Origin of the sequence: Oceaniferula flava, from assembly GCF_016811075.1 — a bacterium.
Classification (GTDB): Bacteria; Verrucomicrobiota; Verrucomicrobiia; order Verrucomicrobiales; family Akkermansiaceae; genus Oceaniferula; species Oceaniferula flava.
Map to the genome: position 1 here is coordinate 230,687 of NZ_JAFBGL010000001.1, position 57,398 is coordinate 288,084.

The 57,398-nt window shown below is 55.1% G+C and carries 54 protein-coding genes, 2 tRNA genes and 1 other RNA gene (2 of these 57 running past the window's edge); 35 read left to right on the forward strand and 22 right to left on the reverse strand.

Annotated elements, in window-relative coordinates; translation table 11 throughout:
• Positions 1–822, reverse strand: partial view of an L-aspartate oxidase gene (nadB, locus tag JO972_RS00975; protein WP_309488118.1) — the 5' portion only. Its footprint begins 792 nt before the window's first position; 822 of the gene's 1,614 nt are visible here — the first part of the coding sequence; the start codon lies at positions 820–822; the stop codon falls past the left edge of the window.
• A 140-nt stretch (positions 823–962) separates the two neighbouring features.
• Between nadB and JO972_RS00980 the strand changes: the two genes are divergently transcribed.
• The 3 genes from JO972_RS00980 (at position 963) to JO972_RS00990 (ending at position 4,315) form a co-directional block, all read left to right on the forward strand.
• Entirely contained in the window at positions 963–1,859 is an 897-nt protein-coding gene (locus JO972_RS00980; protein WP_309488119.1) for a class I SAM-dependent methyltransferase, read from the forward strand.
• Between the two features lie 96 nt (positions 1,860–1,955).
• Positions 1,956–2,717 (forward strand): N-acetylmuramoyl-L-alanine amidase, encoded by a 762-nt coding sequence (locus JO972_RS00985; RefSeq protein WP_309488120.1) that lies wholly within the window; start codon positions 1,956–1,958, stop codon positions 2,715–2,717.
• 182 nt (positions 2,718–2,899) lie between these two features.
• Entirely contained in the window at positions 2,900–4,315 is a 1,416-nt protein-coding gene (locus JO972_RS00990) for a sulfatase family protein (protein WP_309488121.1), read from the forward strand.
• An 18-nt stretch (positions 4,316–4,333) separates the two neighbouring features.
• Here JO972_RS00990 and JO972_RS00995 read toward each other — a convergent pair whose 3' ends face one another.
• The gene (locus tag JO972_RS00995; RefSeq protein ID WP_309488122.1) at positions 4,334–5,473 is read right to left on the reverse strand and encodes a substrate-binding domain-containing protein; all 1,140 of its coding nucleotides are present in this window, start codon (positions 5,471–5,473) and stop codon (positions 4,334–4,336) included.
• A 127-nt stretch (positions 5,474–5,600) separates the two neighbouring features.
• Here JO972_RS00995 and JO972_RS01000 point away from each other — a divergent pair, with 127 nt between their 5' ends.
• A complete protein-coding gene (locus JO972_RS01000) occupies positions 5,601–6,521 on the forward strand; it encodes a PEP-CTERM sorting domain-containing protein (RefSeq protein ID WP_309488123.1) in 921 nt (306 codons plus the stop codon).
• Positions 6,522–6,592: 71 nt separating this feature from the next.
• Here JO972_RS01000 and JO972_RS01005 read toward each other — a convergent pair whose 3' ends face one another.
• A complete protein-coding gene (locus JO972_RS01005) occupies positions 6,593–7,723 on the reverse strand; it encodes an aminotransferase class I/II-fold pyridoxal phosphate-dependent enzyme (RefSeq protein ID WP_309488124.1) in 1,131 nt (376 codons plus the stop codon).
• Between the two features lie 30 nt (positions 7,724–7,753).
• A complete protein-coding gene (locus JO972_RS01010) occupies positions 7,754–8,509 on the reverse strand; it encodes a D-alanyl-D-alanine carboxypeptidase family protein (protein ID WP_309488125.1) in 756 nt (251 codons plus the stop codon).
• Between the two features lie 652 nt (positions 8,510–9,161).
• Here JO972_RS01010 and JO972_RS01015 point away from each other — a divergent pair.
• Both JO972_RS01015 and JO972_RS01020 read left to right on the forward strand, forming a co-directional pair.
• Entirely contained in the window at positions 9,162–12,665 is a 3,504-nt protein-coding gene (locus tag JO972_RS01015; protein WP_309488126.1) for a hypothetical protein, read from the forward strand.
• Positions 12,666–12,754: 89 nt separating this feature from the next.
• Positions 12,755–13,624, forward strand: a complete 870-nt coding sequence (locus JO972_RS01020; RefSeq protein ID WP_309488127.1) for a hypothetical protein — start codon at positions 12,755–12,757, stop codon at positions 13,622–13,624.
• Positions 13,625–13,729: 105 nt separating this feature from the next.
• On the opposite strand, the gene JO972_RS01025 is transcribed toward JO972_RS01020, so the two are convergent.
• The 8 genes from JO972_RS01025 to tyrS form a co-directional block, all read right to left on the reverse strand.
• On the reverse strand, positions 13,730–14,086 hold the full coding sequence (locus tag JO972_RS01025) for a hypothetical protein (protein ID WP_309488128.1): 357 nt from the start codon (positions 14,084–14,086) through the stop codon (positions 13,730–13,732).
• 39 nt (positions 14,087–14,125) lie between these two features.
• Positions 14,126–15,712, reverse strand: coding sequence for an Rne/Rng family ribonuclease (locus JO972_RS01030; protein ID WP_309488129.1), 1,587 nt, complete (start codon positions 15,710–15,712; stop codon positions 14,126–14,128).
• Positions 15,713–15,784: 72 nt separating this feature from the next.
• Positions 15,785–17,896 carry a penicillin-binding protein 2 gene (mrdA, locus tag JO972_RS01035; RefSeq protein ID WP_309488130.1) on the reverse strand — a complete coding sequence of 704 codons (2,112 nt, stop codon included), beginning with the start codon at positions 17,894–17,896 and terminating at the stop codon, positions 15,785–15,787.
• Positions 17,897–17,923: 27 nt separating this feature from the next.
• On the reverse strand, positions 17,924–18,511 hold the full coding sequence (locus JO972_RS01040) for a hypothetical protein (RefSeq protein ID WP_309488131.1): 588 nt from the start codon (positions 18,509–18,511) through the stop codon (positions 17,924–17,926).
• A gap of 13 nt (positions 18,512–18,524) precedes the next feature.
• Positions 18,525–19,346 (reverse strand): rod shape-determining protein MreC, encoded by an 822-nt coding sequence (gene mreC, locus JO972_RS01045; RefSeq protein ID WP_309488132.1) that lies wholly within the window; start codon positions 19,344–19,346, stop codon positions 18,525–18,527.
• 18 nt (positions 19,347–19,364) lie between these two features.
• Positions 19,365–20,399 carry a rod shape-determining protein gene (locus JO972_RS01050; protein WP_309488133.1) on the reverse strand — a complete coding sequence of 345 codons (1,035 nt, stop codon included), beginning with the start codon at positions 20,397–20,399 and terminating at the stop codon, positions 19,365–19,367.
• Positions 20,400–20,669: 270 nt separating this feature from the next.
• Positions 20,670–21,170, reverse strand: a complete 501-nt coding sequence (locus JO972_RS01055) for a hypothetical protein (RefSeq protein ID WP_309488134.1) — start codon at positions 21,168–21,170, stop codon at positions 20,670–20,672.
• Positions 21,171–21,224: 54 nt separating this feature from the next.
• Positions 21,225–22,409, reverse strand: coding sequence for a tyrosine--tRNA ligase (gene tyrS / locus JO972_RS01060; protein ID WP_309488135.1), 1,185 nt, complete (start codon positions 22,407–22,409; stop codon positions 21,225–21,227).
• A gap of 91 nt (positions 22,410–22,500) precedes the next feature.
• Between tyrS and JO972_RS01065 the strand changes: the two genes are divergently transcribed.
• The 4 genes from JO972_RS01065 (at position 22,501) to JO972_RS01080 (ending at position 25,064) form a co-directional block, all read left to right on the forward strand.
• Positions 22,501–23,109, forward strand: a complete 609-nt coding sequence (locus tag JO972_RS01065) for a hypothetical protein (protein ID WP_309488136.1) — start codon at positions 22,501–22,503, stop codon at positions 23,107–23,109.
• Between the two features lie 165 nt (positions 23,110–23,274).
• A tRNA-His gene (locus tag JO972_RS01070) sits at positions 23,275–23,349 on the forward strand.
• Between the two features lie 144 nt (positions 23,350–23,493).
• The gene (rnc, locus tag JO972_RS01075) at positions 23,494–24,186 is read left to right on the forward strand and encodes a ribonuclease III (protein WP_309488137.1); all 693 of its coding nucleotides are present in this window, start codon (positions 23,494–23,496) and stop codon (positions 24,184–24,186) included.
• Positions 24,183–25,064 (forward strand): ROK family protein, encoded by an 882-nt coding sequence (locus tag JO972_RS01080; protein ID WP_309488138.1) that lies wholly within the window; start codon positions 24,183–24,185, stop codon positions 25,062–25,064. Before rnc ends, JO972_RS01080 begins: the two co-directional genes overlap by 4 nt.
• Here JO972_RS01080 and JO972_RS01085 read toward each other — a convergent pair.
• Together JO972_RS01085 and JO972_RS01090 are read right to left on the reverse strand one after the other, a co-directional pair.
• Positions 25,053–25,775: a ComF family protein gene (locus JO972_RS01085; protein ID WP_309488139.1), complete on the reverse strand. Its 723-nt coding sequence runs from the start codon at positions 25,773–25,775 to the stop codon at positions 25,053–25,055. The two genes, JO972_RS01080 and JO972_RS01085, sit on opposite strands and share 12 nt — an antisense overlap.
• Positions 25,776–25,794: 19 nt before the next feature.
• Positions 25,795–26,841 carry a CPBP family intramembrane glutamic endopeptidase gene (locus JO972_RS01090; protein ID WP_309488140.1) on the reverse strand — a complete coding sequence of 349 codons (1,047 nt, stop codon included), beginning with the start codon at positions 26,839–26,841 and terminating at the stop codon, positions 25,795–25,797.
• 96 nt (positions 26,842–26,937) lie between these two features.
• Between JO972_RS01090 and JO972_RS01095 the strand changes: the two genes are divergently transcribed.
• Positions 26,938–27,180, forward strand: a complete 243-nt coding sequence (locus tag JO972_RS01095) for a hypothetical protein (protein ID WP_309488141.1) — start codon at positions 26,938–26,940, stop codon at positions 27,178–27,180.
• 10 nt (positions 27,181–27,190) lie between these two features.
• Here the strand turns inward: JO972_RS01095 and trmD are convergent, their stop codons facing one another.
• Complete coding sequence (gene trmD, locus JO972_RS01100; RefSeq protein WP_309488142.1) at positions 27,191–27,862, reverse strand: tRNA (guanosine(37)-N1)-methyltransferase TrmD; 672 nt, start codon at positions 27,860–27,862, stop codon at positions 27,191–27,193.
• A gap of 82 nt (positions 27,863–27,944) precedes the next feature.
• Between trmD and lpxB the strand changes: the two genes are divergently transcribed.
• The 17 genes from lpxB to JO972_RS01185 all read left to right on the forward strand — a co-directional run bounded on the left by lpxB (position 27,945) and on the right by JO972_RS01185 (position 45,234).
• Positions 27,945–29,072 carry a lipid-A-disaccharide synthase gene (gene lpxB, locus JO972_RS01105; RefSeq protein ID WP_309488143.1) on the forward strand — a complete coding sequence of 376 codons (1,128 nt, stop codon included), beginning with the start codon at positions 27,945–27,947 and terminating at the stop codon, positions 29,070–29,072.
• A gap of 28 nt (positions 29,073–29,100) precedes the next feature.
• Complete coding sequence (locus JO972_RS01110) at positions 29,101–29,952, forward strand: hypothetical protein (protein ID WP_309488144.1); 852 nt, start codon at positions 29,101–29,103, stop codon at positions 29,950–29,952.
• A 144-nt stretch (positions 29,953–30,096) separates the two neighbouring features.
• Positions 30,097–30,169, forward strand: a tRNA-Ala gene (locus JO972_RS01115).
• Positions 30,170–30,258: 89 nt separating this feature from the next.
• On the forward strand, positions 30,259–30,621 hold the full coding sequence (gene rsfS / locus JO972_RS01120) for a ribosome silencing factor (protein ID WP_309488145.1): 363 nt from the start codon (positions 30,259–30,261) through the stop codon (positions 30,619–30,621).
• A 45-nt stretch (positions 30,622–30,666) separates the two neighbouring features.
• A complete protein-coding gene (locus tag JO972_RS01125; RefSeq protein ID WP_343221518.1) occupies positions 30,667–30,915 on the forward strand; it encodes a 7(1) septoil knot domain-containing protein in 249 nt (82 codons plus the stop codon).
• A 569-nt stretch (positions 30,916–31,484) separates the two neighbouring features.
• A complete protein-coding gene (locus JO972_RS01130) occupies positions 31,485–33,125 on the forward strand; it encodes a solute:sodium symporter family transporter (RefSeq protein ID WP_309488147.1) in 1,641 nt (546 codons plus the stop codon).
• 232 nt (positions 33,126–33,357) lie between these two features.
• On the forward strand, positions 33,358–33,819 hold the full coding sequence (locus JO972_RS01135) for a division/cell wall cluster transcriptional repressor MraZ (RefSeq protein WP_309488148.1): 462 nt from the start codon (positions 33,358–33,360) through the stop codon (positions 33,817–33,819).
• A gap of 332 nt (positions 33,820–34,151) precedes the next feature.
• Positions 34,152–35,105 (forward strand): 16S rRNA (cytosine(1402)-N(4))-methyltransferase RsmH, encoded by a 954-nt coding sequence (rsmH, locus tag JO972_RS01140; protein ID WP_309488149.1) that lies wholly within the window; start codon positions 34,152–34,154, stop codon positions 35,103–35,105.
• Entirely contained in the window at positions 35,102–35,461 is a 360-nt protein-coding gene (locus JO972_RS01145; RefSeq protein WP_309488150.1) for a hypothetical protein, read from the forward strand. Before rsmH ends, JO972_RS01145 begins: the two co-directional genes overlap by 4 nt.
• Entirely contained in the window at positions 35,461–37,362 is a 1,902-nt protein-coding gene (locus JO972_RS01150; RefSeq protein ID WP_309488151.1) for a peptidoglycan D,D-transpeptidase FtsI family protein, read from the forward strand. Before JO972_RS01145 ends, JO972_RS01150 begins: the two co-directional genes overlap by 1 nt.
• A 12-nt stretch (positions 37,363–37,374) precedes the next feature.
• The gene (locus tag JO972_RS01155) at positions 37,375–38,865 is read left to right on the forward strand and encodes a UDP-N-acetylmuramoyl-L-alanyl-D-glutamate--2,6-diaminopimelate ligase (RefSeq protein ID WP_309488152.1); all 1,491 of its coding nucleotides are present in this window, start codon (positions 37,375–37,377) and stop codon (positions 38,863–38,865) included.
• Positions 38,862–40,238, forward strand: a complete 1,377-nt coding sequence (locus JO972_RS01160) for a UDP-N-acetylmuramoyl-tripeptide--D-alanyl-D-alanine ligase (protein ID WP_309488153.1) — start codon at positions 38,862–38,864, stop codon at positions 40,236–40,238. Before JO972_RS01155 ends, JO972_RS01160 begins: the two co-directional genes overlap by 4 nt.
• A gap of 85 nt (positions 40,239–40,323) precedes the next feature.
• On the forward strand, positions 40,324–41,415 hold the full coding sequence (gene mraY, locus JO972_RS01165) for a phospho-N-acetylmuramoyl-pentapeptide-transferase (RefSeq protein ID WP_343221519.1): 1,092 nt from the start codon (positions 40,324–40,326) through the stop codon (positions 41,413–41,415).
• A 1-nt stretch (position 41,416) separates the two neighbouring features.
• Complete coding sequence (gene murD, locus JO972_RS01170; protein ID WP_309488155.1) at positions 41,417–42,724, forward strand: UDP-N-acetylmuramoyl-L-alanine--D-glutamate ligase; 1,308 nt, start codon at positions 41,417–41,419, stop codon at positions 42,722–42,724.
• A 49-nt stretch (positions 42,725–42,773) separates the two neighbouring features.
• The gene (locus tag JO972_RS01175; RefSeq protein WP_309488156.1) at positions 42,774–43,664 is read left to right on the forward strand and encodes a LysM peptidoglycan-binding domain-containing protein; all 891 of its coding nucleotides are present in this window, start codon (positions 42,774–42,776) and stop codon (positions 43,662–43,664) included.
• 36 nt (positions 43,665–43,700) lie between these two features.
• A complete protein-coding gene (locus JO972_RS01180) occupies positions 43,701–44,846 on the forward strand; it encodes an FtsW/RodA/SpoVE family cell cycle protein (protein WP_309488157.1) in 1,146 nt (381 codons plus the stop codon).
• Positions 44,847–44,907: 61 nt separating this feature from the next.
• The gene (locus JO972_RS01185) at positions 44,908–45,234 is read left to right on the forward strand and encodes a putative signal transducing protein (protein ID WP_309488158.1); all 327 of its coding nucleotides are present in this window, start codon (positions 44,908–44,910) and stop codon (positions 45,232–45,234) included.
• A 140-nt stretch (positions 45,235–45,374) separates the two neighbouring features.
• Here JO972_RS01185 and rpsU read toward each other — a convergent pair whose 3' ends face one another.
• From rpsU to JO972_RS01200, 3 genes are all read right to left on the reverse strand, one after another.
• Positions 45,375–45,596, reverse strand: coding sequence for a 30S ribosomal protein S21 (gene rpsU, locus JO972_RS01190; RefSeq protein WP_309488159.1), 222 nt, complete (start codon positions 45,594–45,596; stop codon positions 45,375–45,377).
• Between the two features lie 225 nt (positions 45,597–45,821).
• Positions 45,822–47,180: an LptF/LptG family permease gene (locus tag JO972_RS01195; protein ID WP_309488160.1), complete on the reverse strand. Its 1,359-nt coding sequence runs from the start codon at positions 47,178–47,180 to the stop codon at positions 45,822–45,824.
• A 198-nt stretch (positions 47,181–47,378) separates the two neighbouring features.
• Positions 47,379–47,588, reverse strand: coding sequence for a hypothetical protein (locus tag JO972_RS01200; protein ID WP_309488540.1), 210 nt, complete (start codon positions 47,586–47,588; stop codon positions 47,379–47,381).
• Here JO972_RS01200 and JO972_RS01205 point away from each other — a divergent pair.
• The gene (locus JO972_RS01205) at positions 47,544–48,188 is read left to right on the forward strand and encodes a rhomboid family intramembrane serine protease (RefSeq protein WP_309488537.1); all 645 of its coding nucleotides are present in this window, start codon (positions 47,544–47,546) and stop codon (positions 48,186–48,188) included. The two genes, JO972_RS01200 and JO972_RS01205, sit on opposite strands and share 45 nt — an antisense overlap.
• Before the next feature lie 62 nt (positions 48,189–48,250).
• A complete protein-coding gene (gene mazG, locus JO972_RS01210) occupies positions 48,251–49,048 on the forward strand; it encodes a nucleoside triphosphate pyrophosphohydrolase (protein WP_309488161.1) in 798 nt (265 codons plus the stop codon).
• A 16-nt stretch (positions 49,049–49,064) separates the two neighbouring features.
• Here the strand turns inward: mazG and JO972_RS01215 are convergent, their stop codons facing one another.
• Entirely contained in the window at positions 49,065–49,331 is a 267-nt protein-coding gene (locus JO972_RS01215; protein WP_309488162.1) for a DUF1844 domain-containing protein, read from the reverse strand.
• A 34-nt stretch (positions 49,332–49,365) separates the two neighbouring features.
• Positions 49,366–51,876: a M16 family metallopeptidase gene (locus JO972_RS01220; RefSeq protein WP_309488163.1), complete on the reverse strand. Its 2,511-nt coding sequence runs from the start codon at positions 51,874–51,876 to the stop codon at positions 49,366–49,368.
• Positions 51,877–52,007: 131 nt separating this feature from the next.
• On the opposite strand from JO972_RS01220, the gene ssrS reads away from it, so the two are divergent.
• From ssrS to JO972_RS01245, 5 genes are all read left to right on the forward strand, one after another.
• A non-coding RNA gene (gene ssrS / locus JO972_RS01225) (6S RNA) lies at positions 52,008–52,188 on the forward strand.
• Between the two features lie 107 nt (positions 52,189–52,295).
• The gene (locus tag JO972_RS01230) at positions 52,296–52,880 is read left to right on the forward strand and encodes a hypothetical protein (protein ID WP_309488164.1); all 585 of its coding nucleotides are present in this window, start codon (positions 52,296–52,298) and stop codon (positions 52,878–52,880) included.
• 112 nt (positions 52,881–52,992) lie between these two features.
• A complete protein-coding gene (gene metX / locus JO972_RS01235) occupies positions 52,993–54,168 on the forward strand; it encodes a homoserine O-acetyltransferase MetX (RefSeq protein WP_309488165.1) in 1,176 nt (391 codons plus the stop codon).
• Positions 54,169–54,223: 55 nt separating this feature from the next.
• Positions 54,224–55,333 carry a CAP domain-containing protein gene (locus JO972_RS01240; RefSeq protein ID WP_309488166.1) on the forward strand — a complete coding sequence of 370 codons (1,110 nt, stop codon included), beginning with the start codon at positions 54,224–54,226 and terminating at the stop codon, positions 55,331–55,333.
• 72 nt (positions 55,334–55,405) lie between these two features.
• Positions 55,406–56,323, forward strand: a complete 918-nt coding sequence (locus tag JO972_RS01245; protein ID WP_309488167.1) for a hypothetical protein — start codon at positions 55,406–55,408, stop codon at positions 56,321–56,323.
• An 18-nt stretch (positions 56,324–56,341) separates the two neighbouring features.
• Here the strand turns inward: JO972_RS01245 and phoU are convergent, their stop codons facing one another.
• Both phoU and pstB read right to left on the reverse strand, forming a co-directional pair.
• Positions 56,342–57,037, reverse strand: a complete 696-nt coding sequence (gene phoU / locus JO972_RS01250) for a phosphate signaling complex protein PhoU (RefSeq protein ID WP_309488168.1) — start codon at positions 57,035–57,037, stop codon at positions 56,342–56,344.
• A 44-nt stretch (positions 57,038–57,081) separates the two neighbouring features.
• Positions 57,082–57,398, reverse strand: the end of a protein-coding gene (gene pstB / locus JO972_RS01255) for a phosphate ABC transporter ATP-binding protein PstB (RefSeq protein WP_309488169.1). It continues 505 nt past the right edge of the window; only the last 317 of its 822 coding nucleotides appear in the window; the start codon falls outside the window, past its right edge; its stop codon occupies positions 57,082–57,084.

Below are 57,398 nucleotides of genomic sequence, written 5' to 3' on the forward strand. Positions count from 1 at the left end.
GCGACCTTCGGCATCGCGCAGGATGCCGCCCTCGCCGCGAACGGCCTCGGAGACGAGAAACGAGCGCGCCTTGGCGCCGGTGGCGGCGGGGTTGAAAAAGCAGGTCGGGTGGAACTGCACAAACTCCATGTTGGAAATCCGTGCGCCTGCCCGCCAGGCCATGGCCAAACCATCGCCGGTGGCACTGTCCGGATTGGTGGTGTAGAGGTAGACTTTGCCACAGCCGCCGGTGGCCAGCACCACGCGGTCCGAGCGAAAAATGTTCACGTCGCCGGTGCTTTCATCGAGCACGTAGGCACCGAGAATACGGTCCTCGGAGACCATGCCAAGCTTGCCACTGGTGATGAGATCCACTGCGAAGTGTTCTTCCAAAAGGGTGATGTTCGGGTGCTTTCGGGCGGTTTCCAACAGCGATTCTGCAATCTCGCGACCGGTGGTGTCCTTCGAGTGCAGAATGCGGCGGTGGCTGTGCCCACCTTCCTTGCCGAGTGAGAAGTCTGCGCCATTTTTATCGAAATCGACACCGCAGGAAATCAGCTCCTCGATGGTGGCGGCACCTTCTTCCACGATAGTTTGCACGGCCTGCTCGTCACAGAGTCCGGCTCCAGCGTCCAAGGTGTCCTCCACGTGACTGGCGATGGTGTCGCCATCTTCGCGCAGCCCCTCGGGGAGCACCGCCGAGATACCGCCCTGCGCCCAGGTGGTGTTAGATTCCAGAGCCTTGCCCTTGGTGAGCACGATGACGGTGCCATGTTCCGCAGCGCGGATGGCAAAAGAGAGACCGGCAATTCCGCTGCCGATGACGAGAAAGTCAGAATTCATCAGACCGCCAGTGTATGGGACTCGGTCGCCATGTCCAGCGCGCGCTTGGGCATCTATCAGGTCGGATTTCCAAGGTGCCGCTGGACAGTTGCTCGCCGGGGTGAGATTTTGCCCGGCAGATGGCGGAAATAGCACTACTCATGGAACGGCTCGAGACAGCCATGGCTGATGTCGGCCCGGATGCATGCCGGATCTTTCACGGTCGCGGTGGAGTGGACGAGGCGTGGAAACATGTGGTGATCGACTGGTATCGCCCGGCACTGCTGGTGACGCTCTACGCGGATCGCGAAAACAGCGCGGACTGGCTCACGCAGCTGCAGACGATGGCAGAGCAGCATGAGAAAATCGAGTGTCTTCTGGTGCAGCGCCGCTATCAGGCGGGGGCACCGGTGGAGAGAATCTTTGGCGAAGCACCGGAACAGGCAACGGAGAGCGGTCTGAGCTATCAATTGTCGCTGGAGAAAAACCAGAACCATGGGTTTTTCCCCGATATGAAACCGGGGCGTGACTGGCTCCGTGAACGCGCTGCAGGAAAGCGGGTGTTGAACCTTTTTGCCTACACCTGCGCGCTCTCGGTCGCCGCCGTCCAAGGTGGTGCCCAGCAGGTGGTGAATCTCGATCAAAGCAGCCGCTCGCTGGCGGTCGGTCGGGAGAACCATCGACTGAATTTCCCTCCGGAGCGCTGCCGCAGTGTCCGCTACCTGGCGCACGATTTGTTCAAGTCCTGGGGGCGGCTCAAGCGCTTGGCTCCCTTTGATTTGGTGGTGCTCGATCCGCCGTCGCATCAGCCGGGGAGCTTTGTGGCGGTGAAGGACTATCCGCGACTGCTGCGCCGTTTGCCCGAGGTGTTGGCTGAAAAGGCGGAAGTGCTTGCCTGTCTGAATGCGCCTGAACTCGATGACACATTTTTGACCGAACTCTTCGCGGAGCACCTGCCGCAGGCAAAGTTTTCCGGCATCTTGCCCCAACCAACTGGCTATGAAGAGGCGGAAGCGGGACGACGCTTGAAGCGCTTGGTTTATCGGCTCGAAGGATGACTGCGGTGTGATGACTCACCGAGAAATAGCTGGTCATGGCAGGCCTCGATCTTTAATTTGTAAATAGCCGTGATTGAAAACCTACGGTGGATCTCGATGGCTAAATACTTTCATCTTACAGGACGGGCCTTGGTGCTGATTGGCTTCATAGTAGGTCTCTACGGCTGTGCCCCTGCCGTTAGCCCCTCGCAGGCAGGGCATGGACAGAGTTTGAAACGTGATGCGCTGGGACACCGCCCCGGGCCGCGAGGTTTTACCACGGTATTAATCGACGCTGGACATGGCGGCAAGGATACGGGAGCGCTTGGGCATGGACACACCGAGAAGCTATTGGCGCAAGAAGCTGCCGAGCTGTTGAAGAAAAAGCTCAAAGGGAAATTCAAAGTGGTGATGGTGCGAAAGAACGATCGCTTTGTCGACTTGGACGATCGGGTGGCCAAGGCGAACCGATATAACTCCGCGATCCTCGTGAGTCTGCATTATAACTCTTCGCGCTCGTCCTACGTGCGCGGGCCGGAGACTTATTATTGGAGGGTGGATAGCTACAGCCTTGCACGGCGGATTCAGTGGAATATGGAGAAAGTGGCTGGTGGCAGACACAGTAGTCGGGGGCTGGAGCGCCGTCGTCTAAGGCTCACCAGGAATCCCAAAATCCCCTGTGTTTTGGTCGAGTTTGGCTACCTTTCCAATCGACGTGAAGCCCATGCGATCAACTCAGCTTCGTATCGGGATCGACTGGTTTCCGCTGTGGCCTCGGCCATCATCACGCAGCAGGCCCAAGGTGATGCTGGCACTGGACGATTACCCCGACCGATCACCAAGCCTCTGTCACGCGCGTCTGATCCTCCTGGTTCTTGATGTTAGCGAACCCTCTTGAAGTGAGCTATTTCCCAGGGAGATGAAAGCCGCTTGGCAGCCATGGCGTATCGAACCTGTGCGCTGATGACCGAACGGCACGATTGTTTTTCAATTTCACTATCTAACAGACAAAGTTCCTTCGCTGTCGATGGCATGCATGTAAACTTCCACTAACTATACCTATGAAACGCATCCTCACCCTCGCCATGAGTTCATGGCTGGCCATTTCCTCTGCACAAGCGGCAGAAAAACCTAACATTCTTTTTATTTTTGCCGATGACATGGCAGTGAACACCATTCGTTCACTGGGAAATACTGAGGTGAAAACACCTAACCTAGATCGTCTGGTTAACGGAGGCACCGTCTTCACTCACGCCTACAACTCGGGAGCCTGGCATGGCGCTGTCTGTGTCGCTTCACGCACGATGTTGCAGACCGGGTTACAGGTCTGGGATGCAAAAAATACCGAGTCTAAACTGGATACAGAATTTCTCCAAAAGAAACGCTTCTGGCCTCAGCTGTTGGAAAAGCAGGGCTACGAAACCTGGTTTGCCGGCAAGTGGCACGTCGGTTCAAGCTCCGGGAAGGACAAGCTAGCGAAAGGGGCATTCAATCACACGGCCAACATCCGTGCGGGCATGCCCAGGCCGAAGGGGAAGAGTGGTTACAACCGCCCCAAGAGCAAGGATGACCATGGCTGGAAGCCGTGGGACAAATCTAACGAAGGATTCTGGAGAGGAGGAAAACACTGGAGTGAAGTGCTCGCTGACGACGGTGAAGAGTTCATCGCCCAGGCCGCCAAAAGCGATAAGCCGTTCTTCATGATGCTGGCATTCAATGCTCCGCACGATCCTCGCCAGGCACCGAAGGAATACTGTGATATGTATCCCTACGATAAAATCCAAGTGCCAGAGAATTTCCTCCCCGAGTATCCTCACGAGATCTGCAGTAACAGAAACCTCCGCGATGAGAGACTGGCTCCATTTCCCCGCACCCCCTACGCCATTCAGGTGCACCGCTCGGAATACTACGCTCTGATCAGCCACATGGATGCTCAGATTGGTCGGATCCTCGATGCTCTAATAAAATCAGGCAAAGCAGATAACACCTACATTATCTTCACCGCTGACCACGGACTGGCCTGTGGTGAACACGGACTGATGGGGAAACAGAACATGTTCGATCACAGCGTGCGTGTCCCTTGGGTGATCGTGGGTCCCGATATCCCTAAGGCGAAGAAAATCAGCAGCCCGATCTATCTTCAAGACGTCATGGCAACGACACTTGAAATTGGCGGAGCCGAAAAGCCAGGCCACGTGCGTTTCGAAAGCGTCCTGCCGCACATCAAGGGGGAGGGCAAAGTCCGCGAGACGATCTACGGCGCTTATATGGACAAGCAGCGGATGGTCACCACTCAGAAGCATAAACTCATCCGCTACCCCCAAATCGACGTGGAGCTTCTATTCGACCTGGAAAAAGACCCACATGAGATTAGCGATGTTTCCAAAGACCCCGCCTATGCTGCCGTGTTGAAAGACATGCAAAAGCGTCTTGCCGAGCAAATGAAGGATCTGGGCGACCCCTTGGCAAAGAACTAACAGTCTCTGCAGCGTCGGTCAGCTACCTATTGCTGACAACCTCGGTGGGGCGATCGTCTGGCCTCGCAGGTAGGTGGCAGGAATGTCGATCGTCTGGTCCATCGCCTGTCCGGTCTCCAACCATTGGATGACCGCTTGGGCCATGGTCGCTTGTGGAAATTCGAAGCGGCACAGGCCCGGTTCAAACCACTCGGCCTCCACTTGATTGTTGAGGAGGATGAGCGATACCTCTTCGGGCACTCGCACTCCATGTTGGGCCAAGTAGCAGTGGGCGGTGATCAGTTCTTTCCAGTCCAAGAACACCATGGCAGTGGGGAGCTGGTCTGGAATCAAGCGTTGCATCAGGCCTGAAATCACATCTTTGGCAAAGTAGGGGCTCTCTGGGTTGTGATAGGGGGCGTGATACTGAGCTCCCATCGACTCGATCGCTTCTCGTGTGATTTCGCTGAGGCGTTTTTTGAACAAGTCGGGGCGATCGTTCAAGGGGAGCACGATTTTACTATGACCAGCTTCGGTTAACAAGTTCATCGCTTGTTTTGCCAGTCGATGCGATTTGACACCGATCACAGGAACTTCATGCGTGCCTCGTTCGCCTCCAAAAAAAAGGATCTTCAAACCTCTCTCCAGAGCCCATTTCGCTATTAGTGGTCGGCCATACACTGCGACGATGGGGGTGCCTTTCTCCGCGGCAATCACATTGTCCCACGATCGGTGAGGCCTTTTCGCGTGGATGAAATTCACCACGACCTTTCGCACGTGCCATCCTTTGGCGATCAATTTGGTGGTTAGGAGCTCTAGGATGGAGCGTGTGGAAGCCACCAGTTCATTGATGTTTTGATGGGTGAGGATGATAATAGTTTTTGGTTTTTTGCGAGGTGGACGTGGTTTGTTAGGCGAACCTGCGGTGGTTATGTGGAAGGCCTTGCGCGGACCAGGATGCTCCAAGACACCTTCTTTGACTAATTGGTTCAGGGCCTTAAGGACGGTGGGAGCGCTAACGCCGAGCCGCTTGGCAAGTATCCGTGCGCCCGGGAGTTTATCCTCCCAATCGCCTCCCTGGCAGGCGTTGCGTAGTTCCTCAACAACATATTCCAATGGGCTCTGTATCTGGATGCGCTTCATCGCATCAACAAGGTTAAGCAATTTTTCAATCTGCACAATATATTGTGCAGATTTTTTCTGAGGCTGATCTTCTGGCTCAGTCAGCGAAGGATATAAAGAAGAATCTATCAGCCATAGATTTGGTCTGATTCATCAACATCCACCCACTTATTTAACCAATACTATGAAAAAAATTGCCTTACTTTCCTTGATGAGCCTCCCCCTTAGCGCAGCTACCGTCTCCTGGGACGGAGGTGGTGCTGATAGTTTATGGGAAACAGCCGACAACTGGAGTGATGACGCGGTCCCTAGCTCGGGAAACGATTATGTGGTTGATGCCAACACCGTGCGGACTGCGGATGTGTCCACCAATACCTTTGCTGGAGACAGTTTGACCGTTCAGAATGGTGCGGTGCTGAATCTTTATCGAACCAATGGAGGGGGCTACTTCACCGTCAGCCATACGATCAATTCATTGACTGTTAGTGATGCAGAGCTTCGGCCTGAATCGTCGGTGGGGTCCATTGGACATATTCTCACCAATAGTGTTCATTTCACCGGCAGCAACACCATCAATATGAATTATAATAGTGGATACACCACGCTCATGTTTTTGGATGGTGGTCTGACTGGTAGTGGCACCATTGCAATCACGCGTGACAGCACCGGCTCCACACGCTCATTGAGCATTGGCGGCGATGCCAGTGGCTATGATGGTGACATTACTTTTTCTAATGTAGAGAACACTGAAGTTTTGACTCTGAGCCTTGATCATAGCTCTGGTTGGGGAACCGGTGGGGTGATCATCGGAGACTACGGAACCTTGTCGTTCAATACTGACGTTACGAATACTGCCGGACTTGTATCGATGGGAACGACTGGCACCACTCTCGACCTCTTGGACGGCACCTCAAGCACGGTGGGTGCTTTAAGTATCGGTGGTAATGCCGTCAATCCTGGGGTTTATGATGCGGCCTCTTTGGGGGCATTGGGTTACGGTGGCTCTTTTACCGGAGCTGGAAGCTTAACGGTGGTGCCTGAGCCATCATCGAGCGCTTTACTGGCACTCGGGGGTGTTGCCTTTTTCTTGCGCCGTCGTCGTTAATGCTTTCACTGTGTGTTCTAAGCAGCCTGTCCTCCTCTCGGTGGTGGGACAGGTTTTTTATTGGTTGTTTGTTAACCTGTTAGGGGTGTGAAGCATGGGTGGTGGGTGACTGAATCGATCTCCTGTGTTGTGTGCGCCGCGCTGAGGGTAAATCGCAGTCGTGCGGTGTTTCTCGGCACTGTGGGATAGCGGATGGCTGGCACAAGAAATCCGGAATCACGCAGCTGTTGCGAGAGCTCGAGGGCACGCTCGGCCTCACCTACCATCAATGGCAGGATGGAGGATGTGGCGGGGCTTACCTGTGGAACCTGTTGCTCAAAGTGACGAATGTTAGACCACAGTTTCTCTCGCAGCTGCGCGCCTTCCTCACTGCTGATGATTTGCAAGGCTGCCAAGCTGGCCGCGGCTTGTGCCGGGGGCGGGGCTGTCGAGTAGATGAATGAGCGAGACCTGTTGATGAGCAGGTCAATCCACGATCGAGACGCTGCCAGATATCCTCCGGCGACCCCTCCAGCCTTGCCCAGTGTGCCCATGTGAAAATCAATTTCACCGCAGAGGCCAAGTTCCTCGGCCAGCCCCATGCCCGATTTTCCAAGCACCCCGAGAGCATGGGCTTCATCGACGAGGAGAAGGCTGCGGTATTGCTTCGTCAAGGCTGCGATTTCCTGTAACGGCGCCCGATCTCCATCCATACTGAAGATGGACTCGGTGACCACTAACAAGCGAGAATCGGCCTGCGCCTGTGCGCTACATCTGGCTAGCAAATGCTCCAGTTTCTCCAGATGGTTGTGTGGGAAAACGCGGATCTTGGCCCCACTCAGTCGAGCCCCGTCGATCAAGCTGGCGTGGCAGAGTTTATCCAGGATGACGGTATCGCCTTTTTGCAGGAGCGCAGAGAGCACTCCGACGGATGTGGCGTAGCCGGTGGAAAAGGTGAGGGCTGCCTCGGTGCCTTTGGCCTCGGCGATGAATTGCTCAAGCTCGCGGTGTGGGGCTAGCGAACCACAAACCAAGCGAGAAGCCGTGGACCCTGCACCGTATTCTCCCACCGCGTGTTGATAGGCGGAGACGACTGCGGAATGCTTGGCGAGGCCAAGATAGTCGTTTGAGCAAAAGTTGACCAGCGAGGGCGCATTTTCAGGCAACCTGCGCCGCAGCGATGCCAGCTCAAGCGCGGCAAGTTCCTCATCGGGCTGACGCATGGCCTGAGTGGATCTGATACTTCGAGTGGATTACCGTGATGCAGGGCGCTCTAATGCCCAGCGCAGGAGTTTCTCCGAATCGTTCCAGACCGTTTGTGTCGTGGCACCAAGGACCACGACGATGGCAGTGCGACCATTCAGTGTGCCGCTAGAAATGAGGCAACGACCTGAAGCGCGAGTGGTGCCTGTTTTCATCCCATTACAATAGCTCAGGCGTTTAAGCACCTTGTTGGTATTGGTCAGGCGCTTGGTGCGTCCGTTGGCATATTGGAAGGTGTAGGAGCGGGTGTTTGTGATGCTTCGGATGACTGGGTTTTTGTAAGCTTCACGAGCGCAGATTGCCATGTCACGGGCGGTGGAATACTGCCCCTTGGCGGTGAGACCGTGCGGGTTCAGGAAGTTGGAGTTTTTCATTCCAATGCTGCGAGCTTTGCGGTTCATCACGGCGGCAAACTTGGCTTCGCTGCCGGCATTGTCCCGAGCCAGTGCGCGAGCTACATCGTTGCCACTTTTGACTAACAGCGCGCCGACCAACTTACGTCGGGTGTAGACTTCACCCGGAAGGATGCCGAGTTTGGTCGGCTCCACCCAGGTGTCGCTTTTGGCGATGGTGAACTTTTTGTTCAAATTACCTGCGTCGAAAACACAGAGTGCGGTGATCAGCTTCTGGGTGCTGGCAACGGCGCATGGTTGATCTGCATTTTTTGCGTAAAGCACACGGCCGGTTTCGTAGTCGACTACGATGGAGCGTGGAGCCGCGATGGCTGGTGCGGGCGTGCGGGGCACGGTGGCTACCTTGACGGGCGCGCTCGTGGGGCCTCCTGTCGGCGTTGTCACGCGTGGTGCTTGTGCGCAGGCGATAAGCGGTAGAGATACAAGGAGAAGAGGTAAAAGTGGTAGGCGCTTCATAAATCAATATCGTTACGCCCGACCGTCTCCCATCATGGCATCAAGTCAAGGAGGAACGTGGTTTGTTTGATGCGGTGGCATGATCTCTTCGCAGATCTGCTTAGGGCTTCTTTTTATCGGAGAGGGTGAATTCTTCGCAATTGACTGCTTTATTCAAATCAGGGTGTCATTGGTACATGCTTTGCTTACCGCATGTCGAATACCTAACGGCCTCTTTTTCCGATCAAAGATGACCTCGGGGAGGCACAATTTTGGCAGGAAAGGGACAAATCACGTATCTAATAAGAAATGAATTGTGCATACATCGAAGAGCGTGCGATCCTCATCAAAACGTAATGAATGATGTTGATATGTGCAAACATGTAAATACATTGTAATGATATTCATAAAGGCAAAATTTCAATACACAACTAACTCCAATCTCATGAACACCCATCTACGAACAGAGCGATTAACGCGATGCACGAGCCAGTTATCAGGTTCTGGAGCCACTCGTCAGGGCTTTGCTCTGATTGCGACGATTTCCGTTATGGTTCTGCTGGTAATGATTGCCCTGGCGATGCTGAGCTTGTCGACCCTGGAGCTAAGACAATCGGGTCGGTCCGAGAACCAAGCGGTTGCGCAAGCTAATGCGCGAATGGCCTTGATGCTGGCCATTGGGCAGTTGCAGAGAACGGCTGGTCCGGACCAGCGCGTGACGGCCACGGCGAGTATTTTTGACAGCAGCCCGGAAACCCTGGAAATTGATGGTGTCGCACTGCCCCATGCGCTGGGCGCGTGGTCGACACTAACTGACGCAGGTGACCCGATCATTTACCAAGCCGGTGATGGCTACCATGCCGATCACCGAAACCCTGGCGATTCTGATTTCATCGATCACCGTGAAAACCCAATGACCTGGTTAATTAGTGGTGGGGATGAAGACGGTTTTGACCCTCGTAGTCTGACTTTAAGCGAAGGCAGTGACGGTGTGGTGATGGGGTTTGACCAAGGACAACAAATTCTCGCACCTCTGGTCACGGATCAAACCGGAGGAAGCGGTTCTGCACGGGGGGCATATGCTTATCACGTCACCGACCTGGGAATGGCGGCGCCAATTGTGCAGTATAATAAAAACCTCACGGCCGAGCCCTCATCGACTTCTGCTGATAACGGGGGATATGCCAATCTCTACACTGGCACCAAGCGCCCGTATGATACTTTGACGGAAACATCCGGTGCTTTGACCGCCATTTCCGAAGATAGTGTGGTGGAGGATGAAAGAACTGCCAGCCGATACATTTCCTACCGCAGTGCTGGAATTAACCCAGACGGGAGCGCAAACGATGTGGCCCGTGAGTTACTGCATAACTACGACCAGGAATTCACGCACTACAACAGTGCTTTGTTCGTTGATACCTTGAATGGCGGTCTGCGCACGGATTTGACTCCCTATTTCCAAAGCTCAGCTGATCCTGGAGAAGGCGGCTTGAGTGGTTCAAACGGAACCTTGTTCGCCGACACGGACCCGCTGCTTGAACACGATCGCTTCAACCTGCTTTCGCCAAAATTTGGAGCTCTCCGAGATTTCATGAAATTGGGTGACGAAGCTGGAAACGATCGTAGCATCGCTCCACGTGCTGCGATTTATGGTGGGGGCGCTAACAATGATTATCCCGATCCTACCAAAGTGGTGAAGCACGGGGTGCATCCCTACATTGCTGAATACAGCATGTATACTCGCCCGGTGATTAACTCCTCATCGTCATCGAACATGTCCTTGCTGATTTATCCACGTGTTACTTTGTGGAACCCTTATAACGTGGCTATTGATACTTCCGGCTACTTCGTGCAGATCAACCAACGTGGCTACTTCCAATTGATCACCGATGATGATGTTGATGGCAATGGCAGTAATGATGCATACACCTTCACAAGTTCTTATTGGGGGAGCGCTTTGTCAGGAGATGGCAGCAAAGCTCGCCCCAGCTACTTCTTCTTCTATCTGGATCCAGTGAAAATCGAACCCGGCCAGGCTCTGGTCTTCACTCCGGCGCACAATGGAACTCAGAAGATCGAGTTTCGCGATGGGAGCATCGCTAACAACCGCCTATCCGCCTCGGCGGACATTAATGATCTGAATTGCTTCTACGTCGATATGGGCGGAACGGCCGCAGATACTAACAAAGACCTGCAGTATAAGTTCAAACGCTACTGGGAGAACGGTTATCACATCGGCTACGAGGAGTCTACATCAGCCCGCTTGCGGATTGCCAACAGCACTCCTAGCTACAGCCAGATCATCGGAGGTTCGGATGATGACCCGAATTTCCCAATCGTCCACACCCTGGACATTCACAACTGGATCCGTGGCAACGAAGGTCGCTGGCACGATATTAACCGTCCATGGTTGCCAGTGTTGGATATGTCGTCTGCGAATACCACGCCGCCAGATAACCGGACAAAGCTTGGAATGCGTCTGAAGGCTTTCTATGAAACCGTGGAAAACACCACCAATCAACCAAACGGTTACTGGGATTTCCCCCTCTTGGAAATGGCCAACATGCGAGCTCCTTTCTACCGTCGCACGCCATGGGACTGGCTTTTCCAGAACCCGACTGTGCTGCATGAGTATTCCTTTGGGCCGCTGGCTGGGGATAATCAGGAACAACCGGGTTACTTGGATCCCTTTATGCTTCCGCGCTATGTGAGTGGTGTTTCCGAAAGCTCACCCTTCCTGGATTCCAGCAGTGCTTCAAATTTGAGATATGTCCTCTTCGATGTGCCACCGGCTGATATGGAAGTCTTCTCGATCGGGCAGCTGCGCCAGGCACCATTGACCCATGAGTTCAGCGCTCCCAGCTTTATCATTGGTGAGAGTCTGGTTCCCGTGACCTCACCTCGCGACCAAAGTGCCTTCTCCGCCTCGGAATACAGCAGTATCTGGTGGAATGGTCTGAGAGAAAGCCGAGTGCCGAGTTATGCCACATGGTGGCAGGACGAGCTCGACCCTTCCAATCAATATGCAGCGTATGATTTCCGCTATGAGACGAACTTGGCTCTCTGGGACAAGTATTTCTTCTCCACCCTGCCTGAGGGAGATACCTTGGAAATCTACACTGATGCAGGAACACTGCCGCACCCGAACATGCGTGTTGTCAACGATGCCGGGCTTGACCTCAGCCAGGCAGATCTGACCAAGCCAGACGTCATTGCCCGCAATCTGCGGTTAACGAACCACCACTCGGTGAACTCGACCAGCGCGATTGCATGGAAGGCGCTGCTGTCCATGAACATGGGGCTGGATATTGACGGGAATTCAACGGATGACGAATCAGTTCCTTTCCCCGGCACATCATCTCCCATGGGCGACGGTGTGGGGCTGACCTCCTCCGAGGATGAAGACGCTTGGTCCGGATATCGACAGCTCAGTAGCGATGAGATTGACCTGTTGGCTCAGAAAATTGTCGAGCAGGTGAAACGCCGTGCGCCCTTCATTTCGATGTCTGATTTTGTGAACCGCCGTTTGCGCAGTGCGGATATCGATACCAGCGCTTCTCCAGACGTTTCCGGACAGTCTGACGAAGACTTGCTGAGCTATGCCGGACCGATCGAGGTGGCTATTCGCAAGGCCTCGCTGAATGCCGGGATGCAAGATTTTACACTGAAGTCGACCACCGAATACGTCTCGACCTCCAGCCCGGCAGAACGCTTTGCGACCGCTAACACACCGACCGAACGATTCGCCAATGCACCTGCGCACTTGACCCAAGGGAAAGTTTTGGAAACGATCGGTGCCACACTCACTCCTCGTTCTGACACCTTCCGTGTGCGGGCCTATGGTGAATCCAGAGACTCTGACGGAAACGTCAATGCGAGAGCGTGGTGTGAAGCCATCGTGCAGCGCTCATCCGAATACGTGGACTCCATTTCCGACGAAGCTACAGTCGCCTTCGATGATCTTACCTCTGAGGTGAACAAGACCCACGGGCGCCGCTTTAATATCCAATCGTTCCGCTGGCTCAGTGCGAATGAAATGAACGATTTCAACTAATCCGATCTCACTCGAAACCTCTAAGACCTATGATGAACCCACGCTTTCTAGTCCGCCGATGCCTTCTGGCTTCATGCACAATTGCTTTGATGTCACCGACTTGTCTGGTCGCTCAGGAGGCGACTAGTGAAGAAGCAAGTGTGGAGGATGGAGCCCGGCAATTAAACGTCAGGTTTCTGGCGCTGGGTCACCGACGTTTGGCCAAGTTTGTCCGCAGTAAAAAGGCCCGGGTCATCAAGATTAAGACACCTGACGGAGAAACGATCGAAGAGACGATTCCATCCGGTGTTCCTATTGAGGTGTTGGGCAAGGAGTTCGAGTATCTTCCTTCACTGGTTTATATCCGCGACCGTCGTGCACGGAAGTCGGGAGGCTACGCCGTATCTCCACTGATTTTGAATGCAGCGACTCAGGAAAAAACACTGACTTACCGATCACACCTAAGTTTGTTTTTACGAAAACCTACCGGCGAAGGCGGGGAGCAGGTGCTGTCACGTTATGTCTCGGCACCCGTGGGTGAGGAGCAGACGCATATGCTGATGACTCTGGTGAATCGCTTCGATCGCCACGAAGGGTGGAAAACTCCAATCGTAAAAACCTTCGATACCAGCCCCAAGGCTCTGCCTGGTGGTTCCGTGTTATTTTTCAATGCCACTCCATTTCCTATTGAAATCGATGTGCCCATTGGAAGCAAAGTAGAGCTGCGCACTCTGGCGCCTATGAAGTCCATGGCACTCAAGCCGATGATCAACAAGGACGGTCGCACATTAGTGCGCGCGCGCTTGGTGGCGAAAAATGGGGCGAAGCGACAGTTCTACTACAACTCGGTGCGACTCAGCGAGGATGGCCGTGCCTACATGTTCGCCTACTTTGACCCGCGCAGAAAAACCTCCAACCCTGCCGGTATGGTTCAGTTTTCCGATGAAATCGAAGTGACCTCGCCAGTGAGCGTGAACTGATCGGACGATACCTTCTCAAAGGTGGATAGAGTCCACGGAAAGTCAGTAGAGCCCGCTTTTGCGGTCGCAGTAACCAACTGCAAAGTAGCAGGGGAAAGTGGGCTGTCAGGCGCGCGGCGGAGGACGGAAGGAGAGCAGAATGGCTCTCACCAACATCGCGGCCATGAACAAGAGCCCCAGGGGGATGGCCAACATCACCGCAAGTAGGACAGCGGGTGCGATGACCCACTTGCCCCAGGATCGGCTGCGTAAATAAAGAAACTTCTGCGTGACCCACAGGGTAGCACGAGTCTTCCAACCGAGGGACTTTTGGAATCCTGAAAATGGATCCTCCGGCTCCTCCGGTGGACGTTGACCCGTGTGGACCTTGGGATCGGCCGACTTGGCTCGCTCTGCTTTTGCTGATGAGGGGGCGTCGGGTGTGACGATCTCATCAATCTGGATGGTTTTACTTTCTGGCAATGGGCTAATCAATCGTTGTTGGGGCGAATATAGCCCACATTAGGCCTGATGCAGGTTTTTCTCTGTATCGGTCTCGATGATCGCAAAACGCTCGCGGTGCAGCGTGGGATCGGTGCGGAAGGTGAGACGACCGCTGTGCGAGCGCTCAAGTTCCACGAAAAGCTTGGAGTCCTCGTTTTTGAAGCGATTGAGTACCTCGGTGCTGACCACGATGGTGAGATCTCCGAGCTGACCTTCGCCGCGCTGGATGACGGTATTGAGAGCGCGTTGGACTTCCACACTCATGGTCATTGGCGTTTTCACGCGGCCACGTCCTTGGCAGTATGGGCAGGGCTCCAGGAGGCTGTCGCGGAGCGATTCGTTGAGGCGCTGACGCGTCATCTCCATCAGGCCGATGGAAGAAATTTGCAGCACCTGGGTCTTGGCTTTGTCGCGCTTCAAGCGTTCGCGCATGGCGCGGTAGACTGCTTGCTGGTCGCGGCGATGGCGCATATCGATGAAATCGACCACCACCAGGCCGCCGATGTTACGCAGGCGTAGCTGGCGGGCCACCTCTTCAGCGGCCTCCACATTGGTTTCAAGCAGCATCTTATCGACGTCCTTGGAGCCTTTGTTGCGGCCGGTGTTGACGTCCACGGTGATCATGGCTTCGGTTTCATCGATCACCAGATAGCCACCGCACTTGAGCCAGACCTGCCGAGAGAAGGCTTCATCGATTTGCTTCTGGATGCCGATTTTTCCGAAAATCGACTGTCGGCTGGGCAGGTGGTAGATGCGGCGTTTTGCACGGCGTGAGATGCGGCCGGCGAGCTCGCGCATTTGGTTGGTGGTGTCCTCGTCATCGCAGATCACCTGGCCGAGGTTATCGGTGAGGAAGCTGCGGACGCTGCGCTCGATCAGATCGGGCTCCCGGAACACACAGAGCGGCGCCGGGTTGTTGTCGCGCTTGTCTTCCACGGCATACCATTGCTCGAGCAGCATCGCGAGATCGCGGACGAAGTGGCGTGCGCGCTGGCCGGTGGCCACGGTGCGCATGATGATGCCCATGCCTTCCGGCACCTGCAGTTTCTGCATGATGCGGCGCAGGCGTTGACGTTCCTTGGGATCGTCGACCTTGCGGGAAATTCCGAACTGGTCCGAGTAGGGCATCAGCACCAGATAGCGACCCGCCAGTGAGATGTTGGTGGTCACTCGTGGCCCCTTGTTGCCGATTGGTCCCTTGGAGACCTGGATCATGATTTCGGACCCCTGTGGGTAGATGCTGGGGATGTCTTTGGAAGAAATACGTTTCTGTTTCTGCTTCTTCTGGCCCTCGCGCTGGATTTCCTCCAAGCCGCTATCGAGGGCGGCGGGGATGGCGTCCCAGAAGTGAAGGAAGGCATTTTTCTCCAGACCGATATCGACAAACATGGCCTTCAAACCGGGCTCGATGTTCTTCACCGTGCCTTTGAAGATGCCGCCGACGATGTTGAGATCGCCCTCGCGTTCGATGTTATACTCTTCCAGCGAGCCGTCCTCGATGAGGGCGACGCGGCGTTCGAGTTTTTCAGAGTTGATGACGAGTGATGTTCCTTCCAATGGGGTGGGGGTGCCGAGCCCTAAGGCGCGTCTGATACGTTTGATCATAGTAAATGTGAGTTTTTAATAGATGAGTAATTGAATGCCCGGGGGCGGGCAAAAGTGTTGTGATTCGATAAGCTATTCTTCGACGATGATGGCTTTAGGAGTCCGTGAGCCTTCTGCGTCTGCTTCTTGACTGATGGTGGGTTTGGGAATGAGTGGGGTGGCTGGCTCAGCGACGGCTGGAGCCATGGGGATGTTGGAAACTTCATCGCCTGTCTCGCCGTCTTCGTAGGCGAGGTCGATGAGGCCTCCTTCATCAGGGAGTTCGATTTTTTCGCGGACGATGAAATCGCCTTCGAATTCTTTCATTTTGACGAGCGGGAGTTTCAGTCCCTCGTCGCTGGCGAAGAGCCCGCGGAGAATGAGATGAACCAGCGGTCCGGCGACGGCGCCACCGGAGGAACCACGCTTGACGGCGACAACGACGACGTATTTTGGTTGATCGTAAGGGGCAAAAGCGACTGTCCAAGCATCGTTGGACTTGATCCCCATGTCATTGGTCTGGGCGGTGCCGGTTTTTGCGGAAACTTTATCTTCGTAGGCAGCGCGGCGGGCAGTGCCTCCCTGTTCGTTGGCAGCCATCCACATGCCTTTGCGAATGCTTTCGAGATCTTCTGCCTTGAGGCCTTCCTGCAGGAGGTTGACTTTCAGGTTCGGGCGGTTCTGCACGAGCACGCCATTGGACGGGTGAATCACGCGTTTGACGATCCGCGGTTTGAAGTAGCGTCCGCGGTTGGCGATGGTGGATACCACGGCGGCCATTTGCAGAGGGCTGGCGGCGCTGTCGCTCTGACCAATCGACATCATTCCGGTGATCGCTGGAGTGACAGAGGCACCCGGACGCATCTCAGTGCGCCAGAAGCGGTTGCCGGGAATAAAGCCGGGGGACTCAGAGGGTAGCTCGATGCCGGTTTTCATTCCCAGCCCTAACAGCTGATAAGAATTCAGCATGTTCTTGCTGCCGATCTCATTGGCGACCCGCATGAAGTAGCAGTTGCACGAGCGTTGGATCGATTCTTCCAGGCCGAGCACGCCGTGGCCGGCGCGTTTCCAGCAGCGGATTTGGATATTTCCGTAGGGGACGTAGCCTGGGCAGTTCACCTGGTCGTGGGCGTGGCCGTGCATGGCCGCAGCGATGGCGCAGGGGAGTTTGAAGGTTGAGCCTGGGGTGAAATTGTTGATCGCCTTATTCACCAGTGGGTGGGCGCGGTTGGTGCGGTAGTTTTCCCACGCGTCGGGGTCGATACTCGGAACAAAGTAGCTGGGGGTGAAATCCGGAACCGATGCCATTGCCAGCACTTCACCAGTGTTCGGGTCCATGACTACGGCGGCAGCGCGACCGACGCGACGCAGGGTGTTTTCCACCAGGCATTGGATGCGGGCATCGATGGTGAGTTCCACCCGTGATCCGACGTCCGGCTTGATGTAATCGACCATTTGCAGCACCTCGCCTTTCTCGTTCTTGAGTAGCGTTTTGATGCCTTCGGCGCCGGTCAGGTAGCTGTTCATGGTGGATTCGACTCCAGCGATGCCTGAGCTATCACCGGTGTAGTGCTTGAACTTGCGTTTTTCCTCCGGGGAAATGGATCCTTTTTCCCACTGCTTGACGTAGCCCAGCACGTGGGATGCGAGTGAGCCGTAGAGATACTCGCGGCGCGGGCGCACCCGGACGTCCACGCCAGGGAGTTCCAGATTGTGTTCGGCGAAGTAGGCGAACTGATCGTAGGTGAGATCGTTGCGGAAGGTGAAGGGGACGAGACCGGTGTGGGTGATGTAATGCGTATCCAGGGCGCTGGCGCGGTATTTCTTATCCAGCTTGTGCAGCGCAAGTTTGGGTCGAACCCACTCGTTGACGATCCATGAGGTCTTGATCTTGCGGAAGTCCTTCACGGCATCTTTGCCCTCGGTCTCGATCAGGTGACGTTTGTAATCGGCGCGAATTTCATCGAGGTTGAACACCACTTCATAGTTGCGTTTGTTCTCGGCGAGAATGACGCCATTGCGATCGGTAATATCACCGCGGATACCGGGCTCGCGTATGGTCACGGTGTAGTTCGAGGGCACCTGCTTGAGGAACTTCGAGCGATCTTCAATCTGATAATGGTATAACCGCGACAACAACGACCCAAACCCAACAAGGATGAGGGCAGTTAGAAGATAGAGTCTGAGGCGGTAGCGTGGTTCCATTGGATGAAGATGATACGTGATCGGTGGTTAGTCAATATAGCGTGGGCCTCGTTTGAGGCCATCGTAGCGGATGGTGTGGCGACTGATGGCAGCGAGTTGGAAAATCAGCCAGAAGACCACCGGGGAGAAAAGCATGGTCAGGGCGCTGGTTAGATAGATCCGGTAGAAGGCTGTCATGGGGAAAACAAAGTCGCCACGCACGAAGTTGATGAGAAGATACTCGGAAAACAGATAAAGGAAAATGGCGATGCCGGAGAGCAGCGAGGACAGGTGCCACTTGCCCTTGCGGAACAGTGGCTGGATGCCCTGCATCAGCAGGCCCATCATGGCGTAGAGGATGATGCTGTAGCCAAAGTGCAGGGATTCGATCTGCTCCTTGTAGATGGCGGGGTCTCCACCCTGCGGGCCGAGTGTGTGCTGGGCGTCCCAAAGGAAGCCGCAGAGGTAGGCAAGCAGTAACATGGTGGCAAAGTCCACAGTCACCGCGGCGCAGAGAAACACCAAGGGGAGAATCAAGACTCTGGCACCGTGCAGGCCACCAATGGCCGGCAAGAACTGCTGCAGCATACAAGCGGCAAGAGTCAGGAGGATGATGCTGATGGTGTACTTGATCACGGTTTCGTTCAGGCTAGCGGGCTGACTCCTCATGGGAGTCCTGGGTTTTTACAAACACGGTATGTAGTGTTGCAAAGTCCACCGCTGGCTTGACGAGAGCTTCTCCATACAAAGGTCCGGATTCAAATGACTGGACTGTACCGAGAAGAATGTCAGGCGGAAAGAGGCCGCCGCGGCCGGTGGTAAAAACCAGCATGCCGTCGGAGATTTTGGCGTCTTTCGACAGAAAGCTGAGCCGGAGCAAGGGTGCTTGTCCGGTCTCACCTCTCTGCCCACTCAGGATGCCAAGTTCAGGGGTGCCGTCCACTTTGGCGGACACCTTGCACTTTTCATCAGTGAGTAGGATTACGGTGGAAGTATCTTCAGAGGGGGCGTCGACCTTGCCCACCAGTCCCTCCGGGGAGAGAACCGGCAGCTGCACGCCGACACCTTGTTTCTCGCCACGGTTGATCGTGACGGTGTGCCACCAGGTGGAAGGCTGGCGGCGAATGATTTTGGCTGCGAGGACGTGGAAGGGGGCCTCCTGCTTGAACTTGAGCGCCTGGCTCAGGCGGGCATTTTCCAGCTCCAGCTTTCTGAGGTGGGCGACCTCCATGCGCTTTTTATCCAGCTCCTCCTTGGCCAAGTGGTATTTGGCTTTCCATTCCTCCGAATGTTCCGCTTCTTTGATGAACTCGGAGGCGGTGGTTTCGAGCGAGGAGCCCCCCTTGAGGAAGGGGCTGATGGCGCTGTAGTAGGTCTTCTGGATGCTGCGGACTGATTGCTCGCTGCGCGTGAGTGCCCAAATGGCACCCGCGATAAATAGCAGGAGAGCAATCAGATTCTGCGGCTTCATAGTAGCACCAAGAAGTGATTAATTTTTGGCTTCTGTGTTGGTGACACGGCGAAGGAAGGATATCTCGGAGAGCACCTTTCCTGTGCCTTCGGCCACGGCGCTGAGGGGATCTTCAGCAACGTGGACTGGCAGGCCAGTTTCTTCGCGGAGGAGTTTGTCCAGTCCACGAAGCAGGGCTCCACCGCCTGCGAGCACGATTCCGCGGTCGACCAAGTCGGCGGCGAGTTCCGGCGGGCAGCGCTCCAAGGTGGTGCGAACGGCGTCCACGATGGTGTTGAGAGGATCGGACATCGCATCGCGGATTTCCTGTGATGTGATGGTGATGGTTTTCGGCAGGCCGGCGACCAGATCACGGCCTTTGACTTCCATGCTGGTTTCCTTGGGAAGGGGGGCTGCGGAGCCAAGGCGGATTTTGATTTCCTCGGCAGTGCGCTCACCGATCATCAGATTGTAGGCGCGCTTCATATACTGCATGATGGAATCGTCCAGCTCATCGCCGGCGGTGCGGACACTGCGGCTGTAGACAATGCCGGAGAGGGAAATGAGAGCCACTTCGGTGGTGCCTCCTCCGATATCGACAATCATGTTACCGGCGGCGTCCTGCACGGGCAGGCCGACACCGATAGCGGCGGCCATGGGCTCTTCGATCAGATAGACTTCGCGAGCGCCTGCCTGCTCGGCAGATTCGCGCACGGCGCGGCGTTCGACTTCGGTGATGCCGGATGGCACGGCGATGACGACGCGTGGGTTCGAGCGGCGGCGGCCGTTGTTGACCTTGCGGATGAAGTGGCGAAGCATGGCTTCGGTCACTTCGAAATCGGCGATCACGCCGTCACGCAGGGGGCGGATGGCGACGATGTTACCGGGGGTGCGGCCGAGCATTCGCTTGGCGTCGTCACCGACGGCGAGCACCTCATTGGTGCCGGAGTTAATGGCGACCACGGAAGGTTCGCGCAGAACGATGCCGTGGTCCTTGACGTTGACCAAGGTGTTGGCGGTTCCGAGGTCGATACCAATATCATTGGATTTGAGGGAGAAAAGTTTACCGAACATGGTGTATGGGTCTGAGAGTGAGTTGGTTAAGTGGAATGATGGTCAAATAGATGAGAGTAGTGCCGAGTCGGCGCTGTGAGGCTTTGCATGAGTGGCTGGCGCGCGGTAGAGGCGTGGCCAAGAGTGCCAGCGACAGGTGCCGCCCAGAAGGTTTCCCTAAAAGGTGCGTGACTATTCAGTCTTAGCCCTTTGAGGTCAAGCGGTAAGACGGGGAAATGCTTGAAAGATCGGGCTTTTCCGAGTCATGCCCGCTGCGCAGCGGGGCGTTCATTAAGCGAGCTTCAAGCGATCGTCTTCAGCGAGCGTTTTGCTGAGCTCTTCCCAGCCGTCCGGTGTCTGGATGTTGAAGGTGTACAGGTAGAGTGCCACCAAGGCGGGATCGTATTTCTCCAGCAGGGCATCGACAGCGGTTTTAAGCTTATCGGCATCCAGGGTCTCCGGCAGTTCTCCCTCGACCTGGCCGTTGCCGTCGTGGGGGATTTCTAGGCCGTCGCAGAAGGTGGCGAGCATTTCTTCCTGCCCCTTCATGAAGTAGACCTGGAGTAGATGCTCACCGATCATGTCGCTGGACTTCAGCATCAGGGTTTTGTGCATCCATGCGATTTGCTCGGTGGCGGGTTTCTTTTGCAGGAAAGCGAGGCGGAGCTTGCGGTTGGTGGCGAGGCTGCCCAAGGCGGTTTTGTAGAGGTTGCGATCCGTCTCGCGCATCCACATGAACATGTCGTTGACGATGGCGGGTTTGACGGCGGTGAAAAGTTCGTATGCGTGCATAGTAATGGTTGGAAATTGGGATTGGAAAGGAAGAGGGCCTCCGGGGAGGTGAGGTTAGATAAATTTGACGGAATGTTTTTTACTGAGGCGGAGAATATCATCGGCCTTCAGGCTGACAGCAGCCATGGGATCGGTCAGCTTGTCTCCATTGAGTTGAACGGCACCGGTGGTGATGAATTGTTTACGCAATTCGCCGTTGGACTTTTTCAGGCCGAAGGTGTCCTGGAAAATGGTCGATGCCAGGGTGATGACGTTGATCTCGGCAGGGAGTTCACTGAGCTTGACCTCGGTGGCACCCGCTCCGGTGTCGCGCTGGGAAAAGCGGGCTTCCCAAGTGGCACGAGCGTCCTTGGCGGCCTCCTCGCTGTGGTATCGAGCGGTGAGGCTGGCGGCAAGTTGTTTTTTCGCTTCCATCGGGTGCAGCGAGCTATCGCGCGCATCGCCCAACAATAAGGTGTAGTAACGATCCATCAGGTCGTCTGAGATACTCATGAGCTTACCAAACATTTCGACAGGCTCTTCGCTAACGCCGACGTAGTTGTGTGAGGATTTGGACATCTTTTTGACTCCGTCGAGGCCCTCGAGCAGAGGCATGAGTATGACCACCTGCTGGTCCATGTTCTCCTCTTTCTGAAGATCGCGACCGACGAGGATGTTGAACAGCTGGTCGGTGCCGCCGATTTCGACATCTGCCTTTACCACCACGGAGTCCCAGCCTTGGAGGATGGGGTATTGAGTTTCGTGCAGGCGGACTTCCTTGCCTTCCGCGATTCGGCTTTTGAAGTCCTCGCGCTGGAGCATCTGCTGCATGGTGACCCGGGCATTGAGCTTGAGCACGGTGTCGTAGGTCATCTTATTGAACCAGTCGCCATTGTAAACGATCTCGGTTTTTTCCGGATCGAGGATCTTGAATGCCTGGGTGGTGTAGGTTTCCGCGTTCACCAGGACCTCGTCGCGAGTGATCGGCGGACGGGCGGTGGAGCGGCCCGTGGGGTCTCCCACGGTGGCGGTGAAATCGCCGATGATGAGCACGGCGGTGTGGCCCAGTTCTTGAAATTGGCGCAGTTTCTCAATTGCCACGGTGTGGCCGAGGTGAATGTCCGGGGCAGTGGGGTCGACACCGAGTTTGATTCTCAGTGGGCGGCCCAGTTCCAGTTTTTCCTTCAGCTCTTTCTCGCTGAGGACTTTGGCGGTTCCGGCGGTCAGGATGTTCAGGGCATCATCGACAGTATGGCTCATGGCGCGCGGAGAGTGGATGGAAGCAGCCATTGTGTCGAGTCGGAAGATTGGGGCTTTACTAGAATTAATCGGGAGGATTAGCTTGGCGAAGATGAATGATGGAAATTCCCCCTATGAAGTCTCCCAGAGCGGCATGACTCCACCGCCGGCTCCCGAAGCCATGGCGGTCAATCCGACGCCTGTTCCCAAGGTCTTTGGCGTCATTCACATCGTCTACGCCTGTTTGGGTGGGATCGGGGCCCTAGTTGCCGTGGGCAGCGTGGTGATGATCAAAACGCTGATGGCGAAAGTCGGTGGGGAAACCGAGGAGGTGGATGTCTTTCTCGAGGCCTACCAGCAGATGGAGGTTTATACCTACATTGATGCCGGCTTGAAGCTGGTTCTGGCGCTGTTGTTGCTGGTGGCCGGTATCGGCTTGTTGAAGAAGCGACTGTGGGCGCAGAAGTTATCGGTGACCTGGGCGGTGCTGCGGATTGTCTCGGCGATTGTGATGACGATTGTCATGATGGGGCCGAGTCGCGAGTTTCAGGAGAAAATGGGTCAGGTGACCGAGAATCAGCCGGGGGCGATTGATCAATCGCAGCTTCAGGGCACCATGCAAGGTGTCAGTAGCGTGGTGGGAATTATTTTCCTCTGTATCTATCCGATTTTAACCTTGGTCTTTCTGAGCCGGAAATCGGTCAAAGATGTCTTGAGATAGCTTGTTTTCGAAGCATTTGAGACCATCTTAAGTGAAGTCTCGGAGGTGGTGGGTGAGAATATTTTGGCATCTCATTCATTTTTCGCTTTGCAAGATCGGGCGATTGCATTATTTCGCTGCCGCGCCTTTTTCAGTTGGGCTTTCCACTGAAGGCACAGAATGATGGTGACTGTAGCTCAGTGGTAGAGCCCCGGATTGTGATTCCGGTTGTCGCGGGTTCGATCCCCGTCAGTCACCCCATTTTTCTCCTCTGTGTCATTTGAACCGCTTAGCGCGAAAAAAACAGATAACTGCCGCAGTTACTGCTTTGCACCCAGAGGTTTTTACTTCTAAGTTAGAGCGTTGCGGGTGCTTAGCTATCCGAATCAAATTAATCGTCTGCCTATGTTGTCGCTGGAAGAAGTCATTGGATATAAGTTTAGGAACTCCCTGTTATTGGCAGAAGCTCTAACTCATCCGAGCATGGCATATGAGACGCAGAAGCCTCATTTTGACAATCAACGATTGGAGTTCCTAGGTGATGCTGTGATTCAGCTAGTTCTCACGGAGAAACTTTATCAGCTTTTCCCAGGCTTCTCCGAAGGCCGTCTTACCAAGCTGCGTGCGCGACTGGTCTCACGTGAGGCCTTGCACTGCTTTGCCAATGAAATGAACCTCGGTTCTTATATCATGATGGGCAAAGGTGAGGAATCGACAGGAGGTAGAAGTCGCGCGTCGACTCTAGCAGATGCTTTTGAGTCGGTGTTAGGTGCGGTGTATCTGGATGGCGGCTTGGAAAATGCTCGAGCGACCTTGGATAGAATCTGCAGTGATGCGGTCAAATTAGTGGCTGAATCTCCTGAGGAAAAAAACCCCAAGGGGCAATTGCAAGAGGTGCTGCAGGCGATTTCTCCCGAAGGCCCGCAGTATCAGGTTATCCGCGAAGAGGGGCCTGATCATCAAAAATCATTTACCGTCGAGGTGCATTGGAAGCAAATGCCGATGGGCGAAGGGATAGGCAATTCCAAAAAGAATGCAGAGATCAATGCGGCGCGGAATGCGCTTAAGAAAGAGCTCTGGAAGGAATTATCGAAATGAGCAATCGCTTGTTAGGAGCTGTGGAAGCCGGTGGCACCAAGATGGCGTGTGCCGTGGCTCGCGAGCCTGACAAGATTCTTGAGGAAACGCGTTTCCCTACCTCGGAACCCGAGGGAACCTTTGCGCAAGTGGATGCATTTTTCACCCAAGCGGAGGCGAAACACGGAAGAGTGGACGCGCTGGGATACGGAACTTTCGGTCCGGCAGGTGTGAATCCTGCAGAGTCTACATATGGTCAAATCCTGAAAACGCCCAAGGACGGGTGGGAGGGGGTAGATGTGTTGGGCTTTCTCCGTGAAAAATTTCCAAAGACCAAGCTGGCTTTCGATACTGACGTTAATGCTGCGGCGCTTGGCGAAGGTCGATACGGTGCAGCGCAAGGGTTGCAGGATTTCATCTACATCACCGTGGGCACCGGTATTGGTGGTGGCGTGGTGATCGATGGTAAGCCATTGCACGCGCAACCGCACGCGGAAATCGGTCATATGCGAGTTCCCTTGTTAGAAGGGGAGCTCGATGATTTTCCCGGCAGCTGCCAGTTTCACGGTCGATGTCTCGAGGGGTTGGCCAGTGGCACTGCCATCGGAGCTCGTTGGGGTATTCCAGCCACTGAACTGCCCAAAGACCATCCGGCTTGGGACCTGGAAGCAGGTTACCTCGCTGCCATGGTGCAGAATTTGGTGGCATGTTTCGCACCGCAAAAAATCATTCTTGGTGGTGGGGTGATGAATCAGAAGTTTTTGTTAGGAAAAGTCAAAGCTCGCTACCTGGCCGAGATGGCGGGGTATTGGTCGGGCCATGAAGATTTGTTGGTTCTGCCGGAATTGGGCAATCAGGCTGGCATCACAGGTGCGCTGATCATGGCCTCATCCGCGTAACACGGTCAGCACCGCGACCCGTTCAGCTCCGGCTCGCATCAAGACCTCGGCACATTCATTGGCGGTGGATCCCGTGGTGAATACGTCATCGAGTAGGATCACCGGTTTGCCCGCGATTTTCTTTCTGCCTCCTGCCCTCACCGCGAAGGCGTCGTTGAGGTTTTCGAGTCGCTTCTTCCGGCTGAAGCGCGTTTGGGTTTCGGTGTTGCGCCGACGTTTGAGGATTTTCATCCATGGCACATCGATGAGAGGGGAGAGTTTTTTGCCAATTTCTTCGGCTTGATTGAAGCGGCGTTTTTTCTGGCGCATCCAATGGAGGGGCACTGGCACGATGATGCCGTGTTCAAGATAGGGGGTAAAGCGAGTGTCATGGGTTGCTCGCTGCGCCAGCTGGGCTAATTCGGTGGCGAGCTGGATTTGACGCATGTATTTGAAATCATGCACCAGTTGGCGGGCACCTCCGTCACTGTGCAGAGCCGCGAGAGCAAATTCGAAATGAAGATGAAGTTGGTGGCAGTTCGGGCAGATGAACTCCGAACTGATCGCGCCATCGTAGCTCTCACCGCAGCGGGTGCAGAACGGGGCTTCGATGAAATGCATGTCCTCGGCGCAGGTGGAGCATAAGTGGCTACCGTGTGTGAGGGGAATTTCACACAGGTGGCAGGTAGCTGGATAGAGGAAGTCCAAAAATCTGTCAGCCAGCGGATGCATTAAACGGACTATGCCGAAATTATCCGACCGGAGCCATGTTTTTTTCTTCCCGTGTAGAACGTGCTTCGGTGGATATTCTGGTGAAAACGTGCACCAGAATGCCGGTGGCCAGTAGCACGCTCAGCGGGAGGATGCCGGTTTTTCGATCGGGGCTGATGAATAGGTCGGCCATCGCTGGGTGCCGATCGCTGAGCTCGACAATTGGTTCGAAGGTGCGGTGGATCAGCGTCCATCCAAGATGTAGCCCAATGGGTAGCCAGAGTGAGGCGCTGCGATAGCGGGCGTAAGCGAGGATGAGGCCGATACCAAAGAGGGTGAGCCACGGGAGGAAAAAGGTGTGGAGCTGCAGAAACCGCTGACCAATGAGCCCCAGCATCTGAAATCCGGCGTCCAAATTTCCAGGATGGCTAAGGTGCACCCCATCAAGCGGCGAGAGGAAGTGGACGGAGGCATAACCGATTGAAACCACGGTGATGGCGGCCGCAGGGCGCATGGAGCGCAGGCAAATCCCCAAGAGGACGCCACGAAACAAGCACTCTTCAATCAGCGCGACTGGAAGAGCTGTAATTAGGGCCACTTTAACGGCATCCCACCACAGCACGGGCTCTTCTAACACAAACCATCCGGACAGAAGAAGGATCCACATCATCATGAGCATCAGTCCACTGGCGAGAAAGACTCCGGTGCCGAGGTGGAGTAGAAAGCGGTCGTTCGCTCTCAGTGGCTGACCACTGACGGGAGGTAAGCTGCTGGTGGGAAGCCTAAAGGTCCACGGGTTCTGGCCTCTGAAGGTTGGTGGTTTCCCGATCCGCATCCACATGATAAAGGGGCCAGCTAATAACAAGGCGCTGATTAAAAGGGATCGATTGAAATAGCGGGGGAATTCCGCATTATCGCACTTTTGGGCAAACCAAAGCAGCAGCGAGTGATGGCTGCGTGCAGGCACAACCTCGGCAATCATCTTGCCCGCATTGAATAACCAGGGGGAGAGGATCGCAGCCGAGACAGTGGTAAGGATGAGGAAGATGAGAACCTTGGTGAGGTCACTCTGGAGGAGTCGGTTCACGGCTTGCATTGTCGGCGATGCGCTGCGATCCGTCAATGTCTGGCATGGGCTAAAAATTTTCATTCAAATAGCCGAGATTCCCGCTATATCACCCGCATGCAGAAGCACCAGTGGAGAGAGGAAGTCGAGGAGGGCACCATGATGTATCGGGCGACCTACCATGCCGGCGTGTGGAAACTATACTCCCAGCTCAAGGGTGATGAAGAGTGGGATCACCACGATCCAATCGAGGTGGAACTGCTCGAAAAGTTACGCGAGGTGATGTGGAACAAGTATCAGCGCGGGCGCTGTCCGCACAAGTTGGTGACCAAAATCGATAAGATGTTAGGTAAGGACTAAGCGTTCTTTTTTAATCTAGCAGATCCGGCCGATTCTTACGAGTCCGCTGCAGGGCCTTGTTTTTTTTCCAAGCGGCGATCTTGCCGTGGTCCCCGCTGAGCAAGACATCGGGCACCTTCATGCCTCGGAAGTCGTTGGGCTTGGTGTAAGCGGGAGCTTCTAACATGTTGGGATCGGTGAACGATTCGTCTTCCGGTGAGCGGGCGTCACCCAATGCTCCGGGAATGAGGCGGACAATGGCATCGGTGACCACCGCCGCCGCGATGGCGCCATTGGTCAGCACGTAGTCGCCGATGGAGATTTCGCGATCGACGAGTTCCTCGATCACTCGGTGATCGACTCCTTCGTAATGACCGCAGAGGATGATGAGGTGGGCGCTGTCGGCCAGCTCTTGGGCGTGTTGTTGTTTGAAGGGAATTCCTTGGGGGGTCATCAACAGCACCTGGGTGTCGTCGCCGCGTAGTTCTTCCACGGCGGCAAAAATGGGTTCCGGTTTCAGCAGCATGCCTTGGCCGCCGCCGCAGAGGTATTCATCGGTCTTGCGGTGTTTGCCCGTGGCCCAGTCGCGCAGTTGATGGGCGTGGACTTCGACCAGTCCGGCTTCCCGAGCGCGGCGCATGATGCTTTCGCTGAGGGGAGCCAGGGCGATTTCGGGGAACAGGGTGATGATGTCAATGCGCACGGTGGGAGAGGTAGGATGAAAGAAGTAAGAAGCAAGACGTATTGGGTTTGAAGTTTTTTCTCAAGTCGCTACTTCTGCCTCGGTGAGCCAGTCCATCTATATTGTTGCCGGAGAGGTTAGTGGGGACACCCATGGAGCCTGCTTGATGTCGGCGCTGCAAGAGCAGCTGCCGGAGGTGGTGTTTCACGGTGCCGGCGGGCCGGAAATGCAAGCTGTCAGCGAGCATGTGACCAATTGGGTCGAGGATGCTGCTGTCATGGGGATCGTGGAGGTGCTGAAGCATTACAAGTGGTTCAAGCAGCGTTTCGATGAGATGCTGCGCGAATTGGTGGCGCTGAAACCTGATGTGCTGGTGCTGATCGATTACCCAGGTTTCAACCTTCGTTTTGCCACGGCGGTGCGCGAGCAGCTGCCTGACACCAAGATCGTTTATTACATCAGCCCGCAGGTTTGGGCTTGGAACAAGGGGCGCATCCCCAAGATGGCGGCAACCCTCGACCTGATGCTGTGCATTTTCCCCTTCGAGCAGGAGATTTTCCAATCGGCGGGACTGAAAACCGTCTTCACCGGTCACCCCTTGGTGGATGAGCTGGAGGAGAAAAAAATCGATGTGCCTCGCGAGGATGGGCTGGTGGGCCTCTTTCCCGGCAGCCGTGAGCGTGAGGTCGCGCGACTGTTCCCGCTGATGGTGGAGACGGCGCGCCGGATGCATGTGCATCATCCGGAGTGGACCTATGAGGCCGCAGCGGCATCGGAAAAGCTGGCTGCAAGCATGCGCGAGATTGTGCAGAAGTCAGGTCTCGCCGACACAGGGGTGATCAAGATTGGCACTGGAACCAGCCACGCCCTGATGCAGCGCGCTACCTGTGGGGTGGTGGCTAGCGGCACCGCGACACTCGAGGCGGCCGCGCTGGGACTACCGTATTGTCTGGTTTATAAAGTCGCCTGGCCGACCTGGGTTATGGGCAAGCTGTTAGTCAAAGTTGATTTCATTGGTCTGGTCAACATACTCGCCGGTGAAAAGGTGGTTGATGAGCTGATCCAGACCGAAGCGGAGCCCCATAATCTCGAGCTCTGCCTCACCACCCTGCTCAAGGATGAGTCGGCGCGGGAGACGCTGCGCGCGCGCCTGCTCGATACCGCATCCCGCCTGGGCGAACCGGGAGCTCACGACCGCGCTGCCGCTGAAATTGCCAAGTTATTCGTCTAAGCCTCTGTTCCCCAAATTTTCTACCATCATGTCTGAATCCAATCCGCGCATTTACAAAGTTATCCTGATGATCCTTCCCGTGGGGGTGGTGATCGGCACCATCATCTTCATGTATATGTATTTTCACAACGAACGCCGCGATGAGCAAAATCATGCGGTGATCGCCTCCCATGGTCTGCGCGTCGATGATTTGCAGGATATGGTGGGGAAATTTAGCAATCGGATCGGTGTTAGGGCGGTGGACTCCGAAGAGGGGCGCCGTGGTTTGGTCGCCGCGGCCTCCATGATCGAGGGCCGCCTGGGACCGCAGAACGTTGGTTTTCCCGTGAAAAAGAGCGAAGGGCAGGCCTCGCATGGTCGACTCTGGAAGGCGCTCTGGGTGGATATTCGCGGTAGTGAAGATCCGGAGAGCATTATCTTCGCCGCAGTGTCCTTCTCGGGTGCCGGTGAGATGGCGGATGCCAATACCGTGAGCAGCATGGTCATGCTGGCCTCCACCATGGCACGTGAGGTGCCGGAGCGGACGATCCGCTTTGTCTTTCTCCCGCTCGACCTGTCACCCTCCGAGCAGAACCGCTGGCTGCTGGAGCGTTGTCTCAACGATGGCGAGCGCTGCGATGGCATTGTGGGGCTGAAAGAAATGCAGGGCGAACTCGCCGTGGGCGACGGTGCTTGGCAGGCTGAGGCCGGATCGGACTCGCAGTGGTGGCAATATTTGCAAGACCAGAGCTCCCGTCCGGAGACCGAAGCACCGGCCGTCTGGCTGAGTCACCCGGTTTTTTCACCCGACACGTGGAAGGGGCAGGATGACAAGCGCCTGCAAAAAACCATCGAAGCAGCAGGCAGCATGAAAGAATGGCTGAAAAGAGCGGCCAAATAGCGCGATTTCAGACTAAATTGGCAAGAGATGTGATTCTTTTGAAAAAACATCTTGTCAGAAAGGCTGAGCTGGGATAATTCCCCTGCGCGCTCCTCGCCTCACTTTGGCAACCGTCAAAATGACCGGGGAGAAAGGAATCAAAAAGGGGCATTAGCTCAGTTGGTAGAGCACCTGCATGGCATGCAGGGGGTCAGCGGTTCGAATCCGCTATGCTCCATTTCCCTTTTTAAAACATCCAAAAGACCGATCTCCCGCCGCATGTTTGCATTAAACAGGCGGCTTTTTTATCGGCAAACCCACCACATTATGGCAATTGAAGGCAAAGAACTCGCCATCGCATGCGCTCGCGCTGCGGAGGAAATCCAGGCTGAGGACATCCGTGTTCTCGACCTCACCGGTGTGTCTTCGCTGACCGATTTCATGGTCGTCTGCTCCGGCACCTCACTGCCGCACTTGAAGGCCGTGATGCGTGATGTGGAAAAGGAAATCATCGAGAAGTATGGCTCGTCACCGCACCAGGCCGAGGGCGGCTCTGATTCGCGCTGGATGGTGCTCGATTACATCGATGTCATGGTGCACGTCATGCACCAGGAGCTCCGTGACCTCTATGGCCTGGAAGACCTCTGGGGCGAAGGCAAGGAGGTTGAGTGGCAGGACGCCGCCGAGTAATTGCTTTTCGGGTGAATAATTCTCCCTACCTTGCGTCTACTTGATATGGCGCGCAAGAAGATTGATCTCTCGAAAATCCACGGACGGATTCAGTTCGTGCGTAGTTTTCCCGACTACAAAGTCAAAGTAGTCGATTCGTTTCCCGACCTCAAGGTGCAGCTGGTGAAGAGCTTTCCCAACAAAGCGGGGCAGTGGAAAATCGTCAATTCGTTCCCCGATTACAAAATCCAGATCGTTAATTCCTTTCCGGATTTCAAAATCAAATACGTCAAAAGTTTCCCTGGTGTTAGGTAGCTGCCACCCAATGTGAATAACTTGGGTATAAGGTGTAAGAAAGTGGATTGTAGCCGTTAAGGTCGAGCCGGGTTTCAGGTGACGAAGCTTGGTGTGAATGGGGTGATCAAATGGCACTGGTTGTGAGTTTCAGATGTTACTCACTGAGTTATTCACATTTGAATATCCTGCTGGCTAACAGGTAATCTATCAGGAAAATGCGGATTTTTTCACGATGTGTAAATGACTTGTCGACTTGTGAACAAGTTATTCACAATTTGAAAAGGGGCTTATGAACAGGATGATGTGAATAAATGAGGATGACACTGCCTGGTCGGAAACGCCTGCAGGGCTGATCAAAAACAGTGCAGAAAAGTAATGTGAATAACTTGGCAATAAGTGGGGAAAAGATCACATGAGCAGCTAGAATCTTTAGCTGCGAGCTCTGTGGGGTTGGTGGTGTTGGTAGGCGTCTGTCCAGCCAATCATCCATGGGTCACGCAGCTGCCCTTTATTTGGATGAGTTCCACCTTGCTCTATACGTTAGGTTTTCTATGGTCTGCGAAATATTAGCACTGCACATAAAACTAATGAATTTAACTATCGGATCGTTTCTTGTTTTTACCGCCTTGGTCGGACTTCTCACTTGGTTCCTGACGCGCAAGGATGACCATGGAAGTTCGGTGGGTTATTTCCTGGGCGGGCGTAGTTTGGCCTTTCCCTTCATTGCCGGCTCACTGTTGCTGACCAATCTTTCCACTGAGCAGTTGGTGGGCTTGAACGGCGCGGCCTTTAAACATGGTCTGCATGTGATGGTCTGGGAGGTCGGGGCGGTGATTACCCTGGTGATGATGGCGCTGTATTTCCTGCCAAAGTTTTTGCGCAGTGGGGTCGCCACGGTGCCTCAGTATCTGGGGATTCGCTACGATGGTCAGGTGCGTGCGATTGTCGATGCGGTGTTCCTGTTAGCATACGCGCTGATCCTGTTACCCATCGTGCTCTACTCGGGTGCCAAAGGGTTGGCGAGCATGCTCGATCTCAGTGCTCTTACGGGGATCGAAAGTGAGTCCGGGGTGATCTGGTTTGTGGTCATTCTGATCGGGGTGATCGGTTCGGTTTATGCGCTGTTCGGTGGACTGCGCACGGTGGCGGTGTCCGATACTCTCAATGGTGCCGGGTTATTGGTCGGCGGTATGCTGATCACGTATTTTGGTCTTCAGGCGGTGGGCGATGGTGCCGGGGTGATGAAGGGGGTGGAGATTCTCAAGTCGGCCGATCCGGAACGCTTCAATTCCATCGGAGGCCCCAAGGCCGAGGTTCCATTCAGCACCATCTTTACCGGGGTGATGCTGCTCAATCTTTTCTACTGGTGTACCAACCAGCAAATCATTCAGCGGACTTTTGGGGCCAGTAGTTTGAGCGAGGGGCAAAAAGGTGTGCTGCTCACAGGCGGGCTGAAATTGTTGGGGCCGCTCTACCTGGTGATCCCCGGGATGATTGCTTATCACCTCTACGCCAGCAGTGGAGTGAAGGCGGATGATGCCTATGGCCATCTGGTGAAGTCCGTGCTGCCGCCCCACCTCACCGGCTTCTTCGCCGCGGTCATGGTGGGTGCGATTCTGAGTTCGTTCAACTCCGCGCTGAACTCGACCTGTACCATTTTCAGTCTCGGCTTTTACAAGGGGATGATCAACAAGGAGGCTTCGGAGCGCCAGGTGGTGGCTTCCGGGCGTTGGTTCGGATTGGGGATTGCCGTCGTCAGTGTGCTCATTGCGCCTCAACTGTTAGGCCAGGACAGCTTGTTTGGCTACCTGCAGAAAATGAACGCAATCTACTTCATCCCACTCTTCGCGGTGATCATTGTGGGCATGACCACCAAGCGGGTGCCGGCTCTGGCAGCCAAGGTGGGCATGGCGGTTGGTTTTGCGCTGTTTTTCATCGGCTACTTTGTGCCGGTGGGCACCAAACTCAACGATTCCGGCGAGGAAGTGGCTCGCTACATGTCCGGCGACTGGATGAATGGCTTCCACTTCATCGGTTTGGTCTTTGCCATCATCGTGGTCATCATGCTGGTGATCAGCCTGTTCAAAGGACGTGATACCGACTTCGTGCAAGAAGATGTCAAGGCAGTCGATATGACGCCATGGAAACACGGCAAATTGGTCGGTGCAATTCTCACAGTCATTGTGGTGATCATCTACGGCGTCTTTGCCGACTTCAGTGTATTGTAGAAAAAGCGCCCTGGAGTGCGGGCGAGAGGGCTGCCTGATTTGGGCAGCCGGTGGATTGGTGTTGGCGTATCGCCTTGTTGCTGATACATCTGTGCGGGTCGTTAGTTAGGCGATCTAAGATTTTTAAAACCCTTGAGTTTTTGAAATTATTTATAAAAGCCACCAATTAAGCGTTGACCTACGGTGCACTATTGTGTACTAACTTGCTCCATCAGGAAGACCCTGTGCACCAATGGAGACGAAAAGTTACAAGCTCGGCGGGTTTTACCCCTACAAAATGGACGCGAAATGTCGCGTTTCCATGCCGGCGGACTGGCGTGCTCAAATTGGCAATGGCGAGCTGCAGCTGCTGCAGTCCTCAAACGAAAAGCTGCCCACACTGCGTGTGCTGACGGCAAACGAGTTTGAGAAGATGCAAAAAGAGGTGGAGGACAGCGATCTGAAGCCGGCGCAGAAGCGAGCCTACTTGGGGGCGTTCTTTGAACGTTGCACCAAGACCTACATCAACGATCAAGGGAAGCTGAGTATTCCCAAAGCCCTGCTCGACCACCCAGGTCTGGTAGCAGGGGAGTCGCTCGTCCTCTGCGGACGTGGCGGATACATCGAAATTTTGAACGAAGACAATTACCAGAAACTCTGCGCTGCTCGCGAAGCAACCATCGAAGAGCTCGATGCCGACTTCGGTTTCTTTTAATTGCCGAACCCACCAACCACTTTTTTCTGTGATACACGCTGATACGCAACTGACAACACCGCTGTTCACCCAGCGCAATGGTGCTTGTGCAGAGGCCGGGATGACTTGGAGGGAGTCCCGCCTCTGCACGGCATCTCTACTTGCCGCCTAATCACTGATCACCCTTAGCCACTTTAATACGAAACACTTTCCTGGATACACGCTGATACATCAATGCAGTTCACCCTTACGCGTTCATGTTGTTTAAACACACAGAGTTGGTAGTCGCTGGGGTCGGGATGACTTGGAGGGAGTCCCGCCCCGGCGATTGTTCTGTGTTCACCCCTAGTAGTATGTCTTCCAATCAATCATCTGAAAGTGAGTATCACGTGCCGGTTCTGCTTCCGGAGGTGCTGCATTTCATGGCGCCGGAGCCAGGCAAGGTTCTTGTCGATGGCACGCTCGGCGGTGGTGGCCACACCGAGGCGATGCTGAAAGCCGGAGCTTCCGTGATTGGGATTGATCAGGACGATCAGGCGTTGAGCTTTGCCCGCCAGCGCTTGCAGGACTTTTCCGATCACTTCACCGCTTTAAAAGGAAACTTTTCCACCATGCCCCAGCTGTTGGCCGAGGCCGGTCACCAACAGGTCGACGGAATCCTCGTCGATATTGGCGTGTCGTCGTGGCAGCTGGATGAAGCCGACCGCGGGTTCTCCTTCGCCAAAGACGGTCCGCTCGACATGCGGATGAACCGCTCGACAGGTGAGACCGCTGCCGATCTGGTGAATACCGCTTCCGCAGAGGACTTGAAAAAGATCTTTTTCGAATACGGCGAGGAACGGGCATCGAATAAAATCGTCCGTCGCATCGTCGAGCGCCGTAGCCAGAAGCCATTTGAGACCACTCTGGATCTCGCCGATTGCATTGCCTCGGTGGTGCCGCGTGGCGGTCGTTCCCATCCAGCCACCCGCGTGTTCCAAGCACTCCGCATTGCCGTCAACGATGAGCTCGGGGTGCTGAGAGAGCTGCTGGAAAAATCCGCCGACATGCTGAAACCCGGTGGCCGTCTGGCGGTGATCACCTTCCACAGTCTCGAAGACCGGATTGTGAAGCAGTTTTTCAAAAACGCATCGCAATCGCACATCGATCGCAAAGAGTGGCCGGAGCCACGCCCGAATCCCGATTATCATTACAAACTTCTCACCCGCCGCCCCGTGGTTGCCGGTGAGGATGAACTGAAACTGAACCGACGTTCGCGCAGTGCCAAGTTGCGCGTCGTGGAAAAAATTCCATCCCCCCAGGCATGAACAAAGCAAGAAAATCACACCGCAGCTTAAGCTTCGCAGAAATCACGCTGTTGATTCTGGCCGCCATCGTGTTGATGACCGCCGGTGTCACCCACGCTTGGTTGAAAAATAGCCAGGTCGAGGTGGTTCGCGAAGTGGACAAAACCCAGCGCCGAATCAGTGATCACGGCGATTCGATCAATAGTTTGCAAGTAAAGATTGATAAAAAGCTCAACATCTACCAACTCCGTGACGACCTCGAGCGCGGCCAGTCGGAGCTGGTGGTGGTGCCGGTCAGTGCCATCGAAAAAATTCAACCTTACACCCGCCCGCGGTCGCCTGATCTTCCGACCGCTGTCGCCCAAAGACGCCCCTAATGAATCCCGCCGTTTCACGCCGCCGTTGTCTCTTGCTCTGCCTGGTCTTTGTGACCGGGCTTAGTGGCTTATCGGCGAGACTGATTTACCTTCAGGTGGTGAAGTCCTCGGACTTTGCCAAGAAGTCAGATCGGGTGTCGATTCGCAAGGAGACCCTCAAGGCCAACCGCGGCTGCATCGTGGATGCCAATAACCAGTTGGTAGCCAGAAACATTCCTCGGGCACGACTGGGCTTGGATAAAAAGCTGCTGCACGACGTCGGTCCGGCCACGCTCGCCTTGGCGAACAAAGAACTGCGCCAGACCTACGAGTGGAGCACCTGGGACGAACGCACTCGCAAAAGTAAAATTAAATCGCGTGCGTCCAAGATGGTCGACAGCATGCCGGCCGATGAGATCATCAATCAGTACATCGACCACGTCATCGACATTTTTGCCCGACCTCTCGGCTTCAAAAACGAGCAGCTGCGCGAGCGGATGAATCTCGAGAACAAGCGGCAGAAATACGTGGTGCTCAAAAAGGACATCTCGGAGGACGACGCGGAAAAGCTCAAACAGCTCACCGTCGATCACAGCATCCTGCACGCCTTCGTTTTCGAAGAAACCCAGAAGCGCTGGTATGTGATGCCTGAGATGGCATCGCACATCATTGGTTATGTGAACCACGAGGCCAAAGGCATGGCGGGGATCGAGAGTCAGATGGATCAATACATGTCCGGCAAGGACGGCTATGTGAGAAACCACCGCGATAAGTTTGACCTTCTGGCCGTGGCCAAGCCTCAAGAAATCCTTCCTCCTATCCATGGATTGAACGTGCAGCTGACCATCGACATGGGGCTGCAAGCGATCTTGGAAGAGGAACTGGATGCGGGGCTGCAAGAGTTCGAGGCGGAGAAGGGGACCATCATCCTGATGAACCCTCAGACCGGAGCCATCATGGCAATGGCAAGCCGCCCCACCTTCAACCTGAACACCCGGGAGAATATTGCTGAAAATGGTTATGACTTCGCCACCCAGGCGCTCTACGAGCCGGGTTCGACGTTCAAAATCATCGCCACAGCGGGTGCGATCGACCTTGGCCTGGTGGAGCCCAGCACGCTGGTGAACTGCCACTACGGCATCTATCGCCAAGGCTCCGTGAGAGTTCCTGATCACCATCCATACGGAATGTTGAGCGTGGCTCAGGTGCTTGCCAAGTCGAGCAACATCGGTGCTTACAAGGTGGCGCTGCAGCTCGGACGACAAGAGTTTTTCAACTACTTGGACGCCTTTGGTTTCGGCCATAAAACGGGCATTCGCATGGCGGGTGAAAGTGCCGGGGTGACCAATGACACCGGCAACCCCACCGATTTTTCCAGAAATTCATATGGCTACGCTGTCAGTGTCACTCCCTTGCAAGTGGCCTGCGCATACTCGGCCATCGCGAATGGTGGCACGTTGATGAAGCCGTTGTTAGTCAAATCGATCATGGCCAACAATGGTTCCACGGTGATGAACTACAAACCAATCCCAGTGCGTCAGGTGGTGAAGGAAAGCACCGCGCGCAAGATGCGTCACGCGCTGGCGACGGTGGTCGATATCAAAGGCACCGCCAGCCGCGCCAAGGTGGAAGGATACCAGGTGGCCGGCAAAACCGGAACCACCGTGAAAATCAACCCGAAGGGCGGCTACCTCCACGGGCGCTACACCGTGTCGTTTGCCGGCATGATGCCCGCCGAGAACCCGGCATTCGTCTGTGTGGTCGTGGTGGATGACCCCCAGACCACGGAGGTTAAACGCTACGGCGGAACCATCGCCGCTCCCATTTTCGCCAAGGTGGCCAAACGTGTCGCCAACACCATGGGGCTCGAACCCACCGAGCCCATCGAATCTACCGAGCCACTGGCTCAAGCTAACCACTAATTTTTATATCCCATGCAACTACGCACACTCATTCACAACCTCCCCAAAGCCACCGTCTCCGGCAATCTCGATCAGCAGGTGACAGGCGTCACTACCGACTCCCGCGAGGTGGTTGCCGGCTCGATCTTCATTGCCGTCCGTGGCACCGATGGCGATGGCCAGGACTACTTGCCACAAGCGCTTGAAAAGGGTGCCTGTGCCATTGTTTCCGAAGTGGCTCCCGCTGAAGACTGGGACGAAAAAATCTGTTGGGCCCACGTGCCGGATGCGCGTGCCGCTGCGGCTAGCTTGGCCTGCGATTGGAACGATCATCCGTCGAAGGATCTGAAAGTGGTCGGCATCACCGGCACCAATGGCAAGACCACCACCGCCTTCATCACCCACGCCGTGATGCAGTCGGTCTGGACGCGTGCCGGCTTGTTAGGAACCGTTGAAATCAACGATGGTGAGCAGTCGGTTCCAGCCACACAAACGACACCTGGCCCGATTCAACTTCAAGGTCTACTGCGCCAGATGGCCGATAACGCCTGCCGCGGTGTGGCGATGGAAATTTCCTCCCACGCGCTGGAGCAAAAACGCACCGACGGGCTGCTGCTCGATGTCGCGGTGTTCACCAACCTGAGCCAGGATCATCTCGATTACCACGGCACCATGGCCAGCTACTTTGCTGCTAAGAAACGCCTCTTTGAACTGTTGGAAACACAGCAGGGAAATAAGAAACCGACCGCGGTGGTCAACATCGACGATCCATACGGCCAGCGTCTGGTGGAAGAGTTCAAGGATCGCCTGTATTTCATCACCTACGGCCACGGGGTGCACGCCAACATGCGCATCGGTCGCGAGACGCAGAATGTCCGCGGCACCGAGTTCGAGATTTCCTACAAAGAACGCGAGTATCTGGTGCGCACACCTTATATTGGTCGTTTCAACGTCTTCAATTGCACCGCCGCTCTGGCTGCCTGTGTGGCGGCGGGGATCAAACCACGCGATGCCGTCCGTGCCTTTGCCGATGCCCCACAGGTTCCGGGTCGGATGGAATGTGTCGGTCGTCGCGACGGAGCTTCCTTATTTGTCGATTACGCCCACACGCCGGATGCCTTGGAAAATGCCTGCGCCGCCATCCGCGACCTGCGTCCCAAGCGCCTGATCACGGTCTTTGGCTGCGGTGGAGATCGCGATCAGACCAAGCGCCCATTGATGGGGAAAGCTGCGGCGGAAGGAAGCGATCTGTGCATCGTGACCTCCGACAACCCACGCTCGGAAGATCCGGAAGCGATCATCGCTGACATCGAAAAAGGCATGCGTGGAGCTCGTTACGAAAGCATCCCCGATCGCATGACCGCCATCCAGACTGCGGTGAATATTTCCGAAGAAGGTGACGTCATATTAGTTGCTGGAAAAGGACACGAAACTTATCAGGAAATCGCGGGCGACCGGACTGATTTCGACGACCGCCGCGCCGCATACAAGGCACTCAACCTCAAAGCAAAATCTGAAGAATGAAACCCCTCTCCATCACAGATATCGCCAGCGCCATCGGTGCTGAACTGGTCGGAACAGACACAGGTCGATTGATTCGAGCGGTATCCACAGACACGCGAAGCCTCGGTGAGGGTTCGCTATTTGTGGCTTTGCGTGGAGATAATTTTGATGGCCATCACTTCGTTTCGAAAGCGGTGGAAAATGGGGCGGAGTGTTTGTTGTTAGATGCGCTTCCGGAGGAGGTCGAGGACTTGAAAGTTCCTGTCCTGTTAGTGAAAAATTCACTCTACGGTCTGCAGCGTCTGGCGAAGTGGTATCGAGACCTGCTCGATATCAATGTCATTGGCATCACCGGTTCGAACGGCAAAACATCGACCAAGGACTTCACTTCTTCGGTTCTGCGCCAGAAGTTTCAGGTGAATGCGACCAAGGGAAATCTGAACAACCACATCGGTCTTCCGCTGAGTGTGCTTGCCACCAAGGAGACCGACCAAGTGTGTGTCTGGGAAATGGGCATGAATCACGCTGGGGAAATTGCACCGCTCTGTGATATCGCCAGCCCGGACATCGGTATCATCACCAATGTGGGCACTGCTCACATTGAGCACCTCGGATCGCGTGAGGGGATTGCCGAAGAAAAGGCATCGCTGGCACGCGCACTTCCGGAGAACGGCACGCTGATCGTCACCGCCAGCTGTGACTTTGTCGATTACCTGATCGAACGCACCACTGCCAAGGTCGTGGTCACGGGGAATTGTCGCGGCTCCGTGCGGGCTGAAAATTTACAAATCAACGAGTCAGGGTCATCCTTTGATTTATGCATCGAAGGCGAAGTGCCTGCTCGCGTCGAACTGAATGTGAGTGGTCGACACATGGTGAACAATTCACTGCTCGCCGCGGCCGCAGGTTTCACCCTCGGCATGACGGTGGAGGAAATTGCCGCAGGATTGAATGCGACACAGCTGACCACGGGCCGCTTACGTCGTTTTGTTAGCAATGGCATCACCGTCATTGATGACACCTACAATGCCAATCCTGATTCAGTAGCCGCCGCGATCGAAACGCTCACCGACTTGCCGGTCCACAATGGCAATCGCCGCATCGTTGTGCTGGGCATGATGGCCGAGCTCGGCGTGCATGCTGATGCCGAACACCTGCGCGTGGGTCAGCTTGCCGCGGAGAAGGATCTGCAAGTGGTCGCCGTGGGCGCCAAAGCTGCGAAAATTTACGAGGGAGCAAGTGCCGTCACCGACAAGGCAGTCAGCTTCGATGAACCTGTCGCTGCGGCGGAGTGGCTGAAAAGCTTTTGCAAAGAAGGGGACCGTGTCCTTTTCAAAGGCAGTCGTATGGCCGCCATGGAGAACGTGATGAACGAAGCGTTCCCTCAAACCTAATCATACCTATTTACTACCGATGTTATACTGGATCTACGAAATTTGGGAAAAGGCGAACAGCCAGAATGCTGACTGGGCGCACACCATGCGCTTTCTCAATCTGCTACAATATATCACCATCCGGGCCGGACTGGCGTGTGTGATGACCTTTCTTCTCAGCGTCTGTTATGGACCATGGGTGATCCGCAAATTGATCTCCCTGAAAGTGGGGCAACCCATCCGCAGTGCCGAAGAAGTTCACAAGTTGAACGAACTTCACGGTGGCAAAGCAGGCACTCCCACCATGGGCGGTGTGATGATCTTGGGATCCGTGCTGCTCGCCGTGCTGATCTGTGGTCGGGCACTCAATCCCTTCGTTGCTGTGACCACCTGTGTGATGCTGGCTTTGGGGATGTTAGGATTCATCGATGACTATACCAAGGTGAAGCTGAAGAGCTCCGATGGTGTGAGCGGCAAAACCAAGCTGTTCTGGCAGTTCACCATCGGTCTGATTGCCGGTGCCTTTCTCTATTACAAAACACAGGGTATGGGATACACTCTGGTGAACCAACCGCTGAGCATCAGCGAGCTGACCTTTCCTTTGTTCAAGACTCCCATCATTGATCTGGGAATCCTCTGTATCCCATTCTTCGCCGTGATCATCGTCGGTTGCTCGAATGCGGTGAACCTGACCGATGGGCTCGATGGACTGGCCACCGGCTGCACCATCACCGTGGCTCTGGCCTATGCGGTGATTGCTTATCTTTGCGGGCATTTCTACATGGCCAACGAATATCTCTTCATCCCTTTCAATCCACATGCCCAAGAGCTGGGTGTGTTCCTCATGGCTCTGGTCGGTGCTGGCTTTGGTTTCCTGTGGCACAACTGCCACCCGGCCAAGGTCTTCATGGGCGACACCGGTTCCTTGGCCATTGGTGGCGCACTTGCCACTGCCGCCATCTGCACCAAGCAGGAGCTGCTGCTGGTCGTGATCGGTTGGGTCTTTGTCATGGAGGCGCTCTCCGTGATCCTTCAGGTGGGAAGTTTCAAGCTGACTGGAAAACGCATCTTCGCGATGTCGCCGATCCACCACCACTTCGAGTTACGCGGTTGGCACGAAAGCCAGGTGATCATTCGCTTCTGGATCATCTCCATCTTCAGCGGATTGATCGGCATTGCGCTGCTCAAAATTGTCTAACATGAATTTAAAAAACAAACAGATCATCGTTCTCGGTGCTGGCCGTTCAGGTCGGGCAGCCGCTGCGCTTGCGCTGCGGGATGGGGCGGATGTGTCTGTGCACGACGCCTCAGCTGAGATCACGGGGCTGCCGGAAGGCATCACGGCGGTGCCGAATGCTTCTGTCTCGACCGGTGAGGCCAGTCGTTGCGACCTCTTGGTTCTGTCGCCGGGCATCGATGGTGAGACCGAATTTGTCAAAGCCTACGCCGCCAATGCCGGGGAAATGATTGGTGAGATCGAGTTGGCTTACCGTTTTTACCAGGGGCGCATTGTGGCCATCACCGGCACCAATGGTAAGACGACTACCACCGAGCTGGTGCAGCGGATGCTGTCGTTTTCCGGGATCAGCTGTCTGGCATGTGGCAACTACGGTGTGCCCTTTGCCGAGGTGGTGATGCTGGACGAAGCACCTTCAGCGGTCGCCTTGGAAGTCAGTTCCTTCCAGCTGGAAACTATCGCCGAGTTCCATCCGGATGTGGTGATCTGGCTGAATTTTTCCGCCGACCACATGGACCGCTACCCCACCTTGGAGGCCTATAAAAATGCCAAGCTCCGCGTGTTTGAGAATCTTATTGCGGACGATCGCATTGTGGTTCGGGCCGGCGAAGACATCGGCGATCGCTGTGCGGAGACGCTAACCTTTTCCACCGAAGCATCGGCCGATTACCATCTGGACGAGCAGTGGATCTGTCGCGATGGGGAACGGCTCATCGACCTCAGCAGCACTCGACTGCGGGGGCTGCACAATGCGGAGAATGTGATGGCGGCCTTCGCGGCCTGTGAGCCGCTCGGGCTGGATGCTGCGACAGCCAACGAAGCCCTCTGCGGCTTCGCTCCACCCTTGCACCGCTGCGAACTGATTCGCACGCTCGACGGGGTGGAATACATCAACGATTCCAAAGCCACCAACCTGCATGCACTCGATAGCGCCCTTCGCTCGCAGGGGCGCAAGATCGTATTGATCGCTGGTGGTAAACAAAAAGGCCTCGATTACACCGAGCTGCTGCCACGCCTGCGCGAAACCACCAAGGCGGTGCTGGTGTTCGGTGAGATTGCCTCCCAGCTGAGTGAGACCTTTGCCCCCATTTCCCCTGACGTGCCCACGGTCCAAGTGACGAACTTGGAGCAGGCTGTGGAGCAGGCCAGTGAGTTCGCCGAGCATGGCGATACCATTCTTTTCTCTCCGGGCACATCATCCTTCGATATGTTTTCCGGATATGAAGAACGCGGTGATTGCTTCCGCCGCATTGTCAAAGAACTGAAGTAAACCCATCCCACCCTAATAACCTAGCCCTAACATCGAACCCACAAACGTTATGAACAAAACCATCCAAACCAAAAGAACCCGCACATCCGGTCCTAGTTATCGTGTGCTCTATGCGAAGACAGGTCGCAGCCGCCGCCTGAGTGCCGCCACTGCCACTGTCGATCCTCACGTCGATCTGGAATCGGACGTGGCAAACGTTGGCATTGGCAAAGCCTTGTTAGTGATCCTGGTGCTGCACGTCTGCGCCATCGCCGCGATCTATGCGCACAGTAAGTTTTTCAGTAATGACTCAGATGGCAGCGAAGCGAGTGCGCCATTGGCAGTCACTGCTCCCAGCGAAGTGCAAGCTCCTGTTGTTGAACAGCCCAAGCCACAAGTTCAACCGGCTGCCGCCGCGGTGACTCCAGCTCCTGCTGAAGCCACCCCCGTCGATCGCTCCATGAGCCGCTACATCGTGGTCACTGGCGATACCTATAACCGCATTGCCAGCGTGCGCAACGTCGATGAGTCGGCTCTGAGAGCGCTGAACGATAACCGTCCGCTCCGTGCCGGTGTCGTGCTCGATCTCCCCGCCGTGCTATCCAGTCGCCCAGTGGCGATCAATCCAACGCCAAGCGTAGCTGAGCAACCAGAAGTTCACGCACCAAGAGTGCCTGAGGTGGCCGTTCGCGACACAGAGAAAAAATATGCTCGCGCCGTGGAGGTGGAGGAAGACAGCGCGCCACAAGCCGTGGTGGTGAAACCCAAAATCAAGCGCAGCGTCGCTGAAGCCAGCACGCTTTCCGACAGTGGCCAACGCTACAAAGTTCAGAGCGGTGACACCGTTTGGCGCATTGCCAACCGCTACAAAGTCTCCCGCGCGAATTTGCTGAAAATCAATGGTCTCACCGACCCTCGCAAGCTGCGCGTGGGCGTGGAGATCAAGATTCCAGCCAACTAAGCTAAACGACAAAACCCCGCACTTACTGATTTTATCATGGGACGTAAAAATGCCGTTTTCCTATGCCTGGCCGTCACGGCTTTGGTGACATTGGGGCTGGTGATGCTCACCAGCACCAGCGTCTGGGATGACGAGGTGAACGGCTACGCCCTGGTGAAAAAACAGGCACTCTGGATCGCTGTGGGCGTGATTGGTGCTGCGGTGATTGCGGGGATGGATTATCGCAAGTTCCGCCCCTACTGGGTGTGGATGCTTGTGGGATCCTGCGTCTTACTTACATTCTGTTATGTTCCTGGTATTGCCCAGGATATTAAAGGCGAGGCTCGTTGGATTAAATTGCCAGGGATGCCTCAGTTCCAGCCATCTGAGCTTGCCAAGATTTTCGTGATTTTGGGGCTGGCGGCGTGGTACACGCATTTTCAAACGGAGACTCGCACCTTTTTCAAAGGTTTTGTCGCTCCCGGAATTTTGTTAGGGATTCCGGTGCTGCTGATTTTCTTTGAAAAAGACATGGGCACGGCCATGGCACTGGGTGGTGCCGGGGTGGTGGTGATGTATGTTGCGGGTGCCCGCTTGCCTTATCTGGCCGTTTCTGGCGTCACGGCATTGGCCGGCATGGCTTTTGTAGTATGGAAAAACCCGGAGCGGATGGGACGGGTCATGGCTTTGTTTGATTTGGAGTCTGATAAGTATCGCTTGGGCGATGGTTACCAGCAGCTGCATGGTTTGTATGCTTTTGCCAATGGCGGTGTGGATGGCACCGGCCTGGGCAATGGCGTTGAGAAACTAGGTTATCTGCCGGAGGCTCACACCGATTTCATTCTACCTTCGATTGGGGAAGAGCTGGGCCTGTGGTTCACCCTCGGGAGTGTCTTCTGCTTTGTCGTGATTGTGGTCTACGGCATTGCGATTGCGATGAATGCGAAGGACGACTTCGGGCGACTGTTAGCCGTCGGTCTCACCAGCGTCATCGTCATCCCTGCGATGATGAACATCGGCGTTTGCACCGCTGTGCTGCCCAACACCGGTCTGCCACTGCCCTTCATCAGCTACGGGGGAACGAACTTGGTCTTTACCCTTCTGGCCGTAGGAGGCCTCATTTCGGTGCACCGTCAGACGAGCTTTGTCAATCGGGCGGAAATGCCGGTGATCAACGAAAAGAAACAGTGTGTCCGAATCTGATCGGGCGGCAATGATCTGATTTTTGCTTTTGGCTACAGGGTGGTCTGCTTAGACTTGTCCCATGATTGAAATCTATCGGGCCAAGGACTTTTCTATCGTTGCCTATTATCGATCGATTCTTGAGGCTGAGGGGATTCCTGTGATGCTCAGGAATGAACATCTGACGGGCTCTGGACTGACGGAAATCCCGATCCCTGAGTTTTATCCGAACATCTGCGTGATGCACGATGAAGATTATCCCCGAGCGCGAGAGATCCTGCAGCGCACGATGGTGGCAAATGCCGAAAACTCCGAAAAGGAAGTCTCTTGCCCGTCTTGTGGTGAAAGTAATCCGGGGAACTTTGAGTTCTGTTTCAGCTGCGGGGAAGATTTGACGGCGTCGAGTTGATGGATAGCCCACATCTATGAGCTCGGTTGACGGCAGACCGTAGACGCAAAAAAGCACTCCATGGTGGAGTGCCTTTTAAAAAGGATCATCCGGAGATGATCGGAGTGATTCCCGTCAAGGAACCTGAAAAGAGTAATCGCTTACTTGGCTTCAGTGTCTTCAGCTTTGTCGCGTTGGAAGCGCCAGCGGATGGAGTGACGTTTAGCGGCAGTGCGCTCTTTACGTTGCTTGCGCTGAGTGACGGTTTCGAAGGAGCGACGGCGGCGCATTTCTTCGAGGATGCCTTCGCCATCAAGCATCGACTTGAGACGTTTCAGAGCGCGGTCTACTGGCTCGTTCTTTTGGATTTCAATGCCTCTCATGAGATAAATAGATTGTTGAGTTACGGTGGATTCGTTTGCGGGTTCCGGAAGGGACAGCGTGGCTGATTTCCAGAGCGGGTTCCTGACTGAAGTGGCTAGCACTCGTGACGGGACGCGGAAACTAGGAGTGGATGCGCCAGTGGTCAAGCACGAAAGATGGTTTAATGCAGGAAATATGCAGGGAATTCCAGCGCTGGATAGCAGGGCTGGCTGCGGAGGAAGCCCTTATTCTCCAGCAGGTAGCAGCTTTTTCAGGCTTTGGTAGATCGGTCTTCCGGTCAGTCGCCGGTTGAAGAGGTAAAGCGCGATCAGAGCGAACAGAATATTCGTGGACCATGCAGCTAATGCTGGCGGCAAGTGGCCGGCTTCGCCAAAAGTGAGGAAGAAGCTGGAGGAGAATAACATGCCAGCGCAGAGGAAGAGGGCAATGGAAACCCCACCGCCAATGCCTCGGCGGCTAAACACAATCCCTAGCGGTGCGGCGATAAGAATGGTGATTAAGCAGATCACAGGCTGGGCGAAACGGTAGTGCCACTGCGTCAGGTAGGGGCGGCGGTTGACCCACTCGACACCTTCGTTGGCCTTCAGCCAGCTGTTGAGTTCGGGGATGCCGAGGTGGCTTTGGTCGAGGCCAGGTTTGACGATTTGCCACGGCGTTTCCTGCCAGGTTCTGACGATGGTGTCGTCGGTTTTGACTCGGATTGGCACCGGGCTGGCTTGCAGGTCGATCAATTGGACACCGGAGAATGTCCAGTTCTTGTGGATGCGTGACCAAGTGGCTACATCGGCCTCGAGCTTTTTGGTAGGGTGGCCGCCGCTGTTGAACTGGCGCACGGTGACATTACGCAGTTCTCCGGTTTTTTCAAATTGGTAGGGAAAAGCTCCAACAAGCCAGACACGGCGTGAGTTGTCATCGCGGTAGAGCACGGACCTTGCGCGGTCGGCCTGGCCGTCCTTGGCAACATCAATGATCATGTCTTTGTGACCTTCCGCCCACGGTCCCCAGTGGTAATTGAAGATCAGGCAGACGAGGGAGCAGAAGACGCCGGTGACGAGAAGTGGCACGACGATGCGGAACACCCCGCGGCCGGTTTGAATCATGGCGACGATTTCCTGGTGCCGCGACATCTTGCCCAGACAGTAGAGCAGCGCCAGTAAGAGCACGTAGGGTAGCAGAAAGACAAAGATGGCAGGAATATGGATGCTGTAATAGCTGGTGATCACCGCCATGGGGTTTTCTGTTTCTTGGAAATCCGAAAGGTTATTCTGAAAATCCGTGAGCAACATCACCGCCAGCAGAGCTCCCATGCAGAGAGCGAAGGACGATAGAAATTGGCGCGCCATGTAGCGATCCAAGGTGCCGGAAAAGCGATATAGCCATGCTGCGGATGCAGGGAGTAAACAGAGAACCGCCAGCAGATAAGGCCGTAGCTGGTGTCCGGGGATGTCAGTATCTGGGAATCCAAGGATGTGCTCATTCACCGCGACCATTTCACGAGGCACAATATAAGTACAAAGAACGCCACCTAACACCGTCAGCAAGACGGGCCAGAGAAAGGTCCTGATGGAGGATGTGCCAGCCATGCGGCGGAGCATGAATCATCGGAATTGAGCTGTCGAGACATCAGTGGTCCTACTTGCGACAACTTGATGTCCGTGTTATATCTAACCAACATTATGGGTATCGCAGATCGAGACTATCACCAAGTTCCCACCGGAAATCGGCCCGGTATCCCCGGCGCGCCATCGCGCCTAGCTGGTTGTCCCGTCGTTAAGTGGCTCTTAATCATCAATATCGCTATTTACTTCTTGGATATTCTTTTCTTCGGTGGTGGGCGTGGGCAGTGGGGGAAGTTGTCGGAATGGGGGCATTTCAGTGTTGAGTTGGGGATCAAACAGTTCCAGATTTGGCGGCTGATCACATTTCAGTTTCTCCACGCCGATGGTATGCACCTGTTTGGAAACATGCTGGGCATTTTCTTTTTTGGGCATTTTGCCGAGCGTTGGTGGGGGAGTGCCAAGTTTTTGATTTTCTACCTCGCAAGTGGCGTCGCAGGAGCTCTGCTTTATGTGATGCTCTTCTATGTCGGCTGGTTTGGGACGGAATTCATTCCCGGCACCATGATTCCATCATCATACATCCCTTTGGTCGGGGCTTCTGCCGGGATTTTTGCGGTATTGGTCTGTGTGGCTTTTATCGCTCCTAACTTACGCGTGCTCTTGTTTTTCGTGATCCCGATGAGCATGCGCACCTTTGCCATCGGCGCTCTGGCCTTCGCCACTTTGATGATTCTAACTAACGGCAACAATGCCGGGGGCGAGGCTGGTCACTTGGGTGGGGCGATTTTGGGATTTATTTTGATGAAAAACCCGAGGATCCTGAACTTCGTCGACCGTTGGAGGTCGGGCAGAAAGTCGGGGCGTCGGGTGGTCGATGCCAAAGTGGTGCGCGAGCGGAAAATTCGGCCGCGGGTGAATATCAATCTGGGCGACTCGGAAATCGATCGCATCCTTGATAAGGTCTCGCGCGAGGGTATCCAGAGCCTGACTCCCGAGGAAAAAGAAACGTTGCTCAAAGCGAGCCACGAATAGATTGCTGGGGTCTGCGCGCTCTGGTCTTGCTTCTTTTTCCCGATCTTTTAGTTCTTTGATCCATGAACGACGAGCAAATGATCGACTGCCCAGAGGACTCCCAACAGTTGACCCGTCTGCGGGCGATCATGCACCGACTGCGTGCTCCCGGCGGATGCCCGTGGGATGCCGAGCAGACGCACGAAAGTTTGCTGCCGAACCTCATTGAGGAGGCTTACGAAACGGTGGACACCATCCGCCGTGGCGATTGGGAGCATCTCAAGGAGGAGCTTGGCGACTTGCTCTTGCAGGTGGTTTTCCACAGCGAGCTGGCCGAGGAGGCCGGACGCTATAACTTTGATGATGTGGCGCGCATCGTCAGTGACAAGTTAGTGCGCCGTCACCCCCATGTGTATGGCGACAGTGCCGTGACCGATACCGATGGCGTTCTGAGCCAGTGGGATGCCATCAAACGCCAAGAAAAAGGCGATGAGGAAGAGCCCTACCTTCACAACACCGGCAAGGGACTTCCGGCGATGCTCCGGGCGTCCAAGCTACAGAAAAAGGCCGCCAAGGTGGGCTTCGACTGGCCGGATGATGCCGGAGTGATCGATAAAATTCGCGAGGAACTCAGCGAGGTGGAAGAAGAACTCGAGTCCGGCGATCGCGAGCGCTTGGGTTCAGAAATTGGCGACCTGCTTTTCTCCGTGGTGAATCTTGCGCGCCGGCATAAGCTGGATCCTGAGATCCTGCTGGAATCGACCAATGTGAAATTCGAGACCCGCTTCCACGCCGTCGATCAATCTCTGCAGGCCGAGGGCAAGGACCTCAGCTCTGCCACGCTGGACGAAATGGAACAGCGGTGGCAGCAGGCGAAGTGAGCCTGAAAGATCGGGACTAACCGAGGTCTTCGACGTTCGCGTAGAGTGCGCGAATGTTGAGTAAGGCCTTTTCTAACAATGATGCTTCCTCGGCAGTGAGGTTGCCCCGCGTTTTGACGGCGAGCATTTCCAAGGAATCCAGCACGGTCGCGGCAGCCTTGAGGTTGACGCTGGTTTCACCGGTCGCAGGGTTCGGCAGCTGACCGAGGAAAAGCCCGGCGTTCTGCGCTTGGAGGAATACAAAATCGTTGAAGCGGCTATCGGCTTTGGGTGTATCAGACATGAGGTGGTTGGTTGATGTTCGTAAAAACTGGGGACTAGGGAGTGACGGTCACAATCACAGGTTCGTGGCTGCCAAGGTATTTTTGTGCAGCGGCCCGAATTTGATCGGAGCTCAGTGACTTGATTTCTTCAGGGGCCTTGAGGTGGTGGTCGGCTGGGAATCCGAGCAGGGTATCGATGGCACTTAGCCGGGCCAGAGAGCCGAGCTTTTGGTTAGATAGTGCGTGGGACGCCAGCCAAGTGGTCTTGACGCTTTCCAAGGTGTCCTCGGGGATGCCGTGCTCGGCGATGGTTTTAATCTCGTCTAACAAGATGGCTCGAGCGGTTTCTAACTGGTCAGGAGAGGTGCCCAAGTAAAAGGCAAACATCCCCGTATTGATCCCGTGGAATTGTGTAGCCGAGACATAGTAAGCCAGCCCCATGTCCTCACGGATCTTGGTAAAGAGGGGGCCTGCCATGTCGGTGCAGTAGTCGTGAATTAGTTCGAGGGCGTAGTTGTCTTCATCGGCGGCACTGGCGCCGCGGAATCCCACGGTGAGCACTGCCTGTTGCTTGTCGAGATGCAGCTCATGAGTGCTGGGCTCTGGGAGCTCCTGGGCGGGTGTCTGCACACGTTCGCCCACCGGCATGTTGGCAAACAACGATTCCGCCATTTCCGCGCAGCGGTCAGGATCGATATCACCGAAGATGGCGAGCACCGAGTTCTTGGCGGTGAAGTATTGTTGGTGATGGGCCACCAAATCTTCCCGCTTCAGGCTGGTCAGCGATTCTTCGGTGCCGATGCTGTTCAAGCCATAACTTTTGGCTCCGAACAAGGATGGGCGGAGGGTCTTGAATGCTACCGAGAGCGGGTCTTCCGCTTGTTCTTGAATCGCAGCGATTTGGGCGCCGCGTTCGCGATCGATGGAATCAGGTGGTAGCACCGGGTTGAGGGCGATGTCGGCGAGGATTTCCAAGGTGATGGGTAAATCGGGCTGCAGGCAAGATGCCGAGGTAAGGGTGGTGTTATTGCCGCAGCTAACACCAAAGCTGGCGCCCATGGAGTCCATGGTTACGGCAATCTCTTCAGCCGTGCGACTGATCGTGCCCTTGGTCATCAGGCTGGCTAACAGGGTGTTGATGCCGCTTTTTTCCACTGTCTCGGAGGGTAGTCCAGTGAGGGTTGCGAGGGTGGTGGAGACGGTGGGGAGTCGGGCATCGCGCTGCATCACCAGAGTCAGCCCATTGCTAAGAACCCGAGTTTCCATGGCTCCGCGTTGCACGGAGAGGTCCTGCCCCTGATCTGCTTCCGCTGCGTCTTCGGGGTCCAGTGAGGTGATGGTCAGGTTTTGCGGGATTAAATACGTGCGTGCCACACGCTGCAGATCGTCCGGGGTGACACGACTGGTGAGATCGAGGAAGTCGCGGGTGAAATCCAGGTTGCGGGTGTCGTGCCAGTTCGAGGCGAGGTCTGACGCTCTGCCGGAGGCTGTGGTGAGTGTGCGGAACTGACTGACCAAGGTCATCCGGTTGGCCTTTTTCAACTCTTCGAAAAAGTCGCTGTTGGAGAGCTTGGCAATCTCTTCTAACACGGCCTGCTGTAGGGCCCCGCGCTGGGGGTAATCGACGATGGCGGAGACGGCAAACAGTCCGGTCACTCCGGGGGAAATAGAACTCCATCCGGCGATGTGGTGACACAGCCCCTGCTGCTCACGGATGTGCTGATAGAGCCGGCTGGAGCGACCCGATCCCAAGATCGTGGAGAGCAATTCCAAGGCCGGGGCATCAGGATGTTCCAAGCCGGGGACCTGCCAGGCCATAGTGAGTTTGCTGGCGGGGATGGCAAAGGTGTCGTGCATTTCTCTCGTTCCCATTTGCGGTGGCTCGATAGCTGGACTGACAGGCTGGGTGAAACTGCGTGGGATGCTGCTGCAGATGTCATCGAGAAAATAGATCATCTCAGAAACCTCGAAATCGCCGGAGATACTGAGGAAGGTATTTTCCGTGGTGTAGCGCTGGCGATGATACTCCACCATCTGTTCGTGGGTGATTTGGTCGAATAACTCCATGTGACCAATGATCGGGTGGCGTCTAGGATCGTAGGCATAAGCGGTGGAGTAGAGGAGCTGGCTATTGCGGTCGTCCGGATCGTCCAGGCCCATATCGATCTCACGGCGAATCACATCCTTTTCCTTTTCATATTCGTGGGCAGGAAAACTTGGCTTGAAGACCATCTCGGTGAGCACCTTCAAGAAGGTTTGGGCGCTATCGGCCGGTCCATCGATGTAGTAGACGGTGCGGTCAAAAGTGGTGTAGGCATTCCATTCTCCACCCGCCGCCTGCACCATGTCGGCGATTTCCTTGCCGGAATAGTTTTCCGTGCCCTTGAACACCATGTGCTCCAGCAAGTGCGAAAGCCCGGCGCCAAGAAAGTCGCCCTCGTGCATGCTGCCGGTGGCAACCCATGCCTGGGCGCTGATCACTGGGGCTGAGCGATCAGAATCTAAGATGACGGTGAGGCCATTTTCCAGCTGATGGGTGCTGGCGGTGGTGGAAGGAAATTGCATGGCGGAACTTGGCCGTAGATTGGCCTGATGAGCAAGTGCCGATTACAACGATGTCAACGGAGATTTTAAAGATTAGTTTTTAATTTGAATCAATATCCTGTTGCAAGATTCCGACTGCGACGATAACTAGTGGCAGGCTGCTGTGTGCGACCACATATGGAAGCATGCCCGAACCGATAGACTATAAATGGGGGCGGCCCCTTTGAGTTGATGTCATGCCTTTTCAGGAAGACAGATACATGAAGGATGTCCCCAACCTGTTGAGCAACGGGAACGTGGCTCTAGCTCCATGGACGGCACAGCGGCTTAACTTTTTATAATACGAACGACTGATTCAATAGTTGAGTTTATATAATTCGACCATGATATCATAATTATTCTTGTATATGGACAAGGAAGTCGATTGTATCCACGACGTTATGCCTAAACCAGCAAAGAAAAAGACCGTTGCAAAAGCACCGGCGAGCAAACCAGCGGCACCTAAAGCCAACACTCCGGCGAAAAGTCCTGCCAAAACTTCTCCTAAAGCACCGGCAAAGGCGGCAACCAAGGCTCCAGCAAAACCTGCAGCCAAGGCACCTACAGCCAAGGCCCCCGCAAAAAGCTCAGCGAAGGCTCCCGCTAAGAGCCCAGCCAAAGCAGCCGTTAAGAAGTCCAAGGGCGCAGGGCGAGGCACTCGCTACTCGAACGCTGAAAAAGCCAAAGTTCTCGAATACGTTGATTCCGTGAATGCCGCCAAAGGCCGTGGTGGAGCTGCTGCTGCATCACGTAAGTTCAATATCAGCCAAATCACCATTGGCCAATGGGTGAAGAAAGCCGGCACGCCAACCAGCACTAAGAAGTCCACCGCCAAGGGGGCTAGCAAAGCAGCCAGCAAGTCCGCAAGCAAAGGTTTCGCCGCCAAGCTGCGTCGTTTGGCCGATGTGCATGAAGCTATCAGCCAGAAAGAAGCTGAACTGCAAGCGCTCCAACAGGAATACGCGCAGCTCAAGAAAGCTCTCTAATATAAATTTATTCACACACACAACACATTACCGGTATCCTACTCGTGAGGATGCCGGTTTTTTTATGTGAAAAAACGGTGTAATTAACTCCGAATCTGTGGAGAATCCCCCCGTGTCTGAAGGATCCCATACCACCCCAAAGTCCACAGAAACCCACCTGCTGAGATTGGACGAGCAGCCGTTCGTTCTGGCAAGTGGAGCTGAGCTTCCCTACGTCGATGTCGCCTACGAAAGTTGGGGCGAACTGAATGCCGATAAGTCGAATGCCATCCTATTGAGTCACGCACTCTCTGGTTCGCACCACGCCTGCGGTCATAATCCGGAGCTGCCAGAGGCCACGGTGCGCTGGAGCGATGAACTGCACGACGGCTGGTGGGAGGAATTTATCGGGCCAGGCAAGGCGCTGGATACCGACAAGTTTTGCGTTATCAGCGCGAACTACTTGGGTGGCTGCTACGGCAGCACTGGTCCGGCATCGATCAACCCGGAGACGGGAAAAGAATTCGGGTCAACCTTTCCCCAACTTTCCGTGTGCGACCAGGTGAAGATGCAGGCAAGTTTGCTCGATCACTTTGGCATCGATGTCCTGCACGCAGCGATCGGCCCCTCGGTGGGGGGCTTGATTACGCTCACATTCGCTACGGTGTATCCCGAGCGAGTGAAGACGGTGATCCCGATTGCCAGCGGCATGAAGACCACGGTGTTGAATCGATTGATCCTGTTTGAGCAAATTCTGGCGATTGAGAACGATCGGCATTTCAACGGTGGAGATTACTATGATGGCAGCCGGCCCGACTACGGTCTCGCTCTTGCCCGTATGATTTCTCACAAGACCTTTGTGCACCTCGATGCGATCGAGCGCCGAGCACGGTCCGAGGTACGTCAGGATAAGGAAACTTTGGCCTGGTATCAGGTGCAGGACACCTTCCAGAGCTACATGCTGCATCAGGGGAAGAAGTTTGTGAAACGCTTCGATGCCAATACCTACTTGCGGATCATTGATATGTGGTCGCGCTATGATGCCTGCCGTGAGGCGGGAGTGGATTCAGTGAAGGAGCTCTTTGACCGCTGTGCAGCGCATCAGCAGAAGTTCCTCGTGTTCAGCATTGATTCGGATTTCTGTTTCTATCCGGAAGAGCAGGCTGAAATTGTCAGCGGTTTGGAGGGAAGTGGTGTCGAGACCATGCATATCACCGTGCACTCCGACAAGGGGCACGATTCGTTTTTGCTAGAGCCCGCCCTGTATACGCCACACATTGCCTACGCTCTCTCATCTTCATTGACTTAGGCTGGATAAAGGTCTGCTGATGTTATATCTAGAGAGTAAATCTAACGATAGAGAAATGAAACAACCCAGACCGATGACTTTCAATAATCTAAGCCACTGCCGTGTGGCACTGGTATTAATGACCGTGGCCCTCTTGGCATGCCTGCCAATGGAAGCCGCTGAGCTGAGTGCCGCGTTTAAGGCGAATGCCTTGGCTGCGATGAAACATTCGTCGCCAAACAAGCGCAAAGCGGCCTACCGCACCTTCCAACATCTGGGCAACGAGGTGATGGAAGATTACCTGACTCTCCTACAGCAGGCACAACTGCACCACCAGGGAGCCATGCGCCGCGCCATGAGTGTGCGGGCCAATCCTTATATCGAACACGCCACGGCAATGGACCAGCTCACAGCCGAGCGCGAACGTGTGATGGAACTGATTCACACCGATTGGAAAAAGGCACCGGGGAAAATCCGGATGTTAGAAAATGAGGTCGAGGGGATTGAGCGGAAATACAAGCAGCTAGTGAAGCTGGCGCAAGCGCGGACAGAATCGATCGATAAAAACATGACCACCGCGATGGATGCTCTGGTGGAAATCCAATGGGAGCTGACTAGTCTGGAACGTCTCGCCGACGGAGACACCGCGTCTGATTTACCCAAACGGGAGGAAATCAGAGAGCTGGTGCTGGAGAATTCCTTTGAAGCCGAAGAATGGCAGGAACAACGTGAAAAAAGAAAGCTCACGCTGAAATCGGTGACGGATGAAAAGGCAGCACGTGAACACAATGCTGCCTGTAAATGGGCGAATAATGCGCAGCGCGATTTCTCTGATCACCTGAACCACGCCCGAATTATTATGGGGCTTAATCCCATGTTGTTAGAAGAGAAGCTCAGCGAGGCCGCTTGGGGGCATTCCAATGACATGCGCACGGGTGGCTTTTTCTCCCACACCTCACCGATCGATGGTAAGACTACGCCTGCCCAACGAGCCAAGAAAGCTCAGTTCGCAGGTAATTGGACGGGGGAGAATATCTTCATGGGATCGCCATCCTACAGCGCGGCCTACAATGGCTGGTTCGGCTCTGATGGTCACCGTTTCATCATGTTCTCCCGCGGTGGATCCAATGTCATTGGTGTGGGCGTAGATGGCGGCCACTGGACGATGATGACAGGGCGACAGTAATATTTGTGTTTAATACTTTTTTTGAAGCAACTCCAAGGTTAGTGTTGGGATGCTCAAAATCAACGTATTACCATGCAAGCCACGCTCCACGATCCACACAATGCAAAGACCTGCACTCCGGTGACGGACAGGCGCACCTTGGGGGAATGCCTCATTGCCAATCACAAACTCAAGGACCTGATCGCGACGGAACTTCGGGCGGTCGGTTTCGATGTCGTTGCTAACCAAGACGCTTGCGCCCGCACCGTGCACTTACCGGTCGATCACTGGGTGGACGTCGGTGCTTTATGCCTACTGGCCCGCTCTGATGAGCCTGCCTGCCTGAAGGATAAAAGTGGCGATTTGGTAGCCTGGGTCGGTGCTCGCTCTCCGGAAGATTGTTCGCGGTCGATGGTGACCGAGGCGGACTGTTTCCGCATCCATTACCCGTGGAACCTGCTGGAACTGAACGAGGAGGTGCTCGAAATGATGGAGGAATCAAATATCATGGGCGAAGTCAGCCCCCTGGCGGAGATTAATGGAGTTCTTCACTTGGGCAAGGGCTCCCGGATCTTGCCGGGCGTCGTGATCGAGGGGAATGTGATCATTGGTGAAGACTGCAAAATTGGGCCGAACGCATACATCCGCGGCAAGACTTCCATCGGTAACCACTGTGAGATTGGCAATGCCGTGGAAATTAAGAACTCCATTATCTATTCCCATACCAAGGTGAAGCACCTCAGTTATGTGGGGGACTCGATTCTTGGCTCCCACGTGATGGTGGGGGCGGGCACCATCTTAGCCAATTACCGTCACGATGGCACCAACCACCGCTCGAGAGTGAACGGACAGCTGATCGATACCGGTCGGGTCAAATTAGGTGCTGTGTTAGGCGATGGCGTGCGCACCGGGGTGAACACCTGCGTCTATCCGGCACGCAAAATTGGGCCTGGCCGCATGACCAGACCCAATGAAATTGTGGATCACGATTTATTGAACGGAGTGTCCTGAACCAGCTGGCTCGCCGCCCTAGTCCTGGAGTTCGGCCGGAAGTTCGCCTCCGTGACGGATGTCCGTGGAGGTTTCCTCGAAGATCACGTCTTCGGCGATGTTGGTGGCAAGATCGCCGACGCGTTCGAGCCAGCGACAAATGAAGACCAAATCGAGGTAGTCACGGTATTGTTCGGACTCACCTTCGAGGGAGCTGGAGAAGTGACGTGTGGTGGATTTGTGGCACTTTTTGAGCTCTTTCTCGCGTTCGATTACCTGTAGCGCGAGCTGGGTATCGGTGTCGGTGTAAGCGGTCATGGCATCGGCCAGCATCGAAGCGGAAACGTTGTAGAGTCCTTCGATATTGCGCGTCTCGGGGATCTCGGCATTTTTGATCAGTTTGCGCGAACGTTTGGCCACGCTCACAGCTTGATCGGAGATGCGCTCCAGGTGGCTGGCTATTTTCATCGATGCAATGACCAGACGTAGGTCACTGGCGAGTGGGCGAAACTTGGTGATGATACTCATGCCCAGACGATCGATTTCGACCTCCAAGCGGTCTTCATCGTCGTCATCCGCGATGGCTGTGTTGCAAAGTTCCTTGTTGCGCTCGAGCAGTCCGCGCACCGCATTCTGAATGTTGCGTTGGGTGCCGGCCCCCATGGTGATGGTGGTTTCACGAAGTTGTCTGAGGGTTTCGTCAAAGGTGCTGAGAATATGTCCTTGGTTTGGCATAGTGGTAGAATGGATAGGGGTTGGTTAATAATAAGAGCCGAGGCTTAGCCGAAACGGCCGCTGATGTAGTCCTCGGTGCGTTTTTGTGATGGGTTGGAGAAGATTTTCGCGGTGTCGTCGAATTCGATCAGCTCACCGAGATAGAAGAAGGCGGTGCGGTCTGAAATCCGGGTCGCTTGCTGCATGGAGTGGGTCACGATGACGATGGTGTAGTCTTTGCGCAGCTCATTCATCAACTCCTCTACCTTGGCGGTGGCGATGGGGTCGAGCGCCGAGCAGGGTTCGTCCATCAGGAGAACTTTCGGCTGCACGGCGATGGAGCGCGCGATGCAGAGACGCTGCTGCTGACCTCCGGAGAGTC

Coding starts and splice junctions, on each gene's coding strand:
- JO972_RS00980 (WP_309488119.1), top strand. CDS start 963: ATGGAACGGCTCGAGACAGCCATGGCTGATGTCGGCCCGGATGCATGC.
- JO972_RS00985 (WP_309488120.1), top strand. CDS start 1,956: ATGGCTAAATACTTTCATCTTACAGGACGGGCCTTGGTGCTGATTGGC.
- JO972_RS00990 (WP_309488121.1), top strand. CDS start 2,900: ATGAAACGCATCCTCACCCTCGCCATGAGTTCATGGCTGGCCATTTCC.
- JO972_RS01000 (WP_309488123.1), top strand. CDS start 5,601: ATGAAAAAAATTGCCTTACTTTCCTTGATGAGCCTCCCCCTTAGCGCA.
- JO972_RS01005 (WP_309488124.1), bottom strand. CDS start 7,723: ATGCGTCAGCCCGATGAGGAACTTGCCGCGCTTGAGCTGGCATCGCTG.
- JO972_RS01015 (WP_309488126.1), top strand. CDS start 9,162: ATGGTTCTGCTGGTAATGATTGCCCTGGCGATGCTGAGCTTGTCGACC.
- JO972_RS01020 (WP_309488127.1), top strand. CDS start 12,755: ATGTCACCGACTTGTCTGGTCGCTCAGGAGGCGACTAGTGAAGAAGCA.
- JO972_RS01030 (WP_309488129.1), bottom strand. CDS start 15,712: ATGATCAAACGTATCAGACGCGCCTTAGGGCTCGGCACCCCCACCCCA.
- mrdA (WP_309488130.1), bottom strand. CDS start 17,896: ATGGAACCACGCTACCGCCTCAGACTCTATCTTCTAACTGCCCTCATC.
- mreC (WP_309488132.1), bottom strand. CDS start 19,346: ATGAAGCCGCAGAATCTGATTGCTCTCCTGCTATTTATCGCGGGTGCC.
- JO972_RS01050 (WP_309488133.1), bottom strand. CDS start 20,399: ATGTTCGGTAAACTTTTCTCCCTCAAATCCAATGATATTGGTATCGAC.
- JO972_RS01055 (WP_309488134.1), bottom strand. CDS start 21,170: ATGCACGCATACGAACTTTTCACCGCCGTCAAACCCGCCATCGTCAAC.
- tyrS (WP_309488135.1), bottom strand. CDS start 22,409: ATGAGCCATACTGTCGATGATGCCCTGAACATCCTGACCGCCGGAACC.
- JO972_RS01065 (WP_309488136.1), top strand. CDS start 22,501: ATGAATGATGGAAATTCCCCCTATGAAGTCTCCCAGAGCGGCATGACT.
- rnc (WP_309488137.1), top strand. CDS start 23,494: ATGTTGTCGCTGGAAGAAGTCATTGGATATAAGTTTAGGAACTCCCTG.
- JO972_RS01080 (WP_309488138.1), top strand. CDS start 24,183: ATGAGCAATCGCTTGTTAGGAGCTGTGGAAGCCGGTGGCACCAAGATG.
- JO972_RS01085 (WP_309488139.1), bottom strand. CDS start 25,775: ATGCATCCGCTGGCTGACAGATTTTTGGACTTCCTCTATCCAGCTACC.
- JO972_RS01095 (WP_309488141.1), top strand. CDS start 26,938: ATGCAGAAGCACCAGTGGAGAGAGGAAGTCGAGGAGGGCACCATGATG.
- JO972_RS01110 (WP_309488144.1), top strand. CDS start 29,101: ATGTCTGAATCCAATCCGCGCATTTACAAAGTTATCCTGATGATCCTT.
- rsfS (WP_309488145.1), top strand. CDS start 30,259: ATGGCAATTGAAGGCAAAGAACTCGCCATCGCATGCGCTCGCGCTGCG.
- JO972_RS01125 (WP_343221518.1), top strand. CDS start 30,667: ATGGCGCGCAAGAAGATTGATCTCTCGAAAATCCACGGACGGATTCAG.
- JO972_RS01130 (WP_309488147.1), top strand. CDS start 31,485: ATGAATTTAACTATCGGATCGTTTCTTGTTTTTACCGCCTTGGTCGGA.
- JO972_RS01135 (WP_309488148.1), top strand. CDS start 33,358: ATGGAGACGAAAAGTTACAAGCTCGGCGGGTTTTACCCCTACAAAATG.
- rsmH (WP_309488149.1), top strand. CDS start 34,152: ATGTCTTCCAATCAATCATCTGAAAGTGAGTATCACGTGCCGGTTCTG.
- JO972_RS01145 (WP_309488150.1), top strand. CDS start 35,102: ATGAACAAAGCAAGAAAATCACACCGCAGCTTAAGCTTCGCAGAAATC.
- JO972_RS01150 (WP_309488151.1), top strand. CDS start 35,461: ATGAATCCCGCCGTTTCACGCCGCCGTTGTCTCTTGCTCTGCCTGGTC.
- JO972_RS01155 (WP_309488152.1), top strand. CDS start 37,375: ATGCAACTACGCACACTCATTCACAACCTCCCCAAAGCCACCGTCTCC.
- JO972_RS01160 (WP_309488153.1), top strand. CDS start 38,862: ATGAAACCCCTCTCCATCACAGATATCGCCAGCGCCATCGGTGCTGAA.
- mraY (WP_343221519.1), top strand. CDS start 40,324: ATGCGCTTTCTCAATCTGCTACAATATATCACCATCCGGGCCGGACTG.
- murD (WP_309488155.1), top strand. CDS start 41,417: ATGAATTTAAAAAACAAACAGATCATCGTTCTCGGTGCTGGCCGTTCA.
- JO972_RS01175 (WP_309488156.1), top strand. CDS start 42,774: ATGAACAAAACCATCCAAACCAAAAGAACCCGCACATCCGGTCCTAGT.
- JO972_RS01180 (WP_309488157.1), top strand. CDS start 43,701: ATGGGACGTAAAAATGCCGTTTTCCTATGCCTGGCCGTCACGGCTTTG.
- JO972_RS01185 (WP_309488158.1), top strand. CDS start 44,908: ATGATTGAAATCTATCGGGCCAAGGACTTTTCTATCGTTGCCTATTAT.
- rpsU (WP_309488159.1), bottom strand. CDS start 45,596: ATGAGAGGCATTGAAATCCAAAAGAACGAGCCAGTAGACCGCGCTCTG.
- JO972_RS01195 (WP_309488160.1), bottom strand. CDS start 47,180: ATGGCTGGCACATCCTCCATCAGGACCTTTCTCTGGCCCGTCTTGCTG.
- JO972_RS01205 (WP_309488537.1), top strand. CDS start 47,544: ATGCACCTGTTTGGAAACATGCTGGGCATTTTCTTTTTTGGGCATTTT.
- JO972_RS01200 (WP_309488540.1), bottom strand. CDS start 47,588: ATGCCCAAAAAAGAAAATGCCCAGCATGTTTCCAAACAGGTGCATACC.
- mazG (WP_309488161.1), top strand. CDS start 48,251: ATGAACGACGAGCAAATGATCGACTGCCCAGAGGACTCCCAACAGTTG.
- JO972_RS01215 (WP_309488162.1), bottom strand. CDS start 49,331: ATGTCTGATACACCCAAAGCCGATAGCCGCTTCAACGATTTTGTATTC.
- JO972_RS01220 (WP_309488163.1), bottom strand. CDS start 51,876: ATGCAATTTCCTTCCACCACCGCCAGCACCCATCAGCTGGAAAATGGC.
- JO972_RS01230 (WP_309488164.1), top strand. CDS start 52,296: ATGCCTAAACCAGCAAAGAAAAAGACCGTTGCAAAAGCACCGGCGAGC.
- JO972_RS01240 (WP_309488166.1), top strand. CDS start 54,224: ATGAAACAACCCAGACCGATGACTTTCAATAATCTAAGCCACTGCCGT.
- JO972_RS01245 (WP_309488167.1), top strand. CDS start 55,406: ATGCAAGCCACGCTCCACGATCCACACAATGCAAAGACCTGCACTCCG.
- phoU (WP_309488168.1), bottom strand. CDS start 57,037: ATGCCAAACCAAGGACATATTCTCAGCACCTTTGACGAAACCCTCAGA.